The organism is Pseudorhizobium endolithicum, from assembly GCF_902153245.2.
In the GTDB taxonomy this organism is placed as follows: domain Bacteria; phylum Pseudomonadota; class Alphaproteobacteria; order Rhizobiales; family Rhizobiaceae; genus Neorhizobium; species Neorhizobium endolithicum.
Map to the genome: position 1 here is coordinate 2,420 of NZ_CABFWF030000002.1, position 54,819 is coordinate 57,238.

The 54,819-nt window shown below is 62.7% G+C and carries 61 protein-coding genes and 1 tRNA gene (1 of these 62 running past the window's edge); 29 read left to right on the forward strand and 33 right to left on the reverse strand.

Translation table 11 applies throughout. The annotated features are described in order from the left end of the window. Both RTCK_RS02890 and RTCK_RS02895 read right to left on the reverse strand, forming a co-directional pair. On the reverse strand, nt 1-784 hold a 784-nt coding region (locus RTCK_RS02890; RefSeq protein WP_142591568.1), incomplete at its 3' end, for a J domain-containing protein. Between the two features lie 181 nt (nt 785-965). Continuing rightward, nucleotides 966-1,418, reverse strand: coding sequence for an RT0821/Lpp0805 family surface protein (locus tag RTCK_RS02895; RefSeq protein WP_142591467.1), 453 nt, complete (start codon nt 1,416-1,418; stop codon nt 966-968). A gap of 62 nt (nt 1,419-1,480) precedes the next feature. Between RTCK_RS02895 and pdxH the strand changes: the two genes are divergently transcribed. Continuing rightward, nucleotides 1,481-2,101, forward strand: a complete 621-nt coding sequence (pdxH, locus tag RTCK_RS02900) for a pyridoxamine 5'-phosphate oxidase (protein ID WP_142521517.1) — start codon at nt 1,481-1,483, stop codon at nt 2,099-2,101. 9 nt (nt 2,102-2,110) lie between these two features. Here the strand turns inward: pdxH and RTCK_RS02905 are convergent, their stop codons facing one another. The 3 genes from RTCK_RS02905 to RTCK_RS02915 all read right to left on the reverse strand — a co-directional run bounded on the left by RTCK_RS02905 (nt 2,111) and on the right by RTCK_RS02915 (nt 5,451). Beyond that, nucleotides 2,111-3,163, reverse strand: coding sequence for a polysaccharide deacetylase family protein (locus tag RTCK_RS02905; RefSeq protein ID WP_142521516.1), 1,053 nt, complete (start codon nt 3,161-3,163; stop codon nt 2,111-2,113). Between the two features lie 208 nt (nt 3,164-3,371). Beyond that, a complete protein-coding gene (tldD, locus tag RTCK_RS02910) occupies nt 3,372-4,787 on the reverse strand; it encodes a metalloprotease TldD (protein ID WP_142591470.1) in 1,416 nt (471 codons plus the stop codon). A gap of 76 nt (nt 4,788-4,863) precedes the next feature. Further along, on the reverse strand, nt 4,864-5,451 hold the full coding sequence (locus RTCK_RS02915) for an invasion associated locus B family protein (RefSeq protein ID WP_142591472.1): 588 nt from the start codon (nt 5,449-5,451) through the stop codon (nt 4,864-4,866). Between the two features lie 304 nt (nt 5,452-5,755). Between RTCK_RS02915 and coxB the strand changes: the two genes are divergently transcribed. From coxB to RTCK_RS02970, 11 genes are all read left to right on the forward strand, one after another. Beyond that, the gene (coxB, locus tag RTCK_RS02920) at nt 5,756-6,643 is read left to right on the forward strand and encodes a cytochrome c oxidase subunit II (protein ID WP_185927887.1); all 888 of its coding nucleotides are present in this window, start codon (nt 5,756-5,758) and stop codon (nt 6,641-6,643) included. A 15-nt stretch (nt 6,644-6,658) separates the two neighbouring features. Beyond that, nucleotides 6,659-8,359 (forward strand): cytochrome c oxidase subunit I, encoded by a 1,701-nt coding sequence (gene ctaD, locus RTCK_RS02925; RefSeq protein ID WP_142521513.1) that lies wholly within the window; start codon nt 6,659-6,661, stop codon nt 8,357-8,359. 66 nt (nt 8,360-8,425) lie between these two features. After that, nucleotides 8,426-9,373, forward strand: coding sequence for a heme o synthase (locus RTCK_RS02930; protein ID WP_142591475.1), 948 nt, complete (start codon nt 8,426-8,428; stop codon nt 9,371-9,373). After that, nucleotides 9,370-9,510 (forward strand): hypothetical protein, encoded by a 141-nt coding sequence (locus RTCK_RS02935; RefSeq protein ID WP_185927890.1) that lies wholly within the window; start codon nt 9,370-9,372, stop codon nt 9,508-9,510. The genes RTCK_RS02930 and RTCK_RS02935 overlap by 4 nt, the downstream gene beginning before the upstream one ends. A gap of 10 nt (nt 9,511-9,520) precedes the next feature. After that, nucleotides 9,521-10,123: a cytochrome c oxidase assembly protein gene (locus RTCK_RS02940; RefSeq protein ID WP_142521511.1), complete on the forward strand. Its 603-nt coding sequence runs from the start codon at nt 9,521-9,523 to the stop codon at nt 10,121-10,123. A 50-nt stretch (nt 10,124-10,173) separates the two neighbouring features. Then, nucleotides 10,174-11,049, forward strand: a complete 876-nt coding sequence (locus RTCK_RS02945) for a cytochrome c oxidase subunit 3 (RefSeq protein WP_142521510.1) — start codon at nt 10,174-10,176, stop codon at nt 11,047-11,049. Between the two features lie 84 nt (nt 11,050-11,133). After that, nucleotides 11,134-11,895 (forward strand): SURF1 family protein, encoded by a 762-nt coding sequence (locus RTCK_RS02950; RefSeq protein WP_142591477.1) that lies wholly within the window; start codon nt 11,134-11,136, stop codon nt 11,893-11,895. 75 nt (nt 11,896-11,970) lie between these two features. Then, nucleotides 11,971-12,987: a 4-hydroxy-3-methylbut-2-enyl diphosphate reductase gene (gene ispH / locus RTCK_RS02955; protein WP_142522930.1), complete on the forward strand. Its 1,017-nt coding sequence runs from the start codon at nt 11,971-11,973 to the stop codon at nt 12,985-12,987. 83 nt (nt 12,988-13,070) lie between these two features. Then, on the forward strand, nt 13,071-14,048 hold the full coding sequence (locus RTCK_RS02960) for a homoserine kinase (protein ID WP_142591479.1): 978 nt from the start codon (nt 13,071-13,073) through the stop codon (nt 14,046-14,048). Beyond that, complete coding sequence (gene rnhA / locus RTCK_RS02965) at nt 14,045-14,485, forward strand: ribonuclease HI (RefSeq protein ID WP_142521507.1); 441 nt, start codon at nt 14,045-14,047, stop codon at nt 14,483-14,485. Before RTCK_RS02960 ends, rnhA begins: the two co-directional genes overlap by 4 nt. Before the next feature lie 84 nt (nt 14,486-14,569). After that, nucleotides 14,570-14,878 (forward strand): Dabb family protein, encoded by a 309-nt coding sequence (locus RTCK_RS02970; protein WP_142591481.1) that lies wholly within the window; start codon nt 14,570-14,572, stop codon nt 14,876-14,878. A 46-nt stretch (nt 14,879-14,924) separates the two neighbouring features. Here the strand turns inward: RTCK_RS02970 and RTCK_RS02975 are convergent, their stop codons facing one another. Next, a complete protein-coding gene (locus tag RTCK_RS02975; RefSeq protein ID WP_142591482.1) occupies nt 14,925-15,410 on the reverse strand; it encodes a peroxiredoxin in 486 nt (161 codons plus the stop codon). Nucleotides 15,411-15,465: 55 nt separating this feature from the next. Next, nucleotides 15,466-16,314, reverse strand: coding sequence for a protein-disulfide reductase DsbD domain-containing protein (locus RTCK_RS02980; RefSeq protein WP_142591484.1), 849 nt, complete (start codon nt 16,312-16,314; stop codon nt 15,466-15,468). A 157-nt stretch (nt 16,315-16,471) separates the two neighbouring features. On the opposite strand from RTCK_RS02980, the gene RTCK_RS02985 reads away from it, so the two are divergent. Together RTCK_RS02985 and RTCK_RS02990 are read left to right on the forward strand one after the other, a co-directional pair. Then, nucleotides 16,472-17,077, forward strand: coding sequence for a YqgE/AlgH family protein (locus RTCK_RS02985; RefSeq protein ID WP_142521503.1), 606 nt, complete (start codon nt 16,472-16,474; stop codon nt 17,075-17,077). Between the two features lie 85 nt (nt 17,078-17,162). Then, entirely contained in the window at nt 17,163-17,354 is a 192-nt protein-coding gene (locus RTCK_RS02990; RefSeq protein ID WP_142591486.1) for a CsbD family protein, read from the forward strand. 73 nt (nt 17,355-17,427) lie between these two features. Here the strand turns inward: RTCK_RS02990 and RTCK_RS02995 are convergent, their stop codons facing one another. The 4 genes from RTCK_RS02995 to thrC form a co-directional block, all read right to left on the reverse strand. Continuing rightward, nucleotides 17,428-20,295 carry an EAL domain-containing protein gene (locus RTCK_RS02995; protein WP_235988517.1) on the reverse strand — a complete coding sequence of 956 codons (2,868 nt, stop codon included), beginning with the start codon at nt 20,293-20,295 and terminating at the stop codon, nt 17,428-17,430. Nucleotides 20,296-20,330: 35 nt separating this feature from the next. Further along, nucleotides 20,331-20,942, reverse strand: a complete 612-nt coding sequence (locus tag RTCK_RS03000; protein WP_142591491.1) for a GNAT family N-acetyltransferase — start codon at nt 20,940-20,942, stop codon at nt 20,331-20,333. A 123-nt stretch (nt 20,943-21,065) separates the two neighbouring features. Next, the gene (locus tag RTCK_RS03005) at nt 21,066-22,364 is read right to left on the reverse strand and encodes a M16 family metallopeptidase (protein ID WP_142591493.1); all 1,299 of its coding nucleotides are present in this window, start codon (nt 22,362-22,364) and stop codon (nt 21,066-21,068) included. A 27-nt stretch (nt 22,365-22,391) separates the two neighbouring features. Continuing rightward, entirely contained in the window at nt 22,392-23,798 is a 1,407-nt protein-coding gene (thrC, locus tag RTCK_RS03010) for a threonine synthase (RefSeq protein WP_185927888.1), read from the reverse strand. Between the two features lie 125 nt (nt 23,799-23,923). Here thrC and RTCK_RS03015 point away from each other — a divergent pair, with 125 nt between their 5' ends. Continuing rightward, nucleotides 23,924-24,475 carry a PilZ domain-containing protein gene (locus RTCK_RS03015; protein WP_142591495.1) on the forward strand — a complete coding sequence of 184 codons (552 nt, stop codon included), beginning with the start codon at nt 23,924-23,926 and terminating at the stop codon, nt 24,473-24,475. 3 nt (nt 24,476-24,478) lie between these two features. Here RTCK_RS03015 and RTCK_RS03020 read toward each other — a convergent pair whose 3' ends face one another. After that, entirely contained in the window at nt 24,479-25,168 is a 690-nt protein-coding gene (locus tag RTCK_RS03020) for an HAD family hydrolase (RefSeq protein WP_142591497.1), read from the reverse strand. A 75-nt stretch (nt 25,169-25,243) separates the two neighbouring features. Then, nucleotides 25,244-25,927, reverse strand: a complete 684-nt coding sequence (locus RTCK_RS03025; RefSeq protein ID WP_142591499.1) for an ArsR/SmtB family transcription factor — start codon at nt 25,925-25,927, stop codon at nt 25,244-25,246. A 71-nt stretch (nt 25,928-25,998) separates the two neighbouring features. On the opposite strand from RTCK_RS03025, the gene RTCK_RS03030 reads away from it, so the two are divergent. Both RTCK_RS03030 and RTCK_RS03035 read left to right on the forward strand, forming a co-directional pair. Beyond that, nucleotides 25,999-26,328 (forward strand): NIPSNAP family protein, encoded by a 330-nt coding sequence (locus tag RTCK_RS03030; RefSeq protein ID WP_142591502.1) that lies wholly within the window; start codon nt 25,999-26,001, stop codon nt 26,326-26,328. Beyond that, a complete protein-coding gene (locus RTCK_RS03035) occupies nt 26,325-26,672 on the forward strand; it encodes an antibiotic biosynthesis monooxygenase family protein (RefSeq protein WP_142591503.1) in 348 nt (115 codons plus the stop codon). Before RTCK_RS03030 ends, RTCK_RS03035 begins: the two co-directional genes overlap by 4 nt. On the opposite strand, the gene RTCK_RS03040 is transcribed toward RTCK_RS03035, so the two are convergent. Further along, nucleotides 26,673-27,020, reverse strand: a complete 348-nt coding sequence (locus RTCK_RS03040; RefSeq protein WP_142591505.1) for a HepT-like ribonuclease domain-containing protein — start codon at nt 27,018-27,020, stop codon at nt 26,673-26,675. Then, the gene (locus tag RTCK_RS03045) at nt 27,020-27,316 is read right to left on the reverse strand and encodes a nucleotidyltransferase family protein (RefSeq protein ID WP_142591507.1); all 297 of its coding nucleotides are present in this window, start codon (nt 27,314-27,316) and stop codon (nt 27,020-27,022) included. Before RTCK_RS03045 ends, RTCK_RS03040 begins: the two co-directional genes overlap by 1 nt. A gap of 146 nt (nt 27,317-27,462) precedes the next feature. Here RTCK_RS03045 and RTCK_RS03050 point away from each other — a divergent pair, with 146 nt between their 5' ends. Continuing rightward, nucleotides 27,463-28,593 (forward strand): site-specific DNA-methyltransferase, encoded by a 1,131-nt coding sequence (locus tag RTCK_RS03050; protein ID WP_142591509.1) that lies wholly within the window; start codon nt 27,463-27,465, stop codon nt 28,591-28,593. 110 nt (nt 28,594-28,703) lie between these two features. Here the strand turns inward: RTCK_RS03050 and RTCK_RS03055 are convergent, their stop codons facing one another. After that, nucleotides 28,704-29,318: an HAD family hydrolase gene (locus tag RTCK_RS03055; protein WP_142591511.1), complete on the reverse strand. Its 615-nt coding sequence runs from the start codon at nt 29,316-29,318 to the stop codon at nt 28,704-28,706. 12 nt (nt 29,319-29,330) lie between these two features. Then, on the reverse strand, nt 29,331-30,410 hold the full coding sequence (gene mutY, locus RTCK_RS03060; RefSeq protein ID WP_142591513.1) for an A/G-specific adenine glycosylase: 1,080 nt from the start codon (nt 30,408-30,410) through the stop codon (nt 29,331-29,333). A gap of 145 nt (nt 30,411-30,555) precedes the next feature. Between mutY and RTCK_RS03065 the strand changes: the two genes are divergently transcribed. The 4 genes from RTCK_RS03065 (at nt 30,556) to ppdK (ending at nt 38,195) form a co-directional block, all read left to right on the forward strand. Next, a complete protein-coding gene (locus RTCK_RS03065; RefSeq protein ID WP_142591572.1) occupies nt 30,556-31,047 on the forward strand; it encodes a DUF721 domain-containing protein in 492 nt (163 codons plus the stop codon). 128 nt (nt 31,048-31,175) lie between these two features. Next, nucleotides 31,176-31,874, forward strand: a complete 699-nt coding sequence (locus tag RTCK_RS03070; RefSeq protein WP_142591515.1) for a DsbA family protein — start codon at nt 31,176-31,178, stop codon at nt 31,872-31,874. 63 nt (nt 31,875-31,937) lie between these two features. Further along, nucleotides 31,938-35,399: a chromosome segregation SMC family protein gene (locus RTCK_RS03075; RefSeq protein ID WP_142591517.1), complete on the forward strand. Its 3,462-nt coding sequence runs from the start codon at nt 31,938-31,940 to the stop codon at nt 35,397-35,399. A gap of 117 nt (nt 35,400-35,516) precedes the next feature. Further along, the gene (ppdK, locus tag RTCK_RS03080; protein ID WP_142521485.1) at nt 35,517-38,195 is read left to right on the forward strand and encodes a pyruvate, phosphate dikinase; all 2,679 of its coding nucleotides are present in this window, start codon (nt 35,517-35,519) and stop codon (nt 38,193-38,195) included. Nucleotides 38,196-38,211: 16 nt separating this feature from the next. Here the strand turns inward: ppdK and RTCK_RS03085 are convergent, their stop codons facing one another. Together RTCK_RS03085 and RTCK_RS03090 are read right to left on the reverse strand one after the other, a co-directional pair. Then, nucleotides 38,212-38,649 (reverse strand): DUF411 domain-containing protein, encoded by a 438-nt coding sequence (locus RTCK_RS03085; RefSeq protein WP_142521484.1) that lies wholly within the window; start codon nt 38,647-38,649, stop codon nt 38,212-38,214. An 82-nt stretch (nt 38,650-38,731) separates the two neighbouring features. Continuing rightward, nucleotides 38,732-39,022 carry a hypothetical protein gene (locus RTCK_RS03090; RefSeq protein WP_408004500.1) on the reverse strand — a complete coding sequence of 97 codons (291 nt, stop codon included), beginning with the start codon at nt 39,020-39,022 and terminating at the stop codon, nt 38,732-38,734. Nucleotides 39,023-39,104: 82 nt separating this feature from the next. Between RTCK_RS03090 and RTCK_RS03095 the strand changes: the two genes are divergently transcribed. Beyond that, on the forward strand, nt 39,105-40,007 hold the full coding sequence (locus RTCK_RS03095) for a DUF1499 domain-containing protein (RefSeq protein WP_142591519.1): 903 nt from the start codon (nt 39,105-39,107) through the stop codon (nt 40,005-40,007). Nucleotides 40,008-40,034: 27 nt separating this feature from the next. On the opposite strand, the gene RTCK_RS03100 is transcribed toward RTCK_RS03095, so the two are convergent. Then, on the reverse strand, nt 40,035-40,442 hold the full coding sequence (locus RTCK_RS03100; protein ID WP_185927889.1) for a PRC-barrel domain-containing protein: 408 nt from the start codon (nt 40,440-40,442) through the stop codon (nt 40,035-40,037). Nucleotides 40,443-40,536: 94 nt separating this feature from the next. Next, complete coding sequence (locus RTCK_RS03105; protein ID WP_142591523.1) at nt 40,537-41,463, reverse strand: MBL fold metallo-hydrolase; 927 nt, start codon at nt 41,461-41,463, stop codon at nt 40,537-40,539. Between the two features lie 169 nt (nt 41,464-41,632). Between RTCK_RS03105 and RTCK_RS03110 the strand changes: the two genes are divergently transcribed. Beyond that, nucleotides 41,633-41,707, forward strand: a tRNA-Gln gene (locus RTCK_RS03110). Nucleotides 41,708-41,818: 111 nt separating this feature from the next. Here the strand turns inward: RTCK_RS03110 and RTCK_RS03115 are convergent. Next, nucleotides 41,819-42,520, reverse strand: a complete 702-nt coding sequence (locus RTCK_RS03115) for a hypothetical protein (protein WP_142591525.1) — start codon at nt 42,518-42,520, stop codon at nt 41,819-41,821. A 99-nt stretch (nt 42,521-42,619) separates the two neighbouring features. On the opposite strand from RTCK_RS03115, the gene RTCK_RS03120 reads away from it, so the two are divergent. The 4 genes from RTCK_RS03120 (at nt 42,620) to RTCK_RS03135 (ending at nt 45,442) form a co-directional block, all read left to right on the forward strand. Then, nucleotides 42,620-44,056 (forward strand): hypothetical protein, encoded by a 1,437-nt coding sequence (locus tag RTCK_RS03120; protein WP_142591527.1) that lies wholly within the window; start codon nt 42,620-42,622, stop codon nt 44,054-44,056. Between the two features lie 25 nt (nt 44,057-44,081). After that, on the forward strand, nt 44,082-44,528 hold the full coding sequence (locus tag RTCK_RS03125; RefSeq protein WP_142591529.1) for a DpnI domain-containing protein: 447 nt from the start codon (nt 44,082-44,084) through the stop codon (nt 44,526-44,528). Nucleotides 44,529-44,747: 219 nt separating this feature from the next. Beyond that, on the forward strand, nt 44,748-45,146 hold the full coding sequence (locus RTCK_RS03130) for a hypothetical protein (RefSeq protein ID WP_142591531.1): 399 nt from the start codon (nt 44,748-44,750) through the stop codon (nt 45,144-45,146). A gap of 14 nt (nt 45,147-45,160) precedes the next feature. Continuing rightward, nucleotides 45,161-45,442 (forward strand): hypothetical protein, encoded by a 282-nt coding sequence (locus tag RTCK_RS03135; RefSeq protein WP_142591533.1) that lies wholly within the window; start codon nt 45,161-45,163, stop codon nt 45,440-45,442. Nucleotides 45,443-45,548: 106 nt separating this feature from the next. Here the strand turns inward: RTCK_RS03135 and RTCK_RS03140 are convergent, their stop codons facing one another. The 9 genes from RTCK_RS03140 to RTCK_RS03180 form a co-directional block, all read right to left on the reverse strand. Further along, nucleotides 45,549-45,731 (reverse strand): hypothetical protein, encoded by a 183-nt coding sequence (locus RTCK_RS03140; RefSeq protein ID WP_142591534.1) that lies wholly within the window; start codon nt 45,729-45,731, stop codon nt 45,549-45,551. 112 nt (nt 45,732-45,843) lie between these two features. Beyond that, complete coding sequence (locus RTCK_RS03145; RefSeq protein ID WP_142591536.1) at nt 45,844-46,884, reverse strand: hypothetical protein; 1,041 nt, start codon at nt 46,882-46,884, stop codon at nt 45,844-45,846. Nucleotides 46,885-47,147: 263 nt separating this feature from the next. Continuing rightward, nucleotides 47,148-49,847 carry a D-alanyl-D-alanine carboxypeptidase family protein gene (locus tag RTCK_RS03150; protein WP_142591538.1) on the reverse strand — a complete coding sequence of 900 codons (2,700 nt, stop codon included), beginning with the start codon at nt 49,845-49,847 and terminating at the stop codon, nt 47,148-47,150. A 10-nt stretch (nt 49,848-49,857) separates the two neighbouring features. After that, a complete protein-coding gene (locus RTCK_RS03155) occupies nt 49,858-51,492 on the reverse strand; it encodes a terminase large subunit (protein WP_142591540.1) in 1,635 nt (544 codons plus the stop codon). After that, nucleotides 51,489-51,806, reverse strand: a complete 318-nt coding sequence (locus tag RTCK_RS03160; protein WP_142591542.1) for a P27 family phage terminase small subunit — start codon at nt 51,804-51,806, stop codon at nt 51,489-51,491. The genes RTCK_RS03155 and RTCK_RS03160 overlap by 4 nt, the downstream gene beginning before the upstream one ends. A 77-nt stretch (nt 51,807-51,883) precedes the next feature. Then, complete coding sequence (locus RTCK_RS03165; RefSeq protein ID WP_142591574.1) at nt 51,884-52,201, reverse strand: phage head closure protein; 318 nt, start codon at nt 52,199-52,201, stop codon at nt 51,884-51,886. Continuing rightward, a complete protein-coding gene (locus tag RTCK_RS03170; RefSeq protein WP_235988506.1) occupies nt 52,201-52,611 on the reverse strand; it encodes a DUF3168 domain-containing protein in 411 nt (136 codons plus the stop codon). The genes RTCK_RS03165 and RTCK_RS03170 overlap by 1 nt, the downstream gene beginning before the upstream one ends. Next, nucleotides 52,611-53,039, reverse strand: a complete 429-nt coding sequence (locus RTCK_RS03175) for an HK97-gp10 family putative phage morphogenesis protein (RefSeq protein WP_142591546.1) — start codon at nt 53,037-53,039, stop codon at nt 52,611-52,613. Before RTCK_RS03175 ends, RTCK_RS03170 begins: the two co-directional genes overlap by 1 nt. Then, nucleotides 53,029-53,331, reverse strand: coding sequence for a head-tail connector protein (locus RTCK_RS03180; protein ID WP_142591549.1), 303 nt, complete (start codon nt 53,329-53,331; stop codon nt 53,029-53,031). The genes RTCK_RS03175 and RTCK_RS03180 overlap by 11 nt, the downstream gene beginning before the upstream one ends. Nucleotides 53,332-53,484: 153 nt before the next feature. Here RTCK_RS03180 and RTCK_RS03185 point away from each other — a divergent pair, with 153 nt between their 5' ends. Continuing rightward, nucleotides 53,485-53,976, forward strand: coding sequence for a hypothetical protein (locus tag RTCK_RS03185; RefSeq protein ID WP_142591551.1), 492 nt, complete (start codon nt 53,485-53,487; stop codon nt 53,974-53,976). Nucleotides 53,977-53,995: 19 nt separating this feature from the next. Here the strand turns inward: RTCK_RS03185 and RTCK_RS21090 are convergent, their stop codons facing one another. Then, nucleotides 53,996-54,172, reverse strand: a complete 177-nt coding sequence (locus RTCK_RS21090; protein WP_328803896.1) for an HNH endonuclease — start codon at nt 54,170-54,172, stop codon at nt 53,996-53,998. A gap of 169 nt (nt 54,173-54,341) precedes the next feature. Beyond that, on the reverse strand, nt 54,342-54,819 hold the 3' portion of the coding sequence (locus RTCK_RS03195) for a hypothetical protein (protein WP_142591555.1). The gene runs 119 nt beyond the window's last position; 478 of the gene's 597 nt are visible here — the last part of the coding sequence; its start codon lies off the right edge, out of view; its stop codon occupies nt 54,342-54,344.

Sequence of the window (54,819 nt, forward strand, 5' to 3'; positions counted from 1 at the left end):
TGACATGCCCGGCGGTCATGCCGGCCTCGAGCGGGAAGCGCACGTCCCGGTCTTCAGGAAGTCTCACCGTCAGCCAGCTCTGCTTCAACAGGTCCTCGAGCGTGACATACGCTTCGACGGCGTGATCCGGCGCCTTGTCCGGGGCAGGGCCGACGCCGCGGATGCGGCGGACGAGTGATGCGATCAGTTCCACAGCCTGCGCCGGCAGCGGCTTGGGGTCCTGGGGCGTGGCGGCGGTCGCCGAACCTTCCTGCACCTGCGCGTCTTGGAAAGCGCCAGGGTCGCCGGCTGCGGCAGCCGTGGAAGATGCCGCCTGTGCCTGCCCCCCCCCGGACGTCCCCGTCTGCTTCGCGCCCCTGTCGGATGGGGATCCGAAGATCCGCTCGACCATGTCTTCTGCCGGTTCGGGTGCTGCGCCGGCCTGTGAATTGGCCTGAGCCTGAGCCTGGGCCTGGGCGCGCTGGGCGTTTGCTCTCGCCAGTTCCTCCATCACCTTCTCGGCATTCGCCTTGGCCGCCTTGGCGCGTTCGGCGGCTTCGCGGGCAGCCTGCCGCTGCTGAAGAATGGTCTGATGGGCCTCTACCGCGCGGTCGTAACGTTTGCGGCGCTCCGGATCCTTGAGTACCTCATAGGCGCGGCCAACTTCGGCGAAGCGGTTCGACGCGGAAGGGTCGTCCTGGTTATGGTCGGGGTGAACGGATTTTGCTTTGGAACGCCAGGCAGCCTTGATCTCGTCGGCGCCGGCATTCCGCTGCACACCAAGAACAGAATAGGGATCGCGCATGAATGACCACCGGTTCCAGTAGGTGGCGGGACCGGTCTGAGCCAAGATCCGCCGATACCCGCAACAACGCCCGCGGACTCCGCCGGTTCCCTGGCCGCGATCCACGTTCGGAGAAAGGCTAGCAGGAGAATCCTGAATCAGTGGTTACGTGCGCTGCGGCCTGCCCGACACGGTTAAAATTCTACTGACGGTCGAAAGCCGTCAGCAACCAGTCGCCGCGGCCGGTGAGGCAGGCCTGGCCGGAGAACATCGCGATCCCCTCGTAGGAATGGCGGGTGGTAGTGAAGTCGCGGCAGACGCGTCCAGTGTCTCGGGCTTCCTTGATGGTCGAGACCACGCCGGCGCTGCCCGTCGCGGCGTTGGCCCAGGGCAGCGGCGCATCCCCCAGTAGCGAAAGGTCGACGGATGTCACCGCGTTGCGAACCGTCGTCTCGTCGGAGAGCGTGGTGTCGGAGCCCTTGCGCGCAACGGTGCCGGTCGAGATGGACCGGTCCACTTTGGAAGCGCTGCCGAGAAGGTCGAGGCTGCTGGTGCAGGAGGCTGTGCAGAGCCCGGCGATGAGGAGGGCGAGCGTTCGTGCGGTGCTTCCGGCGGGCCACTTTGAGCGAGTGAGCGACTTTGCTATCAGTACCACCTTGCGTCCTGTCCGGGCGTGAGTCACGGGCAAATTCACCAGTCGGGAGTATTTTAGTCAATATGTCCGAAAGCGAGTTAACAAGCGGTGACTTCACGGAAGAAAGCGAACCCTTCGCGCTTTTCGCGACGTGGCTGAAGGATGCGGAAGCCGCGGAGGTCAACGACCCGACCGCCGTCGCGCTGGCGACGGTGGACGAGCACGGCATGCCCAATGTCCGCATGGTCCTGCTCAAGGGCTTCGACCGGCAGGGCTTCGTCTTCTACACCAACTTCGAAAGCCAGAAGGGCAGGGAAATCCTCGGCCAGAAGAAGGCGGCGATGTGCTTCCACTGGAAGTCGCTGCGCCGCCAGGTCCGGCTGAGGGGCGAGGTCGAGGTGGTGACCGATGCCGAGGCAGACGCCTATTACGCGACCCGCCCGCGCGGCAGCCGCATCGGTGCCTGGGCCTCGAAGCAGTCGCGGCCGCTGGAGGGGCGTTTCGCGCTGGAAAAGGCCGTGGCCGAGTTTACGGCGCGCTACGCGATCGGCGAGATCCCGCGTCCCGGCCACTGGTCCGGCTTCCGCATAAAGCCGCTGTCGATCGAGTTCTGGCACGACCGGCCGTTCCGCCTGCATGACCGGATCGAGTTCCGGCGTTCGTCTCCCGAGGGCGCCTGGGAAAAGGTCAGGATGTATCCCTGACCGAGCCCTTTACCGGGAAAAGGCGAATGGAATTCCCGAGGCCAGCGCGGAAACGTAGCGGGCGTGCTGGAAATGGCCGTTGAGCGATATCCTGGGCAGCCCGGTCAGCTGGTCAGTCCAGGTTTCGTCGATCGTTCCCGGCTGGGTGGTGACCGCGACCGTGAAGCCGAGCTCCTGCGCGATCCTGGTGTCGCGTGGAGATACGGCAGCCGGAAAGCCGTAAGGATAGGCCAAGGCAGGAGGTCGGTTGCCCGTCAGGCTCTGCAGCCAGTCCGCGGATTGCTGCATCTCGCGCCCGGCCTCGTCCGCCGGGAGCCGGGCAGTGGCGCGATGGCTGAGCGTGTGGGCGCCCAGGGATGCAAGCGGATGCGACGCGATCCGGCGCAACTCGTCGGCATCCATGATGAGATCTGCCGTCAGCTTCAAGGGATCGAGCCCGTGCTCCCGCGAGAATGCGTCGATCCGGGCGACCGCCGCATCTTCGTCCTCCGTTGCGACGAAGCCGGCGAAGCGCTCGAAAGCCCGCAGCTTCAGCGCCTCCGAGGACAGATCGAGCTCTTCTTCGCCGCCGCCGAAGTCGAACCGCGCGGCGTTCAGCCGGCCGAGGAGGCTTCCCAGCGTCTCCCACCAGAGGGAGCGGGTGCGTTCGGCAAAGCCGCGCGTGGCGAAGATGGTGAAGGGAACCCCATGCCGCTCGAACACGGGCAGGGCATGCTCGGCATTGTTTCGGTAGCCGTCGTCCAGCGTGAAGACCGCGAACGGCCGAAGCTCGGGGGAAAGGAGGCGGGCCGGAACCTTTTCCAGCGGGATGAACTCATACCCCTCGGCCCGGAGGGTCCTGATCGACACATCAAGGAATTCGGGCGTAACTTCCAGATGCTTGTTGGCGGCGAAGGAGGGAGTATCCGCCGGCCTGACGTGGTGGAGAGTGAAGATCGCTCCCCTGCCTCTTGCTCCGCGCATCAGCCCTGTCCGCGACAGCAGGCCGGCCACCTCCAGTGCTCCGGCGATCGCCAGTCGTTTTCCTCTGCGCTTCAACAGCGCCTTCAGTCCGCCACCCATGGTTGAACCAGCCCCTTTACCGCCTGTGGGGAAAGTTAGGCAGGATTGTCTTAACCCTTGTTGAACTCACCAGCCAAAGGGCCAGATCGGCTTTGGCTAGGGGAGCGACCGCGAGCCTAGATCCTCGCAGAGGCGGGGGAGGTAGCTGGGTCGGAGGCGACGCCAATCCGAGACCGCGAATTCCGGAACAAGGGCTTTCGCCGCCTCGCTAGGCCTTCGTGCCGCCGACGGTCACCTGGTCCATTCTGAGATGCGGCTGGCCGACGCCGACCGGCACCCATTGGCCAGCCTTGCCGCAGTTGCCGATGCCGGTATCGAGTTTGGAATCGTTGCCGACCATGGAAACCCGCTTCATCGCATCGGGACCGTTGCCGATCAGCATGGCGCCCTTGATCGCCGGGCCGATCCGGCCGTCCTCGATCATGTAGGCTTCCGTGCATCCGAAGACGAACTTGCCGGAGGTGATGTCCACCTGCCCGCCGCCGAAGGAGACGGCGTAGATGCCCTTCTTGACGGAGGCGATGATCTCTTCCGGTGTTCTGTCGCCGCCGAGCATGTAGGTATTGGTCATGCGCGGCATCGGCACATGCGCATAGCCCTGGCGCCGCCCGTTGCCGGTCGGCTGCATGCCCATCAGCCGGGCGTTCTGCCGGTCCTGCATGTAGCCGACGAGCCTGCCGTTCTCGATCAGCACGTTGTAGCCGGAAGGCGTGCCTTCGTCGTCGATGGTGATGGAGCCGCGGCGGCTGTCGATCGTCCCGTCGTCGACGACGGTGACGCCGGGGGCGGCGACCATTTCTCCCAGCAGGCCGGCGAATGCGGACGTCTTCTTGCGGTTGAAGTCGCCTTCCAGCCCGTGGCCGACGGCTTCGTGCAGCATGACGCCGGGCCACCCGTTGCCGAGCACCACGTCCATGGTGCCGGCCGGCGCCTCAATTGCCTCCAGGTTCACCAGCGCCTGCCGGAGTGCCTCGTCGGCGCCGGTCTTCCAGTTGCCGCTGGCGACGAAATCGCCGAAGCCCATGCGGCCGCCGGTTCCGAAGGAGCCCGATTCCTGCCGGTCTCCGTCGCCGACAACGACGGAGATGTTCACGCGCGTCATCGGCCGGATGTCCTGTACGCGGTGTCCGTCGGCCCGCAGGATGTCCACGACCTGCCAACTGGCCGAGGCGGTGGCGGTGACCTGCCGGACCTTCGGATCCCTGCCGCGCAGATAGGCGTCGATCTCGGTCAGGAGCTTCACCTTCTCCTCGAAGCTTGGCTGCCCGATCGGGTTCTCGTCGCCGTAGTATTTCTTGTTGGTGCGCTGGGGCGCTGCGGCATAGGAGCCGGAGTAGCCGGCCGTTACCGCCCTGACCGCATCGGCGGCGCGCCCAAGCGCGGCGGCTGACAACTCGCCGGCATGGGCGTACCCGACCGCTTCGCCGGCGACGGCCCGGAGCCCGAAGCCCTGATCGGTGTTGAAGCTGCCGCCCTTCAGGCGTCCGTTGTCGAAGGTCAGCGATTCCGCCTGCGCGTGCTCCACGAAGAGTTCGCCGTCGTCGGAGCCGGAAAGGGCATTCGACAGGATGCGGCGCAGCTTGGCCTCGTCGCAGTCGAACAGGCTGAGAAGGTCGGTGTTCATGAAGTCACTCCATTGCCCCCTTCTGGAGCGGGAGCGTTTCGACCGATGTAGGTCCGGCGGCGAGCCGAAGCAAGGATCAGGGGAGGGCGTCGTAGCCGGCGGCAAAGCCGGTGAGCTCGATCGGGATGCCGACGCGATCCTGGTCAACGGATTCCCGCAGCGCGAAGACGGCGCTCTTGCCGGCGCGCAGGATGCGCATCAGTTCGTCGTCGATTTCCACTTCCACGTAGCAGCCTTCGGAGAAACAACGGGTGAAATAGGCCCGCCCGATATTATTGTTGTCGACATAGAGCTCCATCCCGTCCTTGAGCAGGACGCCCAATGGTGCGAGGATGCGCAGGATCTTCGCCTTCCGGTCGGCGGTCTTGAGCACGACGACGGAAAGCCCGACTTCCGGCCGGTCGTCGGCGATGACGTTCTGCATCAGGGCGCACTGTTCCGCCGAGGCGCCTGCGGGGCGATCGCAGATGATCGACCATGCGCCATGGTTGGAGCGCACGGTTCCCGGCTGTTGTTGGGGTGCTGCAGGGACTCGATCCTGTGCCGCCGGAGCCGGGGTCGAGGCGCCGGGTGCCGGCGCCGTGGATTGCTGGGCGAGCGCCGGAAGCGCCGGGCCGGCAATGGCGGCAACGAGACAGGCGACGATGATCGAGGAACGACCCATGGAAACCTCTGGATGGCGAATCGGTGCGGCTATTCTTGGCGTCAGGGGAGCCAAATGAAAAGCCCCGACCTCATCCCAACCGAGTGAGGCGAAAATGGGACCCGGCTCGCCACTGCAGGGTGTGACGAGCCTGTATTGGAGCGCAAAATCCGTTGGAGCGCAGGCATTTGACGAAGCGCAAAAATGCCGCACGGGGTTTTCCCGCCAGATATTGCGGCGGCCGTCAAACTGTGATTGAAGCACCACATAGCCTGGATTCTGCGTTTGAGTTTGATGCAGATCAAACGCCTGAGGAGAATTTGTGATGAACAGAGCTTTTGCGGTGATGACGGCGCTCATCTGTCTGCTCTTTGCTTCTGCCGGTTTCGCCGATCAGCCCACCCCCTGGCAGGTCGACCTGCAAGCCCCCGCCACCCCGATCATGCAGGAAATCAAGTGGTTCAATAACTACACCCTGTGGTTTATCGTCCCGATCACCTTCCTGGTTCTGATCCTGCTGGTGGTCGTCGTGATGAGGTTCCGCGCCAGCGTCAATCCGGTGCCGTCGCGTACGAGCCACAACACGATGATCGAGATCATCTGGACGATCGGCCCGGTACTCATTCTGTTCCTTATCGCAATCCCCTCCTTCAATCTCCTCAATGCGCAGTTGACGATCCCAACCAATCCGGACCTCACCGTCAAGGCAACCGGCACGCAGTGGCTGTGGAGCTATGAATACGAAGGAGGCGAAAACCCGCTCTCGTTCGACTCCTATATGTTGAGGGATGAGGACCGTGCGGCTGCCGGCAAGGAAGATGTCGCTGCCTATCCGCGTCTGCTGGCCGTCGACAACGAAATGGTCGTGCCGGTGAACAAGACCGTTCGACTGCTGGTGACCGCGGCGCCGACGGACGTCATTCATGCCTTCGCCATGCCGGCCTTCGGCCTCAAGATCGACGCCGTTCCCGGACGGCTGAACGAGACCTGGTTCAAGGCCGAGAAGGAAGGCATGTATTACGGCCAGTGCTCCGAGCTCTGCGGCAAGGACCACGCCTTCATGCCGATCGCGATCCGCGTCGTCTCCGAAGAGCAGTACGCCGCCTGGCTTGCTGCCGCTCAGGAGGATCTGGCGGGCGCCAACCGTGCTCTCATGGCCGCAGTCGACAAGCCGGCCGATGCCCTCCGCATTGCGGCAACCGAATCCAAGTAACGAGGAGTGAGGACAATGGCTGGACCAACCTCTCACGACGATCACGCTCACGCCCGCACTGCCTCGCACGACGACGCGCATGCGCATGGGCATCACGACCACAAGCCGGGCTTCTTCGCCCGCTGGTTCCTGTCGACCAACCACAAGGACATCGGCACGCTCTACCTGATCTTCGCGATCATGGCGGGCCTCGTCGGCGGCCTGCTGTCGGTCTTCATGCGCATGGAGCTGCAGGAGCCGGGCATCCAGATCTTCCACGGCCTGGCGTCGATGGTCTACGGTTTCGAAGGTGAAGCCGCCATCGATGGCGGCAAGCACATGTTCAACGTCTTCACGACGGCGCACGCCCTCGTCATGATCTTCTTCATGGTCATGCCGGCGCTGATCGGCGGTTTCGCCAACTGGATGATCCCGATCATGATCGGCGCGCCGGACATGGCCTTCCCGCGCCTCAACAACATCTCGTTCTGGCTGCTGCCGCCGGCCTTCCTGCTGCTGATGCTGTCGCTCTTCGTCGAAGGGCCGGCCGGAGCCTATGGACCGGGTGGTGGCTGGACGCTCTATCCGCCGCTGGCGACCGCGGGTCATCCCGGCCCGGCTGTCGACCTGGCGATCTTTGCGCTGCACGTTTCCGGTGCGTCCTCGATCCTGGGTGCGATCAACTTCATCACCACGATCCTGAACATGCGCGCTCCAGGCATGACGATCCACAAGATGCCGCTTTTCGCTTGGGCCGTCCTTGTGACCGCATTCCTGCTGCTGCTCTCCCTGCCGGTTCTGGCCGGTGGCATCACCATGCTGCTGACGGACCGCAACTTCGGGACGACCTTCTTCGCCCCGGAAGGCGGCGGTGATCCGATCCTCTACCAGCACCTGTTCTGGTTCTTCGGTCACCCGGAAGTCTACATCCTGATCCTGCCCGGCTTCGGCATCGTCAGCCACATCATCTCGACCTTCTCGCGCAAGCCGATCTTCGGCTACCTGGGCATGGCCTATGCGATGGTGGCAATCGGTGCCGTCGGCTTCATCGTCTGGGCCCACCACATGTACACGGTCGGCCTGTCGCTCGACGCGCAGCGCTATTTCGTGTTCGCCACGATGGTGATCGCCATCCCGACCGGCATCAAGATCTTCTCGTGGATCGCGACGATGTGGGGTGGCTCGCTCACCTTCCGCACGCCGATGATCTGGGCGATCGGGTTCATCTTCCTATTCACCGTCGGCGGCGTCACGGGCGTCCAGCTCGCCAATGCCGGCCTCGACCGCTCGCTGCACGACACCTACTACGTGGTGGCACACTTCCACTACGTCCTGTCGCTCGGCGCCGTCTTTGCGATCTTCGCGGCCTGGTACTACTGGTTCCCGAAGATGAGCGGCTACATGTATTCTGAAACGCTGGGTAACCTGCACTTCTGGGTCATGTTCATCGGCGTGAACCTCGTCTTCTTCCCGCAGCACTTCCTGGGTCTGGCCGGCATGCCGCGCCGCTACATCGACTATCCGGATGCCTATGCGGGCTGGAACTGGGTCTCCTCGATCGGCTCCTACATTTCCTTCTTCGGCGTCATCATCTTCCTCTTCATGGTCTGGGAAGCCTTCGCCAAGAAGCGCGTGGCAGGCAACAATCCATGGGGCGAGGGCGCGAGCACGCTCGAATGGCAGCTGTCTTCGCCGCCGCCGTTCCACCAGTGGGAACAACTGCCGAAGATCCGCTGATCCGCACAATAATATTCAGGGCATCGCGGCAAGCGATGCCCTGATGACAACCAACAGGACGAGAGAATGACGGTAATTGACAATCACGGTGCAGTCGGCGGCGAGGGCGGCATTCGCCTCTCCGAAGCCGATGCGCGAGATTTCTTCGAGCTTCTGAAGCCGCGGGTGATGTCGCTCGTCGTCTTCACGGCGCTCGTCGGTCTCGTGGTGGCGCCGGGAGACCTGCATCCCGTCCTTGCCGTCATTTCCGTACTCTGCATCGCGGTGGGCGCCGGTGCTTCCGGCGCGCTGAACATGTGGTACGACGCCGATATCGACGCCGTCATGTCGCGCACCGCAAAACGTCCCATTCCCTCGGGCCGGATCGAGCCGCGCGAGGCGCTGGCCTTCGGCCTCACCCTTTCCGTGTTTTCGGTAGTCATCCTCGGATTGGCCGTGAACTGGGCTGCGGCCTCGCTGCTGGCCTTCACCATCTTCTTCTACGCGGTGGTCTATACGATGTGGCTGAAGCGCTCGACGCCGCAGAACATCGTCATCGGGGGTGCATCGGGCGCGTTCCCGCCCATGATCGGCTGGGCCTGCGTCACCGGCAGCGTCTCGCTCGACAGCATCCTGCTCTTCCTCGTCATCTTCCTCTGGACGCCGGCGCATTTCTGGGCTCTCGCCCTCTTCAAGATGCGGGACTACGGCTCGGTTGGAATTCCGATGATGCCGAACGTCGCGGGCGAACGTTCGACGAAGAACCAGATCGTCGTCTACGCGGTGCTGACGGCGGCCGTTGCTGTCGCCCCCTCCTTTACCGGACTGGCGGGGCTCGGCTACGGCCTGTTCGCCGCCGCACTCGGCGCGATTTTCATCTACTGTTCCATCGCCGTCTGGCGCATGCCTGACGGCGACCAGAAGATGATCGCCGCCAAGAAGATGTTTGCCTATTCGGTCTTCTACCTGTTTGCGGTCTTCTCCGCCCTGCTGGCGGATCATTTCGCGGCGGGCCTCGCAGGAGCAATGCTGTGATCGAGACTGTGAAGGTTACCGAAAAGCAGAAGAAGTCGCGGCGCAACCGCAACGTCGCGCTCGGCCTGGTCCTCGCGGGCCTCGTCGGCCTCTTCTATGTCATCACCATCGTCAAGATCGGTGGCATCGGCGGTTAAGGAGGGCAGCATGACGCAGATAACGGCACAACAGGGCAGGCGCGTCGGCAACGGCACGATCATGGCGATGTGCTTCGTCTTCGTCGGTGCCATGGTCGGCATGGCCTATGCCGCGGTGCCTCTCTACCAGCTCTTCTGCCAGGTCACGGGCTATAACGGCACGACGCAGCGGACGGAGCAGTATTCCGACGTCATCCTCGACCGGGCGATGCCGGTGACCTTCGACGCCAACACCTCGAACGGCCTCAACTGGGACTTCAAGGCTGCCGGGCGTATCGAGCCGAAGATCGGCGAGACGGTTCAGGTGGCCTTCACCGCCACGAACCGCTCCTCCACGCCGACCACCGGCACCGCCGTCTTCAACGTGACGCCGATGGAGGCGGGCGCCTATTTCAACAAGGTCGAATGCTTCTGCTTCACCGAAACGACGCTTCAGCCGGGCGAGACCTTGGAAATGCCTGTCGTGTTCTTCGTCGATCCGGAGATCACCAAGGCTGAAGAAACCAAGAACATCAAGACGATCACGCTGTCTTACACCTTCTATCCGTCGCAGCCGTCCAAGCCTGTTGCGGCGGTTCAGGAAAAGGGTAAGCCGGCCAATGGGCAACTTTGAGAGGATTCGCCGGTTTTCCGGCGAGCATGCAATGATCCGGGGATTCTGACATGGCCGACGCGCATCAGAAAAATCACGACTACCACATTATCGATCCGAGCCCGTGGCCGCTTCTGGCGTCCATCGGTGCCTTCGTCATCACCTTCGGCGGCGTCGGCTACATGCGCTACCTGAAGGGCGGCGAATTCAACATGCTCGGCATCAACTGGGCGACGCCCTGGCTGTTCTTCATCGGCCTGGCGATCATCCTCTACACGATGGTCGGCTGGTGGAGCGACACTATCAAGGAAGGCCGTGAGGGCGCCCATACGCGCGTCGTGTCGCTGCACCTGCGCTATGGCATGATCATGTTCATCGCGTCGGAAGTGATGTTCTTCGCGGCCTGGTTCTGGGCCTTCTTCGACGCGAGCCTCTTCGCCAACGAAGCAATCCAGGCCTCCCGCGTCGAGTTCACGGGCGGCCAGTGGCCGCCGGCCGGCGTCGAGGTTCTCGATCCCTGGCACCTGCCGCTCTACAATACGGTGATCCTGCTGCTGTCCGGCACCTGCGTGACATGGGCTCACCATGCGCTGCTCCACAACGACCGCAAGGGTCTCGTCAGCGGCCTGGCGCTGACAGTGGCGCTCGGCATCCTGTTCTCCTTCGTGCAGGCCTATGAATATGCGACCGCTCCCTTCGAGTTCTCCAACTCGATCTACGGCGCGACCTTCTTCATGGCGACCGGCTTCCACGGCTTCCACGTATTGATCGGCACGATCTTCCTGATGGTCTGCCTGATCCGCGCCATGCGCGGTGGCTTTACGCCGCAGCGTCATTTCGGCTTCGAGGCGGCTGCCTGGTACTGGCACTTCGTCGACGTGGTCTGGCTCTTCCTGTTCTTCTCCATCTACATCTGGGGTGGCTGGGGCGCACCGCTCGCCCATTGATCCGGCGAGGAAACAGCACATCTGGGAGGGCGGCGAAAGCCGCCCTTCTGCTTTCGAGACCTGCATGGGACGGGCATTGAACCGATGAATGAGAATACGAAATTTCAGTCCACGAGCCGCATCAAGTCCGTGGTGACGGCTGCTCTCATTCTCCTCGTCCTTGCCATCCTTCTCTCCCTCGGCACATGGCAGGCCCAGCGGCTTGTCTGGAAAGAGCAGCTCCTGGCCGACATCGCAGAGCGGCGCCACGCGCCGCCCGCGACCACGGCGGAAATCGAAGCTCTGCTTGCCGGCGGGGAGGACATCGAATACCGGACCATGAAGGCGACCGGTACCTTCGACCATGCGCGTGAGCGGCACTTCTTCGCCACCCACGAGGGCCGGACGGGCTTCTACGTCTATACGCCGCTGACGCTCGACGACGGGAGCATGCTTTTCGTCAACCGCGGCTTCGTTCCCTACGAGATGAAGGACCCGTCATCGCGCCAGGCGGGGCAGGTGGGAGGCGAGGTCGCGCTCACGGGGTACGCCCGCGCGGAACTCTCGGAAAAGCCTTCGGCCATCGTCCCGGACAATGCCCTCGACAAGAACCTGTTCTACTGGAAGGACCTGTCCGCCATGGCGGCCTCGACCGGGCTTTCCCGCGAGGACGTCCTGCCTTTCTTCATGGATCTGGATGCCGCGCAGGCCAATCCCGGAGGCTGGCCGCAAGGGGGCGTCACGCAGTTCTCGCTGCCGAACAACCACCTGCAATATGCGGTCACCTGGTACGGGCTCGCGGCCGCGTTGCTTGCCGTGGTCGCAGGGGTCTGGTGGCGCCGCCGCAGGGGCTCCGACGGCACCTGACCAAGTTTTGCTTGGCGGCGGGCGGAGCGCTCGCCTATATGAACGACACCATCATCCAACAGCCCGCGGAACGGAATGAATATCCAGTTTGACCATCAAGGCGCAAAGCCACCGCTGACCATCCGCCTCTGCGGCCCACGCGGCTTTTGTGCCGGCGTCGACCGCGCGATCCAGATCGTCGTGCTGGCGTTGAAGGCCTATGGGGCTCCCGTCTACGTCCGGCATGAGATCGTCCACAACCGATACGTGGTCGAGGGGCTGGAGGCCAAGGGTGCCGTGTTCGTCGAGGAGCTGGACGAGATCCCGCCGGAGCACCGCAATCAGCCGGTGGTGTTTTCAGCGCATGGCGTGCCCAAGTCCGTGCCGGCGGATGCCCAGGCCCGCAACCTCTTCTATCTGGACGCGACCTGCCCGCTGGTGTCGAAGGTGCACAAGCAGGCGATGCGCCATCAGCGCCTCGGCCGCCACGTCATCCTGATCGGCCATGCCGGCCATCCTGAAGTGATCGGCACCATGGGGCAGTTGCCGGAGGGCACCGTTTCTCTGGTCGAGACGGTCGAGGATGCCGAGGTCTATGTGCCGGCCGATCCGGACAATCTCGGCTTCGTCACCCAGACGACGCTCTCCGTCGACGATACGGCAGGCGTGATCGCCAAGCTGCAGGAGCGCTTCCCCAACCTGCAGGCGCCGGCGGCGGATTCCATCTGCTATGCCACGACCAACCGCCAAGAAGCCGTGAAGGAGGCCGCGCCCGGGTGCGATCTCTTTATCGTCGTCGGAGCTCCGAACTCGTCCAATTCGAAGCGACTGGTGGAGGTGGCATTGCGAGCGGGCGCAAGGCGCTCGCTGTTGGTCCAGCGTGCCGCGGAACTGGATTGGGAGGAGATCGGTGAGGTTTCCACGCTGGGGATTTCCGCCGGCGCTTCCGCCCCCGAGGTCATCGTGGACGAGATCATTGAGGCTTTCCGTGGCCGCTACGATGCGACGGTGGAACTGGCGATCACCGCGGAAGAGACCGAAAACTTCCTCGTCAATCGTGAACTGCGCGGGGTGCCGCTCACGCGTGAAGACATGGCTTTCGTGAACGGATGACTTTTCTGCCGCCGGCAGGATAGTGTAGCGCCGATTCTGCCGGGCGCCTCAGCGCCCGCGACCGTTCATTGCGAGAGACAGCCTTGGCCGTTTATACCGACATCACCGAAGACGATCTCAAAGATTTCCTGACCCAGTACGACGTCGGTGAACTTACATCCTACAAGGGCATCGCCGAAGGCGTCGAGAATTCGAACTTCCTGCTGCATACCAGCCGTGAGCCCCTCATCCTCACCCTTTACGAGAAACGGGTGGAAAAGGCGGACCTGCCGTTCTTTCTCGGCCTGATGCAGCACCTTGCCGCCCGGGGCCTTTCCTGTCCGCTGCCGCTGCCGCGCAAGGACGGTGCGCTTCTGGGCGAACTCTCCGGCCGTCCGGCCGCCTTGATCTCCTTCCTCGAAGGAATGTGGCTCAGGAAGCCGGAAGCAAGGCACTGCCGTGAGGTCGGCCAGGCACTGGCAAGGATGCATCTTGCTGGGGAAGGCTTCGCGCTGAAGCGCCCTAACGCCCTTTCGCTGGAGGGGTGGAAGAGCCTCTGGCAGAAGTCCGCCGCCCGCGCCGACGAGGTGGAACCGGGGCTCCGGGAGGAGATCGGCGCGGAGCTCGCCTTCCTGGAAGGACAATGGCCGCAAGACCTGCCCGCCGGCGTCATCCATGCCGATCTCTTCCAGGACAACGTCTTCTTCCTCGGCGACGAGCTTTCCGGCCTGATCGACTTCTACTTCGCCTGCAACGATATGTTCGCCTACGACGTCTCCATCTGCCTCAATGCCTGGTGCTTCGAGAAGGACGGCGCCTACAACCTGACGAAAGGTATGGCGCTGCTGGAGGGATACGATGCTGTCCGCCCGCTTCTGCCGCAGGAGAGGCAGGCGCTGCCCGTCCTCTGCCGGGGATCGGCGGTCCGCTTCTTCCTGACGAGGCTCTACGACTGGCTGACGACCCCGGAAGGCGCTCTCGTGGTCAAGAAGGATCCGCTCGAATACCTGCGGAAGCTGCGTTTCCACCGATCCATCGCCTCCAGCGTGGAATATGGGCTGAAAGTGGAGACCGGCGCATGAAGCACGTGGACATCTTCACCGATGGTGCATGCTCCGGCAATCCGGGACCGGGCGGCTGGGGAGCGATCCTCCGTTACGGTGAGACCGAAAAGGAAATGTTCGGCGGCGAGGCGGCGACGACCAACAACCGCATGGAACTGATGGCTGCCATCCAGGCGCTGACCGCGTTGAAGACCCCGTGCGAAGTCGATCTCTATACCGACAGCGCCTACGTCAAGGACGGCATCTCCAAGTGGATCTTCGGCTGGAAGAGGAACGGCTGGAAGACGGCCGACAAGAAGCCGGTCAAGAATGCCGAACTGTGGCAGCAACTGGAAGAAGCGCGCAACAAGCACAAGGTGACGCTGCACTGGATCAAGGGCCATGCCGGCCATCCGGAGAACGAGCGGGCCGACGAACTCGCGCGCCTCGGCATGGCGCCGTTCAAGAAGCGGTAGGATACTGCGCGGAACGGGGCGTTTTCATGTTGCCGTGACCGCTTCCATACCTATCCTGCTCGCTCACGGATTCGGGAGGTAACGATGATCCTTCATTGCGTTTTCTTGCGGTTCAAGTCTGCGATGCAGGCATCGGAGAAGCAGGCGATCTACGATTCGATCGCCGCCTTGCGCAATGTCGTTCCGGGAATCCTCGAGGTGAAATCCGGCCCCAATGTTTCGCCGGAGGGACTGAACGGCGGCTTCAGGGACGGCTTTATCGTGTCATTCGAGAACGCCGAGGCGCGCGATGCCTATCTTGTGCATCCGGATCACGTGGCGGTCGGAGACCGGATCGTCGCCTCGACCGATGGCGGGCTTGCGGGTCTGATGGTCTTCGACATGGACATATGACAAGGCAGCCTTTCGGCCCCCTTCGATACACAGCCCCGCCTCGGCCTTACAACTGTTCGATCATCGCCGCAGCGCCCGAGACCGTCGCCTGGCCGGGGCTTTCCTCGATGTTGAGGGACTTCACCACGCCGTCTTCGACGAGCATCGAATACCGTTTGGAACGGATGCCGAGGCCGCCGGCCGAAAGGTCGACGTCGAGGCCGAGCGCCTTCGTGAACGACGCATTCCAGTCCGCCAGGAAGTGGATCTTGCCTGCGGCGCCGGACGATTGGGCCCAGGCGCCCATCACATGCCAGTCATTGACGGCGACGACTGCGATATCGTCCACGCCGCGGGCAAGAATGGTATCGCGGTTTTCAAGATAGCCGGGAAGGTGATTGAGCGAACAGGTGGGCGTGAAGGCGCCCGGCACGGCGAAAAGGACGACCCGTTTGCCCTTGAAGATATCGTCGGTCGTGACCTCGACGGGACCGTCGGCGGTCTTCTCCTTGAAGGTGGCGCTTGGCAGCCTGTCGCCGATCGCGATCGTCATGAACATCTCCTGATTACCCGGCGCTCCGGCGCCATGCGGGCACTATAGATGGCGATCACTCGAACGCAAGCGAGGTCTCCATGGCGCGATCCCCGGCGATCACGAGGACGCCCCAGGTCTTGCCGCTTACCTCGTAGTCCGGCGGCAGTTTCCCGATCGGGATCTCCATCGAGTAATGCCGGCCGTTCTTCTTCACGTCTTTGCTGTCGAGGAAGGCATGTCCCTCCGGACCCGTCACGATGACCTGCGGGGCCTCGGCGGTGTCCGCCGGCAGGCGGAGCTCGAGCTGAAGCATGTTGTCAGCCGTCAGCGTGTGGTCGGTTACCGCGAACTCGCTGGAGGGGGCCTCCGGCAGCTGCGTCCCCGCCGAGGCCAGAAGCATCGCCTCTTCCATTGAATGCTGCGCATCGCCGAGATCGAGGGCGAAGTTGGCCTGGAAGGGGATGCAGATGTTGCGGCAAAGGCCGACGAAGGCCGAGACGCCGACCTCGACCGACTTGCCGGCGTCCTCCACCTTCAGTTCGAAGGGAAGGGTGACGGGATGGTCGTAGCCGATATCCCGCAGCTCGCCGCTGGTGATCCGTTTCGGCACCGGATAGGCCAGCTTCTTGAGGCTTACCCCGGCTTCTTCCGGCAAGATCAGCTGCGGCGGAATGCCGGCATCCCCCGGTTCCCGCCAATAGGTGATCCAGCCCGGCTTCGGTTCGATCTGAAGGGCGCCACGCACCGTTCCATCGCTGGCCGGGGGCAGGGCGATCAGGCGCATCCGCCCGCCCTCGTTGGAAGCCCAGGGCGTCGTCTCTGCCCGGCCTGCCGTCGCTCCGGCGAAAGCAAGAACCAGAGCGAGCGGCAGCCACCTGAACGGAGCGCTCGCGAAACTGTGTCCGGCTGCAACTGTTTTCATGGGTGCAAAGCTCTACCTCAAGCGGATGGGGCAGGCCAGCGGCAAGATCCGGGCGGCGATCATTTTCGGTTGATTGCAGTGGAGCAGTGCCCCATCTTGGTACGAAGAGCAGTCCGTTGCCGCCTGACCGGCCAGCGGACGGGCGAAGGAGGTCTGAATGGTCGTGACTAGTCTCCGGGATACGGGCGAGAGGGGCTTCCTCGACGGCCAGTTCCTGATCGCCATGCCGGGGCTGCAGGACGGCAACTTCGTCCGGTCGGTTATCTACGTCTGCGCCCACTCACCGGCGGGTGCGATGGGCTTCATCATCAACAGGGCGCAGCCCATATCCTTCGTCGATCTCCTGCTGCATCTCGAACTGATGGAGAAGGACGAGATCGCCACCCTTCCCGAAACTGCCCGCCGCGTGCCGGTTCTCATGGGCGGGCCGGTGGAGACCGGGCGCGGCTTCGTCCTCCACACCGAGGATTATGTCAGCGACTCCAGCATTCCCATGAATGACGATATCTCGCTGACGGCTACCCTCGATATCGTGCGCGCCATCAGCGAGGGGCGGGGCCCGCAGCGGGCGACGATGTTGCTTGGCTATGCCGGCTGGGGGCCAGGGCAGCTGGAGCTCGAACTCGCCAACAACGGTTGGCTGAACTGTCCGGCCGTCGACGACCTGATCTTCGATACGGCGCTCGACAGCAAGTATGATCGCGCTCTCGCGTTGATGGGCATCACGCCCGAGGCGCTGTCGCCCGATGCAGGTCACGCCTGACGTTCCGCGACATTGAGGAACGAAGCGGCCTCTGCCGCGTTCTCTGGACAGATGGCAATCTTGCCATGGTGAAAGGAGTTCACAGATGGGTAGCACGAGCGACAAGATGGCGGGCAAGGCCAACGAGATGGCCGGCAAGGCCCAGCAGGCCGCCGGAGACGCCATGAACGACCGTGAGATGGAAGCGCGCGGCGCAGCGCGCGAGGCAAAGGGTCATGGCCAGCAGGCGAAGGGTGAATTCAAGGAAGGTGTGAAGAACATCGTCGATCGCGCCTGATCCTGTCCCGCATCCTATCGATCAACCCCGCCTCGGTTCCCCCGGGGCGGGTTTTTCGTATGCGGCGCGTGCCTCAGGCCCGCTTGGTCAACGGGAACCGTTCCTTGAGAAGGCGCAGGGTCGCCTCGCCGCTGGTCGGTGGCCCGAACAGGAAGCTCTGGCCGAAGTGGCAGCCCATCTTCGCCAGTTCGGCTGCATCTTCGTCCGTCTCGATCCCCTCGGCGACGACCGACATTTCCAGTGCCCGTGCCATGGCGATCACCGAGCGCAGAAGCACGGCCCGCCGCTCGCGCACGTCCCGCACCAGCGCCTTGTCCAGCTTGATCGTGTCGAAGGGGAACTGCGTCAGGTAGGCGAGCGAGGAATAGCCGGTGCCGAAGTCGTCCAGGGCAAGACCGACGCCGATCTCCTTGAGCTTGGTCAGCACCAGTCGCGCCTGCTCCGGGTTCTCCATCATCACGGACTCGGTCAGCTCCAGCTTGAGCTGCCGCGGGTCGCATTCGCTCTTGGCGAGCAGGGCCCGTACCTCGCTGTAGAGATTGTTGTTGAGGACCTGCGCGCTGGAGAGATTGACGGACACGAAGATCGGCAGCTCGCCGGTCTGGCGCTGCCAGTCGATGAGATCGGACGAAGCGCGCTCCATCGCGAACATCCCGAGCGGGCTGATGAGATCGGAGGCCTCGGCGATCGGGATGAAATCCGACGGGGGGATGCTTCCCTTGCGTGGATGATCCCATCGCATGAGCGCTTCGAAACCCGCGATCTCGCCATCGCTGAGGCGAATGATCGGCTGGTAGGCGAGCGACAGTTCCTTGCGCTCGATGGCGCGGCGCAGGTCCGTTTCGATCTGCAGACGGTCGGTGCCGGAAGAGCGGAAGATCGGCCGGAACGGCTCGACGCGGTTTCCGCCGCCCCGCTTGGCGCGGTACATCGCAAGCTCCGCATTGCTGAGGAGTTCGATGCCGCTTTCCTGCTGGTCCACCCAGGAGGCGAGGCCGATGGATGCCGTCAGGATGATCTCGCGGTTGGCGAAGTTGATGGGCACCATGATCGCCTTGGAGACGGCGTCGGCGAAATCGGCGATCTTCACCGGATCCTGTTCGGAAACCAGGATCAGCCCGAACTGATCGCCGGAGAGCCGTGCCAGCGTGTCCTGCGGGCGCAGCAGGCGTCGCAGCCGGCGCGTCAGCGCGATCAGGATATTGTCCCCCGCAGCGATGCCGAGCGCATCGTTGACCTGCTTGTAGCGGTCGATATCGATGGACATGACGGTCGGCCGGACGTGTTCGCTCGTCGTAGCGAGCGTCAGCACGGCCTGCAGGCGGTCGAGGAAGACCTGGCGGTTCGGCAGGCCGGTCAGGTTGTCGTGCATGGCATCCTGGAGGAGCCGCTCGACCGAATTCTTCTGCTCGGTCACGTCGATGATGGTCCCGACGCAGCGGATGATCTCGCCGTCGGAGCCGAGCACCGGCCGGGCCCGGATCTGCATCCAGTGGAAATGCCCGTCCTCCGCCCGCACGCGGAATTCATGGCTGAGGCGGCCCCGTCGATGCTCGAGCAGCACGTCGAGCGTGGCCTTGAAGCGGTCCCGGTCGTCCGGGTGAAGCCGTGGCAGCCAGCCGCGGATGGGGCCGTGCATGGCGCCGGCGGGAAGGCCGAACCGGAGCGAGATGTCCGGGATCGTCACCACCCGGTCCCGGGAGACGTCCCAGTCCCAGACGGTGTCGCCGGAGCCGGTGAGCGCCAGCGACTGCCGCTCCAGGTCAGAGAACAGTCCCTGCTGATAGGCGCCGCCCGCAAAGGCGTGCTGCATGACCGTGAAGCCGATCAGCAGGACGATCAGCACGAGCCCGCCCCCGAGTGCCGGCTGGATGATGTCGTTGTCCAGTTGCCCGGTGACCGTCAGCCAGCCGCCGAACAGCCAGACGAGGATCAGCGCCCAGGTCGGCACGAGCAGGATCGCCCGGTCGAAGCGGTTGAGGCCCAGATAGATGATCAGCAGGATGCCGGCCGTCGCCGTCAGCGCGAAGGAAAGGCGGGCAATTCCGGATGCGATCGAGGGATCGTAGATCGCCACGCCGAACAGGAGTACGAGGCAGAAAATCCACGCAAACGTGGCATAGCCGAGATGGACGTGCCAGCGATTGAGGTTGAGATAGGTGAAGAGGAAGATCACCAGGCTCGAGGCCAGCGCAACCTCCGCGCAGGCCCGCCATACCCTCTGGTCGCTGGCGGTGATGCTGATCAGCTTGTCGAGGAAACCGAAGTCGACGCAGATATATGCGAGCACCGCCCAGGCCAGTGCCGCGGCCGCCGGCAGCATCGACGTTCCCTTGACGACGAAGAGAATGGTGAGGAAGACCGCGAGCAGGCCGGCAATGCCGAGCACGATGCCGCGGTAGAGCGTGAAGGCGTTGACGGTATCCTTGTAGGCGGCCGGTTCCCAGAGATAGAGCTGCGGCAGGGTCGGCGTCGAAAGCTCCGCGACGAAGGTGATCACCGAGCCTGGATTGAGGGTGATGCGGAAGACGTCGGCATCCGGGCTCGGCTCCCGGTCGAGCGCGAAGCCCTCGCTCGGCGTGATGGCGATGATCCGCTGGGCGCCCAGGTCGGGCCAGATGAGCTTGGAGCCCACCATGCGGAAATGCGGAGCGACGATGACCCGCTCCAGTTGCTCTTCGGAAACGTTCGCGAGCGCGAAGACGGCCCAGTCTCCCTGGTGGGACGGGGAGCTCGATCGGACCTCGATCCGCCGGCGGATACCGTCGGCCCCGGCGGCAGTGGACACCTGGAAGGCCTCGCCCTGGTTGGTGTAGATGTCCGTCATCTCGGTGAGATCGAGCGCGGTATCGTCGCGAGAGATCTTCACCGGCTCGGCGGCGCGGGCATACGGAACCTGCAGCATCGATGCCGCGAGCAGGCCAAAGAGCAGCATCAGCATCGTCTGCAGGAACGTCATGACGGGGATGCGGACGTTCATGGCCGCGTCATCTTCCCGAATTCGCCATCGTCCGGAAGCCGGGAATACATGACGTGATCGCGCCATTCCCCGTTGATCTTGAGATACTTTCGCAACAGGCCTTCTCGCTCGAAGCCGGCCTTCTCCAGTAGCCGGACACTCTTCCAGTTTTCCGGAATACAGGCTGCTTCAATTCGGTGCAACTGAAGTTGGCCATAGATATAGGGGATGGCGATATTGAGGGCGGCCAGCATGTGCCCCTGGCCGGAATGCCGCTCGCCCATCCAGTAGCCGATCATGCAGCTCTGCGCCGCACCCTGCCGGATATAGCCGATCGTCAACCCTCCGAGCAGCGTCAGGTCGGGCCGGCTGAATAGCAGCAGAGGGACGGCATAGCCGGCACGGTATTCCTCGTTCCCGCGCTTGACCCGCGCCCTGAAGGAGGACTCCGACAGCTCCTCGTCGCGCCAGGTCGGCTCCCACGGCTGCAGGAAGGCGCGGCTTTCGGCGCGCAGCGCGCGCCATTGGTTGTAGTCGGAGCGCTGGGGGAGGCGGAGCAGATGCCGGTCGCTGTAGATGAGGGGGCCTTGCGGTTGCCGTGACAAAAACCGAAGGATCGATCCCGTCATGTCCCACTCCAGATGTCGTCGAGCGGCTGCTGCGCGCGGTCCGTGCTGAGACCGTCCATGAAGGAGGCGGTCGATATGATGGTGCCGGGCGATCGCGGCGAAGGCCGCGTGCACGGCCTTTCGTCAACCGGCGGCGCGCCTCGTTCCCTTCGATGCAGGCGCCAGGGAGCCGGCGATATCCTCCATCGAGGCCAGCTTCTCGATCGGGCCGACGGCAGAGAGCGTCGGTGTCGTATCGAAGAACAACCGCCCGGAGAGGTCGGTCAGGCGCTGCGTGGTGATGCCTTCGAGCCGCTCCATCATCTCGTGGTTCGGGATCGGGCGGCCATAGAGGATCATCTGCCGGGCGATCTGGCCCGCGCGGGCGGCGGGGCTCTCCTGGCCCATCAGCAGTTGCGCGCGGATCTGCGCCCGTGCCCGGTCGATTTCCTGGTCGTGAATGGTCTCCGACGCCTTCCGGAGCTCCTCGATGACGACGGGGAGCAGCTTCGGAATGTCGTCGCCGCCGGTGGCGGCATGGATGCCGAAGATGCCGGTGTCGGAGAAGCCCCAATGAAACGCATAGACGGAGTAACAGAGGCCGCGATGCTCGCGCACCTCCTGGAAGAGCCGCGACGACATGCCGCCGCCGAGGATGTTGGCCAGGATCTGCGAGCAGTAGAAGTCCCGCATGTGGTAGGCCTTGCCCTCGAAGCCGATGAGAAGCTGTGCGTCCATGAGGTCGCGCACTTCGCGCATTTCCCCGCCGATGTAGCGGGCAGCCTCCAGGACCGGCGGCGCGCTCGGCGTATGGGGAAGGCTTTCGAACCGTTGCTCGACCTGCTTGCAGAACTGGTCGTGATCGACCGCGCCTGCGGCAACCACATACATCCGGTCCGTCGTGTAGTTGCGCGACAGGTAATTGCGGATCTGGGAGGGGGTGAAGCCCGTCACCGTCTCCGGCGTGCCGAGGATGGGACGCCCGATGGTCTGGCCGAGATAGGCGATCTCGGAGAACTTGTCGAAGACGACGTCGTCCGGGGTATCGTTGGCGGCGCCGATCTCCTGCAGGATGACGTGCTTCTCCCGCCGCAGCTCATCCTCGTCGAACAGCGACTCCGTCAGGATGTCGGCCAGCAGGTCTACGGCCAGTGGCACATGGTCCTTGAGCACGCGTGCATAGTAGGAGGTCGTTTCGGTGGAGGTGGCAGCGTTCAGCTCGCCGCCGACATTCTCGATTTCCTCGGCGATGTCGCGGGCGCTTCGCCGGGACGTGCCCTTGAACGCCATGTGCTCGAGAAGATGGGCGATCCCGTGCTCGTCTTCCGTCTCGTTACGGGAACCGGACTTGATCCAGACGCCGAGGGCGACGCTCTCCAGATGGGGCATGGCCTCGGTTACCACCGTCAACCCGGATGCGAGCCGGGTCACCTGTACATTCATCGCTTGTCTTTCCGGCGCCGCCGCCATTCATTTGCCTGCTCGGGCCTGGTCGCCGATGAATTTTTCGACGGCCTTGATCTCCGCAGGCAGGATGTCGAAGCGCTCCTCCCTGTTCATGAGATCGGCGAGCCATGATGGAAGCGCCGGGTCAATTCCGCAAGCGGATTTTACCGAAGCCGGAAACTTGGCCGGGTGCGCCGTCGCCAGAGTCACCATCGGGCTCGTTGTCTTTGCATGCTTTTTAGCGACGAAAACGCCCGTTGCGGTATGGGGATCGAGCAGGTAGCCGGTCTCGGCCAAAGTCTCGCGAATGGTGGCTGCCACCTGTTTCTCCGTCGCGCGGGCGGCGCGGAACTCCCGGCGGATCGTCCTTAGCGCCTCCGGCCCTATCTCGAACGCGCCGGACTGCTTGAGGCCGGCCATCGCCGTGCGGACGCAGGAGGCCTCGCGCCCGTGCGCCTCGAAGAGCAGCCGTTCGAAGTTGGAGGAGATCTGGATGTCCATCGACGGCGAGGTGGTCGCCTTCACCTCGCGCGTCTCGTAGCGGCCGGTCTTCAGCGTGCGGGCCAGGATGTCGTTGTCGTTCGTGGCGATGACCAGCCGCTCGATGGGCAGGCCCATGCGCTTGGCGACGTAGCCCGCGAAGATGTCGCCGAAATTGCCCGTCGGCACGGTGAAGGAGATTTTCCGGTCGGGCCCGCCGAGCGAAAGCGCGGCGGTGAAATAATAGACCACTTGCGCCATGATGCGCGCCCAGTTGATGGAGTTGACGCCGGAGAGCCGCACGCGGTCGCGGAAGCCGGCGTCGTTGAACATTTCCTTCACGAGGTTCTGGCAGTCGTCGAAGTTTCCTTCGACGGCCACTGCATGCACGTTGGCGGCCGTTGAGGTGGTCATCTGGCGCTGCTGGACCGGCGACACCTTTCCCTTGGGGAAGAGGATGAAGATATCCGTGCGGTCGCGCCCGGCGAAGGCGTCGATCGCCGCGCCGCCCGTATCACCGGATGTCGCGCCGACGATCGTGGCGCGCTCGCCCCGCTCCGCCAGCACGTGGTCCATCAGGCGGGCGAGCAACTGCATCGCCACGTCCTTGAAGGCGAGGGTCGAGCCATGAAAGAGCTCGAGCACGAAATCGTTGGGACCCGTCTGCACGAGAGGTGCGACGGCCGGGTGCCGGAAGGTCGCGTAGGCATCCTCGATCATCGCGCGCAGATCGTTCTCCGCAATTTCGTCGCCCGTGAAGCGCCGCAGGATCTCGAAGGCCACGTCCTGATAGCGTTTGCCGCGCAGCGCGCGGATGTCCCGCTTCGTCAGCGCCGGCCATTCGCGCGGCACGTACAGGCCGCCGTCGCGCGCAAGACCTGCGAGAAGCGCATCGCGGAAGCCGAGAGCAGGTGCTTCCCCGCGGGTAGAAATGTATTCCACGACCTTCAATCCCCAATCGATTTTTGTTCGCGCCGCTGATATAGACCAGGAAAATGGGCTGCGAAAGGTCGCATGGGCGGTATCTTTCGGGGCTTCAGGAGCGGGGCGGAACGGTGTTGAGAGGATCGGGTACGGTGGTTGGTACAATAGCGCGCAGTCTTTTGTCGGTATCTCTTCTGGCCGTGCTTGCCGGCTGCAATTCGTCCTCTCCGACATCCGGCCTGGCCGGAACTGCCCCCGCCGCGACGGCACAGCCGGAAGTGACACCAGTCGTCCAGGCCTTCTGCCCGCCGGTGGTGATGCGCGAGGAGACGGCCATCCACCGGGCCTATGTACGGGGCGGCCAGGACAATCCGGAGAAGCTGATGTACCAGGCCTCGCTCGCCGACGCGACGCGTGCCTGCACCGCCAACGACACGACGATCACCATCAATGTCGTGGCTCAGGGACGCATCGTGGCCGGACCGGCCGTAACCGCAGGCCAGGTCAATCTCCCCGTCCTGGTGGAGGTGGTCGATGGCGAAAACGTCATCTATTCGCAGACCGTCAGTTTCCCGGTGGAGCTTCCGACGGCGGGGACGCAGTTCGTCTTCAACAAGGCGGATGTGCAGATCCCGAATGCGCCCGGCGGTGCGTCCCGCTTCACGCGCGTGCGCCTCGGCTTCGACGTCGGCTCCAAGCGATAGCCTTCAGACGGCGCCAGCCCATTCGCTGAGCGCCGCCGTCACCGCCGGCAGGTCCGTCATCCGCGAGATCACCGTTTCCGCGCCGGCGTCGGTCAGCCGGTCCGCGTGGCTCGGATAGGTATGCGACGCGCCGGTGAAGCCGACGACGCGCATGCCTGCAGCCCGGGCGCCATGGATGCCGTGGACGGAATCCTCGATCACCAGCACGTTTGAAGGCGATACGTCGAACTGCTTTGCGGCATGGAGGAAGATGTCGGGCTTCGGTTTCACCCGGTCGGCTCCGAGATCCTTCGCCGAGAAGATGTGCGGCGCGAAATAGGGCTTCAGTCCGACCTTCTCCAGCATCATGTCCAGCCGGTGTGTGCTGGAGTTCGAGCAGATGCAGCGCTGCGTCGTCAGCCGGGACAGCGCGAACTTGACGCCTTCGATGATCTTCAGGTCCCGCGCCAGCCGCGCATCCAGAAGCTTTTCCGATTTGTCGATCAGCGAGGCGGAGAGGGGGATATCGACCTCCTTCTCGACCTGCAGAAGAATGTTACGCCATGTCATGCCGGCGAAGCGCTCGCCCATCTCCTCGACGCTGATCGGATAACCGGCCTCGGTCAGGAGCCTGGACTCCACCTGTGCCGCGATGATTTCGGAATCGACGAGCACGCCGTCGCAATCGAAGATGATGAGGTCGAAGCCGCTCATGATGGAAAACTCTTTGGCTGGGGAGGACGAGGGCGCTCTACCGCACGGCGGCGCCTGCCACAATGTGGGGATTGTCTATTCCAACGGAAAGAGGGCGAGAAATTGGCTTTCGCCCCTGCTCGTGAAATGTATCGCCCGGCTGTCGACGCTGCGCTTCCCCCAGCCCTGGTCGAGGAAGCGCGAGAGAAGTGCCTTCCCCAGAGTGCCTGCCAGATGCGAGCGGCGTTCGCTCCAGTCGAGGCAGGACTTGCAGAGCGGCCGCCGCGACGAGGACAAGCGGTCAAGGTCGATGCCGATCGCGAGCAGGTTGGAGCGTCCCTCTTCGGTTACCCTCAGGTCGTCGCCCGTGCTGACGATGGTCCCGCGCCGCATCAGACTATCGAGCATGCGCACGCCGTAATCGCCGGCGAGATGATCGTAGCACACGCGTGCCTTCCGCAATGCCGGATCCTTGGGACCCGGCCGGTGGCGCAGATGGCCGCGGCTGGCGGCAAAGCCCATGATGGCTTCGAGCAGCGTTCCGGTCGCGGCATCAGTCAGCGCGAAATAGCGGTGCCGCCCCTGCTTGCGCTGGGATACTAGGCCGCCATCCTCAAGCTTGGACAGGTGCGAACTCGCCGTCTGCAGCGTCACGCCTGCGGCCTGCGCCAGTTCCGTCGCCGTCAGCGCCTGCCCGCCCATCAGCGCGGTCAGCATGTTGGCGCGGGCAGGATCGCCGATGAGCGTGCCGATGCGGGCAATGTCCGGGCCTTCTTTCATACTTCGACGCTAGCCGAAGCATCTGTGGAAGGCAAGGCGCTATCCTGCCTCGGTCAAATGAGGAGATATCCATGATCACCTGCTTTATCCGCTACAAGATCGACCCGTTCCGGAGAGACGCCTTTGCCGAATACGCCCGCAACTGGGGCGAGGCCATTCCCCGCTGCGGAGCCGACCTCATCGGCTATTTCGGTCCCCACGAGGGGTCCGCCACCACCGCCTACGGCGTCTACAACATAGAGAGCCTGGCCGCCTACGAAGGCTACCGCCAACGCCTGGCGCAGGATCCGCTGGGCCGGGAAAACTACGAGTTCGCGAGCCGCGAGCGCTTCATTCTCCGCGAGGACCGCATCTTCCTGAAGAACGTCTCCCTGCCGCACGCTCCGCTGGTGAAGCCATGATCGCCGTCATCTTCGAGGTCGTGCCCTACATGGGGGAGCGCCACAGATACCTGGACCTTGCGGGCGATCTGCGTTCGGAGCTGGAGAATATCGATGGCTTCATCTCCATCGAGCGGTTCGAGAGCCTGACCCTGCGCGGCAAGCTGCTTTCGCTGTCCTTCTGGCGCGACGAGGAGGCGGTCCGGCAATGGCGGAACCTGGAAGCGCATCGCGCCGCGCAGCGGGCGGGAAGGAACGGCATCTTCGCCGACTACCGCCTCAGGATCGGCCATGTGCTTCGCGACTACGGCATGTTCGAGCGCGCGGAGGCGCCGCAGGACAGCAGGCAGGTGCACGCGGAGTGATCAACGTTTCGCGAGCACCTCGCTGATGGCTCCCATGGCCATCCGTAGCTTTGGAAGCTCGTCGGTCACGACGCCCCAGATGATCTTGTCCGACAAGCCGTGATACTCATGTCTCAGAACATTCCCGATGCCGCGGACCTTCTTCCAATCGATTTCCGGGCGCACTGCCAGCAGATCATCCGGAACTCTGCGGCTTGCCTCGGAAACGATCTCGATGGCCCGCTCCACCGCGAACCGAAGGATACTGTCTTTCTGGTATTCCTCCAGTGACTTGCCTTCGACTGCCTCATCTACGATGGCGATGGCTTCCAGGATATCTGCGATGAAATGACGGACTTCCCTTGCCATTAAAACACCTGGAGGGCGCTGGTCTCGATCCTGTCTTTCAACATGGGATGGAGGCTGTCGCGCGTTGTGATGTCCACGGGGTGCTGGAGTTCGTCTTCGAGAAAAAGCTTGATGCCTACAAGATCGAAGGCGTTGAAGCGGCTTGCAGGATCATAATCGATGAACAAGTCGAGGTCGCTCGTTTCGCCCGCCTCGTCCCGTGCAACCGATCCGAACAGGTAAAGTGAGGTCGCGCCGCGCGCCCGTATGGCGTCGGCCTGTGCCCTCAGTTTCTCGATCGCCTCGCTTCTCTTCATGGAGTTGAAATTACCGCAGACGCCGTTGCGTTGCCAGAGCCCGAACTTTTTCCCGAAAATACTGTGGCCCTTCAGGCTTTGGTAACCAACATGGGTAACCATAACGGTGTGTAAAAGTACCGAGTAAGCGTAACAGCGAGTATCCCATGGCAGCAGTCCTTCCGCTTGCCGATCTGCGTCAGCAGGGTCGGCCGGGCACCTGGCTCAATACCATCATCAAGGGCGACTGCGTCGCCGCACTCGAGGCGCTGCCCGATCATTCGGTCGACGCGATCTTCGCCGATCCCCCCTACAACCTGCAACTCGGCGGCACGCTTCACCGTCCGGACCAGTCGCTGGTCGATGCTGTCGACGACGAATGGGACCAGTTTGCCTCCTTCCAGGCCTATGACGCCTTCACCCGTGCCTGGCTGCTCGCCTGCCGCCGCGTGCTGAAGCCGAACGGCACGATCTGGGTGATCGGCTCCTACCACAACATCTTCCGCGTCGGCGCCATGCTGCAGGACCTGAACTTCTGGCTCCTCAACGACATCGTCTGGCGCAAGACGAACCCGATGCCGAACTTCAAGGGGCGCCGCTTCCAGAACGCCCACGAGACGATGATCTGGGCGAGCCGTGATGCCAAGGCGAAGTCCTACACCTTCAACTACGATGCCCTGAAGGCTTCGAACGACGACGTTCAGATGCGCTCCGACTGGCTCTTCCCGATCTGCTCCGGCGGCGAGCGCCTGAAGGGCGAAGACGGCAAGAAGGTCCACCCGACCCAGAAGCCGGAAGCGCTGCTTGCCCGCGTCATCATGGCCTCTACCAGACCGGGCGACGTGATCCTCGACCCGTTCTTCGGCACCGGCACCACGGGCGCCGTCGCCAAGCGCCTCGGCCGCAATTTCGTCGGCATCGAACGGGAGCAGGACTATATCGAAGCGGCCTCTGCCCGCATCGCCGCTGTCGAGCCGCTCGGCAAGGCTGAACTGACGGTGATGACCGGAAAGAAGGCGGAGCCCCGCGTGGCCTTCAACACACTGGTCGAAAGCGGTCTCGTTAAGCCGGGCCAGGTCCTGACGGACGCCAAGCGCCGCTGGAGCGCCATCATCCGCGCCGACGGAACGCTTGCCGCCGGTGGCGAGGCAGGCTCCATCCACCGGCTGGGGGCGAAGGTCCAGGGTCTCGACGCCTGCAACGGCTGGACCTTCTGGCACTATGAGGATGGGAAGGCTCTGAAGCCCATCGACGAACTGCGGGCAGTGGTCCGTAACGGTCTGGCGAGCATCGACTGACGATCCACCGTCGCGCCAGGCCCAGGCTTCCCCTGCCGGTTTTGTACCTCTAGTCCCGGCCGGGGATAAACGACGCCCGGAGGAGGCTGACCTCCGGGCGTCGTTTGCGTTCAGGTTGCAATGCCGAGCGCGGCGAGATCGCTTTTCAGCTTGTCGGCCCCGGTAAAGTGCACGGCCCGCCAACCGGCGGCGCGTGCGCCTTCCACATTGGCCGGTGAATCGTCTATGAAGAGGGTGGCCTCCGGCTTCAGCCCGAAGTCCCGCGCGTGTTTCTCGTAGATGGCGAGGTCCGGCTTGATGAGCTTGATCTCGCCCGAAACGGTCACGCCACGCGGCTTGTTGAGAAACGGGTAGAGTTCCCGTGCATGCCGGAAGGTATCGGCCGCGAAGTTCGTCAGCATGGTGACGTCCCGCCCGGCTTCGATCAGCCCTTCCATGATCGCCACACTGTCCTCGTAGGCGTAGGGAACCATTTCGTGCCAGTATCGGCGGAAATGCCGGATCTGTTCCTCCTTCTCCGGAAACTGCTCGATCAGCAGCGCTTCGGCATCCTCCCACGGACGCCCCCGGTCCTGCTCGAGGTTCCAGTCGTGGGTGCAGACATTCTCGAAGAACCACGCCCGCTCCGCATCGTCGGGAATGAGCCGGTGATAGGGAAGGTTCGGGTCGTAGTGGATCAGCACCTTGCCGATGTCGAAGACGATATGGTCGATCGGGCCTGCCATGGTATTTCCTTGCTAGGTCGGGTGTTTCTCGAAGGCCAGGGGAATAGCCTGGCTGATTACCTTTTTCATGACGGTCGGCAGCGCCTGCGCGCCGAGATTGGCGACAGGCTCCCACCATTCATCCAGCCCCCCGCGTCGGTCGGCCTTCGTGCGGAAAACCGAAAGCCGAAGCTCGAAGTGCGTGAAGACGTGGGTGACCGTCCCGCACGGCTCCCATAACGCCGGGAAGGGCGCATGATCGGCCGTCTCGCCGCCATTCTCTCGGGCGGTCCAGCCGGTCGTCGGAACTTCTGTCATTCCGCCGAGCAGCCCGCTTTCCGCGCGCCGCCGCAAAAGGATCTCTCCTTCCGGATTGACCGCGACGAAGGCGGCGCCGGCGCGGATCGGCTTGTCCTTCTTCGCCGCCTTCACTGGAAATCGCTCCGGATCGTGCTCGGCAAAGGCCAGGCAGTGCTCACGGATGGGACAGATGGCGCAAGCGGGTCTCCTCGGGGTGCAGATCGTTGCTCCGAGGTCCATCATCGCCTGGGCGAAGTCGCCCGGACGCTTCTCCGGCGTCAGCTCCCGTACCCGAACCTTCATCGCGGGCTTCGATGCGGGCAGGGGAGCATCGATGGCGTAGAGGCGGGAGACAACGCGCTCCACATTGCCGTCCATGACCGGCGCCTGACGGTCGAAGGCGATCGCCGCAACGGCTGCTGCCGTGTAGTCGCCGATGCCGGGCAGCTTGCGCAGCCCGTCTTCGGTGTCGGGGAAGACGCCGTCGTGCTCCTCCGCCACCGCTTCCGCGGATTTCTTCAGGTTGCGGGCTCGGGCATAGTAGCCGAGCCCCGCCCATGCCGCCATGACGTCTTCCGTCGGTGCGGCGGCAAGATCCTTCACCGTCGGCCACAGTGCCAGAAACTTGGCGAAATAGGGCTTCACCGCCTGCACGGTCGTCTGTTGCAGCATCACCTCCGACAGCCAGACATGGTAGGGGTCCGGTCGCCTGCTCCGTGCCGCAGCGGCAGGCGAAGTCCGCCATGGCAGGTCGCGATGGTGCTTGTCATACCATGCGAGCAACTGCCGGATGATGGCCTGGGGATCGTTCACGCGCTGGAAATGCCTGTGGTTCTGGTCTAAGGCTCTCCTATCGTCTCGACGATTGCCCCGTCAACGAGAGACGGCGGTATCGTCATGGGGACCTCCGCCGTTCGCCGGCTTGCCGAAGGATTGTTGATTGGCCTCCGAAGGAAAGATGTCCGGCCGCAGGCGGGAGATGCAGATCGCGGAAGTCGCGAATGGCATCATCGATCCCGTGCTGGCGCGCCGGGCCGGCATCTCCACCGCCCTGCTGGGCTCGTGGGATGAGATCGCCGGTGAGCAATTTGCCGACTGCAGCAGGCCGGAAAAGATCGCATGGCCGCGCCGGGATGCCTCCGACGAGGCGGGCGGCTACCAGGCGGGCGTGCTGACCATTGCCTGCGAAGGCGCACGAGCCCTCTTCCTCACCCATGCGCAGGGGGAACTGATTGCCCGCATCAATGCCTTCTTCGGGTTTCCGGCCGTGCGCCAGATCCGCATCGTCCAGAAGCCGGTCTCCCAGGCCGTCAGGCACAGGTGTCCGCCGCAGCCGCTGAAGGGGGAGGCGGCGAGACGGCTGGAAGACATGATGGAGGGGATCGAAGACGAGGCGCTGAAGAAGGCGGTCACCCGTCTCGGGACCGCCGTCCTTCAGAAGAAGCGATAGCCATACAGCCTCCGTTCAGCTTTCCGCTGTCACAAAGCTTTGAAGAATTTCACGCTGGCGTCCCTTGTTACGTCCCGGGCGGCAAGATACGGAATGGCCACCGATTTTGAACCTAAGGCAGGTGTTCGATGAAGACGATGGAAATCACCCTTACCAGACGCGCACTCCTCGGAGGCGTCGCTGCCACGGCTCTGGTCCTGGCGCTGCCGCTTTCCGCAACCGATGCCTTCGCCCAGGAATTGCCGGAAGCCCAGGGTGACGTCGACATGGCAGAAGTGCTGAAGCCCGGCCCGCTGCCGGAAATGGCGATCGGCGAGGAAAATGCGCCGGTGACGATCGTCGAATACATGTCGATGACCTGCCCCCACTGCGCGACCTTCCACAACAATACCTTCGACGCGATCAAGACCAAGTATGTCGATAGCGGCAAGGTGCGCTTCATCATTCGCGAATTCCCGTTCGATCCGCGCGCGGCTGCCGCCTTCATGCTGGCGCGCTGCAACCCCGCCAAGCCTGAAGAGGCAAGCACGCCTGCACAGTATTTCCCGATGGTATCCATGCTGATGAAGCAACAGGAAACCTGGGCTGCAGCAGAAGACGGCCGCGCCGCGCTGCTGCAGATGTCGAAACTTGCCGGTTTCTCACAGGAGACTTTCCAGGCCTGCTTGACGAACCAGAAACTTCTCGATGATGTGAACGCCACGATGAAGCGCGGTGCCGACGAATTCGGCGTCTCCTCGACGCCCACATTCCTCATCAACGGCAAGCGTTATGCGGGGGCCATGTCTGTTGAAAGCATGTCGGCTCTTATCGACAGCCTTCTCTGAGCCCGTTCATGACCTGAGCGGCGGCCGCACCCGTGCGACCGCCGCCTTTTTCCGGTGCGCGGCATGAAGTTCAACAAGCTGCGCCTCGTCGGCTTCAAGTCCTTCGTCGAGCCGACGGAATTCATCATCGAGCGCGGACTGACGGGTGTCGTCGGTCCCAATGGCTGCGGCAAGTCGAACCTTGTCGAGGCGCTCCGCTGGGTGATGGGCGAGAATTCCTACAAGAACATGCGCGCGTCCGGCATGGACGACGTCATCTTCTCCGGCTCCGGAAACCGGCCGGCCCGCAATACCGCGGAGGTGATGCTTTTCCTGGACAATTCGGATCGCACGGCGCCGGCTGCCTTCAACGATTCCGACGAGATCCAGGTGTCGCGCCGCATCGAGCGGGAGAACGGCTCCGTTTACCGGATCAACGGCAAGGAAGCCCGCGCCAAGGACGTCCAGCTCCTGTTTGCGGATGCCTCCACGGGCGCGCGCTCGCCCTCCATGGTCGGGCAGGGCCGGGTCGGCGAACTCATCAACGCCAAGCCCCAGGCGCGCCGCCAGCTTCTGGAAGAGGCGGCCGGCATATCCGGTCTGCACTCCCGGCGTCATGAGGCGGAACTGCGTTTGCGTGCCGCCGAAGGCAATCTGGAACGACTGGAGGACGTGACGGCGCAGCTGGAAAGCCAGATCGAGAGCCTGAAGCGCCAGGCGCGCCAGGCGAACCGCTTCAAGATGCTGTCGGCGGACATCCGCGCCCGCGAGGCCATGCTGCTGCATATCCGCTGGGCGCAGGCGAAGGAGGCCGAGACGGAGGCCACCACTGCGCTCAACCAGGCGACGATGGTGGTTGCCGAGAAGGCACAAGGCCAGATGGAGGCTGCGAAGGTCCAGGCGGTCGCGGGCCTGAAGCTGCCGGAACTGCGGGAGGAGGAGGCCAAGGCCGGCGCCGCCCTCCAGCGCATCCAGATTGCACGCACTCAACTGGACGACGAAGCGGGCCGGCTGATGAAGCGCCGCGACGAACTCACCCGCCGGCTCGTACAGCTTGCCGAAGACATCCGGCGGGAAGAGCGGCTGGTCCTGGACAATGCCTCGTTTCTCGCCAAGCTCGACGAGGAGGAGCGGGAGATCAACGATCTGCTGGCCGATTCCGGCGCGGAGGCGGATGAACTGAAGGAGGCCTTCGAGGCGGCCGCGGCCGCGCTGGCAGAGAGCGAGAAGCTGTTCGCCGCCGTCACCGCTGAAAGGGCGGAGGCGGCAGCGTCCCGCGGCCAGTTGGAACGTCTCATCCGGGAGATCGGCGAGCGCCGCCAGCGGCTTGACCGCCAGTCGAACGATGCCGAGGCGGAACTGCAGGCGATCGCAGACAAGCTGTCGGGGTTGGACGATCCGGCTGAGCGGCGCGAAGCGGTCGAGGCCGCCGAGTTCGCCCTGGAGGAGGCCGGCGCGGCGGCGGAGGAGGCGGAGGTTGCCCTCGGCGCCGCCCGCGCGGCCGAGGGCCTGGCCCGAAAACCCGTGGAGGCGGCCCGTTCGCGGCTGAATGCGCTGGAGACCGAGGCGCGCACCATTTCGAGAATGCTGGCGGCCTCCGAAGCCTCCGGTGATTTTTCCCCCGTGGCCGAGGCCATCCGGGTCGATCGCGGCTATGAGGCGGCCCTTGGTGCAGCCCTGGGCGACGATCTGGAAAGTTCTACCGACCCCGGCGCACCCGCATACTGGACAGTGAACGGCGACGCTGCGGGCGATCCTGCCTTGCCGGCGGGATGCGAGCCGCTGCTTTCGCGCGCCGCTGCGCCGCCGGAGCTGACGCGGCGCCTCGCCCAGATCGGTATCGTCGCGCAGGAGGACGCTCCCCGGCTGATGCCGCAGCTCAAACCTGGCCAGCGGCTCGTGACGCGGGAAGGGGCGGTCTACCGCTGGGATGGTCATGTAACCGGATCGGAGGCGCCCGGCGCGGCGGCTCTCCGGCTTTCTCAGAAGAACCGTCTTGCCGAACTGGAGGGCGAACTGGAGGAGGCGGGGACCGTCCTGGCCGATGCGGAAGAAGCCCTTGCGGATGCTGCCGCCGGCATAGCCGAAAGCGAGGCGCGGCTGGCGGATCTGCGCGAGCGCAACCGTATGGCCGCGCGGCGGCTCACGGAGGCGCGCGATGCGCTGGCCGTGGCCGAGCGGGCCTCCGGCGATCTGCTGCGTCGCCGGGACGTCGTCATGGAAGCCTTGAACCAGGTCAGGACCCAGATCGACGAAGCGCTGCTTCAGGAAGAGAATGCACGGGTCGAACTGGAGGATGCGCCCGATCTTTCATCGCTGGATGAGCGACTGCGCGACCAGCAGGCGGCGGTGGCGACGGATCGCGGCCTCCTTGCCGAGGCTCGCGCCCGCTACGAGGGATTGAGCCGCGAGGCGGAGGCGCGTCGCCGCAGGCTTTCGGCCATCGCGCAGGAGCGTTCCGCCTGGCAGGCCCGGGCGGCAAGTGCCGAGGATCATGTGGCGACGTTGCGGGAACGTGAGGAGGAGGCCCGCGAAGAACTTGCGGATCTGGAGGCGGCGCCGGAAGAGTTCGAGGACCGGCGCCGAGCGCTTCTTTCCGAACTGCAGAAGGCCGAGGAGGCGCGCCGCGTCGCCGCCGATCGTCTCGTGGAGGCCGAGGGCCGGCAGCGGGACGCCGATCGCCTGGCCGCCACCGCATTGTCCGAGCTTGCAGAGGCCCGCGAAAAGCGGGGCCGTGCCGAGGAACGGCTCGTCTCCGCCGCCGAGCGCCGCCATGACAGCGAGGTTGCGATCCAGCAGGCGCTCGGAGTGGCGCCGCATGAAGTGCTGCGGCTGGCCGGTATTGCTCCCGGTGCCGGTCTTCCGGACATGCGCGACATCGAGCGGGAGGTCGACCGGCTGAAGATGGAGCGCGAGCGTCTCGGCGCCGTGAACCTGCGGGCGGACGAGGAACAGAAGGAGCTTTCCGAAAAGCTCGACGCACTGATCCGCGAACGGGACGACATCATCGACGCCATCCGCAAGCTGCGCGGCGCGATACAGAGCCTCAACCGGGAGGGGCGTGAGCGGCTGATCGCGGCCTTCGACGTGGTCAACGCCGAATTCCAGCGGTTGTTCACCCACCTTTTCGGGGGCGGAACGGCGGAACTGCAGCTGGTGGAATCGGACGATCCCCTCGAGGCGGGGCTGGAAATCCTTGCGCGCCCTCCCGGCAAGAAGCCGCAGACCATGACGCTCCTGTCGGGCGGCGAGCAGGCGCTGACGGCCATGGCGCTGATCTTCGCCGTCTTCCTGACCAATCCGGCGCCCATCTGTGTGCTGGACGAGGTCGACGCGCCGCTCGACGACCACAATGTCGAACGCTACTGCAACCTGATGGACGAGATGGCGGCATCCACCGAGACGCGCTTCGTCATCATTACCCACAATCCGATCACCATGGCGCGCATGAACAGGCTGTTCGGCGTCACCATGGCGGAGCAGGGCGTGTCCCAGCTGGTTTCGGTCGATCTCCAGACAGCGGAGCTGCTGCGGGAAGCGGTCTGATTACCCCGCCTGCGCCTTTTGTTGCATTGCAACATAATCCTGCCCCCATACGTTTCCAAACTACGGCAAAAGCTGTAAGCCTCCTTGAAAACAGGCTGCGTGGGTGGAGAGCAGGCAATGGAGAAGTGGGTCTACCGCTTCGGTGGTGGAAAGGCGGAAGGCGGCGCTGCCGATGTCGACCGGCTCGGCGGCAAGGGCGCGAACCTTGCGGAGATGGCAAGCCTCGGGCTGCCGGTCCCCCCCGGCCTGACGATCGTGACCGACGCCTGTGCCTGGTATTTCAAGAACGGCCGCACACTGCCCGACGCCCTGAAGGCCCAGGTTCTGGAAGGCATCGTCGCCATGGAGGCCGAAACGGGCCGGACCTTCGGCGGCTCCGCAAAGCCGCTGCTTCTCTCGATCCGCTCCGGTGCGCGGGCCTCCATGCCCGGCATGATGGATACCGTCCTCAATCTCGGCCTGAACGACGAGACCGTCCAGGCGCTCGGCCACGATGCCGGCGACGCGCGCTTCGCCTGGGACAGCTACCGGCGCTTCATCCAGATGTATGCCGACGTCGTCATGGGGCTGGATCACGAGGTGTTCGAGGAGATCCTCGAGGACGAGAAGGGGCGGCTCGGCCACGACTACGACACGGACCTATCGGCGGTCGAGTGGCAGCATGTCGTGGGGCTCTACAAGCAGGTGGTCGAGGAAGAGCTGGGGGAAACGTTTCCGCAGGACCCCCACCTGCAGCTCTGGAAGGCGATCGCCGCCGTCTTTTCCAGCTGGACGAACCCGCGCGCCGCCACCTATCGCGCCCTGCACCGCATTCCCGAGCACTGGGGAACCGCGGTCAACGTCCAGGCCATGGTTTTCGGCAATCTCGGCTCGTCCTCTGCGACAGGCGTCGCCTTCACGCGCAATCCTTCGACCGGCGAACGGTCGCTCTACGGGGAATTCCTGGTCAATGCCCAGGGCGAGGACGTCGTGGCCGGCATCCGCACGCCGCAGGCGCTGACGGAGGAGGGGAGGCTGGCCTCCGGTTCCGACAGGCCCTCCATGGAAAAGCTGATGCCGGAGACCTTCCGTGAGTTCCGGGCGATCTGCGATCGGCTCGAGGCCCATTACCGCGACATGCAGGACGTCGAGTTCACGGTCGAGCGGGGCAAGTTGTGGATGCTCCAGACGCGGGCCGGCAAGCGGACCACGCGTGCCGCCCTGAAGATCGCCGTCGACATGGTGGACGAGGGCCTGCTCGGCGAGGAGGAGGCGGTGACGCGCATCGAGCCGCCCTCGCTCGACCAGTTGCTTCATCCGACCATCGATCCCCGCGTCGAGCGTGTCGTGCTCGGCTCCGGCTTGCCGGCCTCGCCTGGTGCTGCCGCCGGAGAGATCGTCTTCACCGCCGAGGATGCGGTCGAGGCGGAAGCGGAAGGGCGCAAGGTCATCCTGGTCCGGATCGAGACGAGCCCGGAGGACATCCATGGCATGCATGCCGCCGAAGCGATCCTGACGACGCGCGGCGGCATGACCAGCCATGCGGCGGTCGTGGCACGGGGGATGGGCATTCCCTGCATCGTCGGCGCGGGCACCATGCGCGTCGATCTCCGCAATGAGCAGCTTCTGTGTCCCGGCGGCATCGTGCTGAAGCGGGGCGACACGGTCACGCTGGATGGGTCGTCGGGCCAGGTCCTGAGGGGCAACGTGCCGATGATCCAGCCGGAGCTCTCCGGCGATTTCGGCCGGCTGATGGTATGGGCGGACAAGGCGCGGCGGATGACGGTCCGCACCAATGCCGATACCCCGCAGGACGCGCGCTCCGCCCGCTCCTTCGGCGCCGAAGGGATCGGCCTCTGCCGCACCGAGCATATGTTCTTCGAGGGTGACCGCATCCAGGTGATGCGCGAGATGATCCTGGCGGAGGACGAGGCGGGCCGGCGGCAGGCGCTTGCCAGGCTCCTGCCGATGCAGCGCTCCGACTTCACGGAGCTCTTCACCATCATGCACGGCCTGCCTGTGACGATCCGCCTGCTCGACCCGCCGCTGCACGAGTTCCTGCCGAAGTCGGACGAGGAGATTGCCGAGGTGGCGAAGGCGATGGACATGGAGCCGGGCTTCCTGCGCCGCCGCGTGGACGCGCTGCACGAGTTCAATCCGATGCTCGGCCATCGCGGCTGCCGGCTGGCGATCTCCTACCCGGAAATTGCCGAGATGCAGGCGCGCGCCATCTTCGAAGCGGCCGTCCAGGCGGCACGTGTGACGGGCGAGGCGGTCGAACTGGAGATCATGGTGCCGCTGGTCGGCCTTCGGTCGGAACTCGACTACGTCAAGGGCTGCATCGATCGGGTCGCCGAAGACGTGGCCCGCGAGTCGGGCGTGGAGATCGGCTACCTTGCCGGCACGATGATCGAACTGCCGCGCGCCGCCCTGCGTGCCCACGTCATCGCCGAGACCGCGGAGTTCTTCTCCTTCGGCACCAACGACCTGACGCAGACGACCTTCGGCATGTCGCGCGACGATGCCGCTGCCTTCATCCCCACCTACCAGCGCAAGGGCATCATCGAGCAGGATCCGTTCATCTCGCTGGATTTCGACGGCGTGGGAGAACTGATCCAGCTTGCCGCCGAGCGTGGCCGCCAGACCCGCGCGAACCTCAAGCTCGGTATCTGCGGCGAACATGGCGGGGACCCGGCCTCGATCACCTTCTGCGAGAATGCCGGGCTGGACTACGTGTCCTGTTCGCCTTTCCGCGTACCGATTGCGCGGCTTGCCGCCGCTCAGGCGGCAATCTTACGCCGTCGTGCAGATGCCTGAGGCGAAGCCTTCCGGATCAGTGGCTGGCAAAGATTTCCGTGCTCCCGTCCTTGTGGATGAGCAGCACGTCGTAGGGCTCTGCCCCAGCACCTTCCATTCCGGGTGAGCCGGCCGGCATCCCCGGCGCCGCTAGGCCGACGGCGTCCGGACGCTCGGCCAACAGGCGCTGCACGTCGGATGCCGGCACGTGTCCTTCGACGACATATCCATCGACCAGCGCCGTATGGCAGGAGGCGGTGTCCCCCGTGATGCCGGCCTTCGCCTTCACGACATCCATCTCTTCGGGAGAAATATCAGCCGAGGCGACGGTGAAGCCGTTTGCAGTCATGTGCGCGATCCAGCCGCCGCAACAGCCGCAGCCTGCATCCTTGAAGACGCTGACGGTGGCCGAAAGCGCGACGGAAGCGGAAAGGAAGCTGATTGCCGCAGAAAGGAGGAGAGTTCTGAGTTTCATCGAAGGGCTCCGGGGCTGTTGCCCGTCACTTGTGAATTCAACGAAGCACGTCGTCTTTGCGCTGCCTCAAGCGGTTACCTGCTCAATCGTCGTCCCTGATGATGATGCGGCGCTCGACATACATCGGGCCCCACATCGTGCTGGCCTGCCGGTCGCGCCAGCTGCGCATGTCCGCGCGGCGGTCGAGCTCCAGATCGAGCAGGCATTTCGCCATCGCGTCGGTGCCCGGCCTGAAGCCGTAGCCGGCACAGGCGCGCTCGTCGGCGGCGCGCCGCTCCTCGGGGCTCATGGTCTGGCACGCCGCGAGCGGAATCAGGAGGGCGATCGCGAACAGGTTGGAGAGGCGGCGCATGGCGGATTCCCTTTCCGGCATCGACAAGATGCCGATTCCTTTATCTGTCCTCCTGTTCTAAACAGGCAAGTGTGCCGCCGCAAACTCGGGTACCGCTGATTCCATGACCGTCCGCTATGTCCGGCCCGTTTCCCATTCCGCCTATGCTGCCCGCCGGATCGGCTTCGCGGCCCTTCTCCTGTTCGTCCTCGCGGTTCTCGCGCACAGGTTCGGTCCCGTGCGCACGCCGGATTTTCTGGCGCTCGTCCTGCTCTCGGCCGCGATCGCAGCCGCTGCGGTCCCGCTGGCGCTGATCGGGCTCGGACGCCTGTGGCAGAAGGGAGCGGAGGGCGGCATTGCCGCGGCGAAGGCACTTTTCTACTCAGCCGTGCCGCTTGCCGTCGTCGGTGCTGCCGCACTCCTCTACGTGACGAAGCCCCCGCTCTACGAGGTCAGCACGGATCTCGAGGATGTGCCGCCGTTCCTGGTGAAGCCGCAATACGATCAGCAGTGGCTGCAGCGTCCCGAATCCCTCGCGCCGGCCGGCCGACGGGAGCAGTTTGCCGCCTATCCGGGACTGACCGGCCGCCGGTATGAGGGAGCGCTCGACCGCGTCTACGAAGGCGTCCAGGCTGCCGCGCTCTCCGCACGGATCGCGATCCTCCATCGCGAAGGTACGGAACTGATGGAGCCGCAGCCGGTGGCGCCGGCGCCCGAGCAGCCGGTTGACGATGCGTCTCCGCCCCCCGACAACGTGCCGGTGCCGATGCCCCGTCCGGAGCCCTTGCTCCCGGCCGCTGTGCCCGCCGGAGATCGTGATGTCGTCCTGCAGGGCGAGACGGAAAGCCTCGTCCTCGGCTTGCCCTTCGATGTCCTCATCCGCCTGCGGGAAGATGCCGAGACCACTTCCGTGGACGTCCGCGTCGCTTCCCGCTTCGGCCACCACGACCTCGGCCTGAGTGCGGCGGTGGCGGAGGATTTCCTCGAACGGCTGGACGCCGAGCTGCTCGGGATCGCGGGCGGCTGACGCCGCCGCCCGCGTGTTCCTGCCGGTTCAGTCGTCGCCGAGGCCGAGCTTGGCGAGGTGGACGGCTTCCGCCTGCTCCAGCACCTCGCGGGTCAGGGTCGGCGCGGCGATGCGGATGCCGTCGTTCTCCGCCGTGATTTCCAGCGCGCTCCAGGCGACCAGCACGTCCTGCTCGCCGATGCCGAGGAAGCCGCCCACCTCCAGTGCGACGGCCGCTACGGTGCCGTCGAGATTGAGGACGATGTCTTCGATCTCGCCGATCTCCTTGCCGTCGGCGCCATAGACGTCATGATCGTCGAACTCGCCCGTCAGAAGATGCGTCGGGGCAGCACCCTGGGCCTGCGGCAGGACCACGATCGGGGCGGTGAGCGGAGCCTGCGCGAAGGCTGCTCCGGCGATGAGGGTGGCGGCGGCTGCAAGTGTGAACGTCTTCATCATCTTCCTCGTCTTCTTCGTGATGCGGCCGTCTGACCGCCCCCGACAACGGAAAGGCGACGATGATGTTCCGCCAGGCGTGCGGAGCCGAGGTTCAGGCGGGAAAATAGGTGCTCTTGAGCGATGGCGGCCCCTCGGTCGAAACCCGCCCCTTCTCGACGAGGTCCTCCAGATGCGCGAGCACCGAGAGTGCGGCGGCGCCGTGCAGCCGCGGATCGGTGCGCGTATAGATCGCCTTGACCATGTCGGCGATCAGCCGGTCGCCCGCCCTGATCCGCTCGAGCACGGCCCGTTCGCGCATCCGCCTGTGGGTCCTCAGGCCTCTCAGAAAGGATGCCGGCTCCCGCACCGGACCGCCATGGCCGGGCAGGAACAGGCGATCCTCGCGGATCAGAAGCTTCTCGATCGACTCCATGAAGTCGGCCATCGAGCCGTCGGGCGGTGCAACGATCGTCGTGGCCCAGGCCATGACATGGTCGGCGGAGAAGAGGATGCCGCTGTCTTCCAGTGCAAAGGCCGAGTGGTTGGCGGTATGGCCGGGCGTATGCACGGCCGTCATCCGCCAGCCGTCCCCCTCGACGGTCTGGCCGTCCGCGACGGCGATATCCGGTGCGAAGGCGCTGTCGGCGCTCTCGGCGAAGGGGTTGGCCTCTCCGGCAAACAGCGGCCGTGCCGCGCGATGGATGCCTTCCGCCACCGTGACGGCTCCGGTCGCCTCCTTCAGGCGGCGGGCCAGCGGAGAATGGTCGCGATGCGTATGGCTGACGAAGATGTGCGTGACCTCGCGCCCTTTCAGCGATGCCATCAGGGCCTGGAAATGCGCTTCGTCCTCGGGGCCGGGATCGACCACCGCGACCGAGGAGCGGCCGACGATATAGGTATTGGTTCCGTGAAAGGTGAAGGGCGAGGGATTGTTGACCGTCAGCCGCTGCACGTTCTCGGCCACAGGCACGGGCTCGCCATAGGCCGGCTGGAACGCGAGGTCGAAGCTCGGCTCCTCGGTCTCGTCTCTCTCGGCCATGTCTTCTCCGCCGGATAGTCGTTCGGTTCGCGCCCGCTCTACCACGAGCCTGTCCTGGAAATCTGCAAAAAACCTCTTCGGGAACGATTGCCGCCGGCAGGAAGCTTTGCTAGAGCAGGCCGCACTTGGCCCGGCAGTGAATTCGAAACTGCTCCATGGCCTGTCACGGTGGGGCGTAGCCAAGCGGTAAGGCAGCGGTTTTTGGTACCGCCATCCCCTGGTTCGAATCCAGGCGCCCCAGCCACACTCATTAACTGCATGTTTTTGAATTTATTTTAGGGAAGCAAAATGAACGTAACCGGAACAGTTTTCCGGGGCACTAATCCGGATCATGCTGCCGACCGGATGACGCGGTTCAGTTGAAAAGGCCCATTACCAAGTCAATGATTCTTCGGATGCCAGTTTTTGTGACCTCGTCTGTTGCTTTCTCAAGAAGATAACGAAGGGCAGGGATGACAACTCGCTTAACTAGGTTTCCATCAGCCTGATCTGCCTTGATTAGAATCCGGCCCGCTTCTAGCTCCGCTAGGCGCTGACCCGCTTCGGCACCTTCCGCCAGCAACGAGTTGTCACCCCGCAATATCTCGATCTGGTCGCGAAGGGCGCGATCAAGCGATTTGAAGTCCGGAGATAGATGATCGATCTGAATGACCTGAGGCGGTTCGGCTTCCCACGGATCGATCTGCACCAGCAGACTGTTGTCATTTTCGTTGGTTAGTATGTTCCCATGCTCGTCAGCTAGGGGAGTGGCATTGGCTTCATCGATCAATTCGTAAAGGTCAGTTGCCTTTTCCCCCGCAACTTCCTCCGCCCTCTCAAGACCTGCCCCTAACAGAGCATAAGAACCACCACCGCTCAGAAAAGTTGTGCCAGTAAGATAGCCCATTTCCGTCAGGTCAGCCGCAGCGCTCATAACCCATGTTGAGCTATATCTATCCTGTATCCGAAGGGCCACTTCTTCGGGATTGATGAACTTATTCGTCTCGCCGTTTGCCGATATGGCAATGGATAGAAGAAGCTCATCTTTGAATTCGCGGTATGAAAGTCGTTGCGTCACATAATCCCCAAATCGTGAACGTAGGTGTGAATCGATACTGTCCGGCCTTGCAACCTAAGGGCTAACTGCTCAATAGTTCAAGTGGGCCGGGAGATTCGCATGACACGCTTTAGTGTAGTTTTTGGATTGAGTAATACGCAGGCCACCCTGGACTTCGTTGACATCGATCTAGCAACAGACACGCCGCTATACATCGACCCATACGCTATTCAGATTCGCGATGATGAATGGTCTGCCAAGTGTGGAGACGCGATCAGATCCTTCTTTACGGAAGTTTTGAACCAGCTACGGCTAGGCAATGAGGGAAGGGTAGCTCATCTAATGAGCCGCCTTGGGGAACCCAACGAGACATACCTCGGCCAGTCTGTTGGGCGTCCCAGCGGACGAGGTGTGGGGTCAGATAAGGCGGCTAGGTTTGCGGACGCCCTCAGGAGAAGCCGAGCGTTCCAGACAGGGGTAATCGGGGACATTTCCGAAGCTGAGTTGTTTATTCATGGGGTCGGCCCGGACATGATTTCGGACCTGACAACTAACGTTCTGCGGGGGCATCTTGCGCAATACACGAAGGAACAGTGCGACCTTCTTGGCATTCCCACGAGAGTGGTTAGAAGCCTAGGTCCGACTTGGTCGGCAGAGCGTGCGGATTGGTTGGCGTCGGAACTAGAGCTTCCGGTTCATGGGGGGAAACCAATTCTCCTGGTCCCAAAGTTCAGCGTGCGGTTCAAGTTGTCGCTCGATAGCCAGGAGTTCTACAACCACTACATGGTCGAGTTCCTAAAACAGGAGTACCTGAACTCGAATTCGGCACTGGTTCAAGTTTTCAAGGGGACGGGTGAGAGGTACGTAACCAAAAAGGCCGTGAAAGAGAGACACCCATTCGTGAAGGATGATCTAGCTCGGTTCGTTCTAGATCACCCTGATGTTCTTGAGACCTACAAAAGGATCAAGGGCGCATCCGGACCAATTCCGCCAGATATGCTAGAAATGTTCTTCGACGAAGGTGCGTTCGCGGAGGCGTTAATCGATCGTTTGCGAGCAATTCCTGCTGGGAGTGCTGACGCTTCGACTTATCACCATCATGCGATGGCAATCTGTACGTTTCTTTTTCATCCCCAATTGATCACACCAGTAAAGGAGGCCGAACTGCATGAGGGGAGGAAGCGTCTCGATATTCGCTTCACCAACGCGGCAGAGCGGGGTTTCTTTCACGCAATGATGGTATCACCGCAAGGCCGGGCGTTAAGCATCCCCGTGGAGTGCAAAAACTACGTCAAGGAGATGCGGAACCCCGAACTTGACCAACTCGCCGGTCGCTTCAGCCACCACAGAGGGTTTGTTGGATTTCTATTGTGCCGCTCCATGGATAATCGGGAACGGATCGTGGCGGGCTGCAGGGACACCGCGAGCGATGGCAGGGGCTTTATGATAGTCCTAGAGGATTCTGATCTGATACAAATGCTCAACTTTGTGCGCAACAACGCGCGCTGGAGCATTGACGAACTTCTGCACGCTCGCTTCGCCGAGATTACCCACTAGTGATCATAGCTTCGGAAGCAGTGCAATGGTTACAGTCAGGCAGGCTCTAGGGACGTTCGGGGAGCAACGTATCGTTCAAGAGTGCATATGTCCTAAATGCAAAAGAGCGAAGAGCTTGGTTCGGTTGCCGCCGAACTTCAAATGCGCAGACGTCATCTGTGACTTTTGCGGCTACCTTGCTCAGGTTAAGACTTCAAGCACGAAGAATATTGACAGGATACCCAAAGCTATCCTAGGAGCCGCATGGGGCCCGCAGATTGCTAGGATGGAAGCAGCAATCTACTTTCCACTTTATCTTGTATTAGTTGATCCACTTCAGCAGTATTCGATTTTCTATCTGTCCGCCGACCTTCAAACAGTGGAAATGTTCAAGCCGCGAAAGCCACTATCTGAAAAGGCAAGACGTGCCGGCTGGCAAGGATTTGTTTATGACATGCAAGCTGTTGAGGAACGACTTGTCCGCCTCAGGTGAGTGGGGCTAAAAGAACAGCAGCGCGACAGCCCCGCAGAATAGCCCAATCACGAGGCCGATAATAACCCACTGCGCAGCGGGGCCAAACTCCGGTTCATACCGAGGTTCGGGCGGCGTCTTATCGTAGCCTGAAACCATTGGTGTGGAATCCCCTCCTGCAACCTTGTGGTTGCGGGAACCATCGCATATCACTGCATGGCAATCTAGGGTGAGGGGTAAATGAAGAAGATCATGTTCGTCGCCGCTGCCGGCGCTGCTTTGTCGGGCTGCGTGACACAAGGTGAAGTCGATAGGGTGATGGCCTCGCAGCGCCAGCCGACGCCTGCAATTAGAGCGGCCATCGTTCGGGATGCTCGCGACTATTTGATTGATCCATACTCAGTGCGAGACGCCGAGATATCGAGCGTGATGGACGCCACGCCAGACGGCAAGCTCCAGTTCGTATGTGTGAAGGCAAATGCGAAGAACCGCATGGGTGGCTATACAGGCAGGACGACTATTTCTGTCCGGCTGGTAGGGTCTAACCCAGTCAGCACTAATCCGAACGCTACAGCTTGCGCGATGCCGCTCTTGCGTTGGTATCCGTTCAATGAACTTGAGAACTTGAGAGACATCTAAGGGATTGCCCGGCGATGAAGATCGCCGGGCAAATCTCACAGGGCAAGTTAGGTAATTTTTCCGTACCTGTTTGGATCAGCCACGAACTGCTGCCACTCCTTTTCGATATCGGCCTTTGTCAGTTCACCGCTTGCATCCATTTCAGCAAGCTCGACCTCCGTCGCCATGAGGGCTTGTATAGCTTCCCGCGTCATGCGGTTTCCGGACAGTTCGTCTATGAGGCTTTCAGCGACCGATGCGAACCGGTCTGCCTTGGCCTCGTGATGCTTCCGCTGGGAGTTAACAAGCTGCTGTAGTCGAGGGCTAAGGGCCATTCTGGCGTCTCCTTTCTTAATACACCCCTCTGAATAGTCGCGAGATCGACGGACTGCACAAAAAAATTCCGCTGGTTTCAACTTTGCCTCATTCGACCTCAGCATCCGGCGTCCAGTAGTCCATGACCTGCTGCGGGTAAATATTGGCGATCTGCGCCAGGGCGATGACGAACGGTGCCGGATCATTGACGGCAAGCGCATCGGCGGCAGCAGCCATAAGGCCGTCCAGGAGGCGTGTATGGGTCGTGGAGTCGAGAATGATAGAAGTCATTGCGGGTATGTCCTTTCCGGTTAGTCCCTACAGCTTCTTCATCTGTGATCCGGCGAAATGAGTCCATTATAAGAAATGATTACAATAACTTAGCGAAGTCAGTATTGACTGATTACGGCGGGCCGGTCGCTGATCTGCGATGGAACTGAAGCGACCGGCAGACGCGCCGGGATGGCTGACGCCATGTTTGAGTCGGTGAGCGCCGCACAGAGCGATGGCGCGCCGGAGAGTGCCTGACATTAGCCGAGAGCTTCCGTCGCCGCTGTGGAGTCGCTGTGGCCGTTTTGACCGTCGGGTTGTCCTTCTTCCGGCGCCGGCTTTCCTTCTGCCGGTTGAGTTCGGCATCATGGTCGCTGAAGGCAAGGCGCTTCAGCTCGCGTGAGGCGTAGTCGATCTTCTCAGTGCCGAGCAGGGCAATGACACGATCCGCGTTCTTGTGCTGGTAGCCGGTCCAGCCCTTCCAGTCTTTTAGTCGGTCAACATCAACCTGCCGACCGCTGCCGCGACCATGCATAACCCCTCCCGCGCGCTTTAGGACGTGCCGGAACTTGGCAATCGTCTCCTTCTCCCAATCGGGAAGAACAGCGATGCCGTGGCAGTGCAGGCGGTCGTTATCATCAAGATCGAACTCAAAGCTAATGGGAAGTGCATAGCCGAGGATCGTCTTCGCGGAACGATTGATCTCGTTGTAGATGATGCGCACCGGATCGCTCGACGCCTTCAGTTGGGCGATCTTCCTCGGACTGAAGTTAAGGCTGAAGGCAATGGCCTCACGCTGGAAAGCACGTGCTGCGATGATGGTCTTCTTCTCATCCTTCGAATGCCGGGCCGCTGCTTTCGTGATCTTCTTCGGCTTACGTGCATGACGGCCACGAGGCTTCGGACGCTTAGACAGCCACTCTTTGCCCAGGCAAATGTAAGCAGGAGGATTGGAGGAAGGCCGGCTGGGGGATTGGTATGTAACTACACCAGGAGGCGATGAAACATGCCGAACGCCCTGCGGCGCAAGGGCTTCAGTCTGGTTTTCCGGCGACGGAAATGTTGCAAAACACTCGTTTTTGCGCGCCGTAAATCCGGCACCTTCACGAGCGGAAGAGTCACCTCCAACGACAATAGAATCTTGACCGGGAGCGCCGGATTCAGTATAGTTCATCGCATAGCACTTGTTTAAGGGTCGGTCTCCGTCGAAAGTTGACCGGCCCTTTCTGTTGTTGGCATCTATGATAGCAACGACAACGATGACCGGCAACAGATTTGCGCTGTCAAAACATCATCTAGACTATGGTGATTTGACAGCGAGAGCAGACATACTTGCTTGAAAAGGGTCTTAAACTGATGGATAATATTGCCTAGCAGTCTAGAAGGGGCTGCTGCTCCTGCATGAGCGCCCGGCCTGACTAGCCGGGCGTTTTGCTTTCAGCGGCTACGCCCGTTATTCAGCATGTTACCGGGGCGCATCTGCCGCCGAAGCTCATCAGCGACAACGCCACGCATCGTGGCTTCCATCTGCCGCGATACCTGCTTTGCCAGATCGGCGTTCTGCTCCGGAGTGCCACCGTTGGCATTCACAGTGACCGGAGCACTGATTGCGATCTGCGGTGCGTTCTGGTTAGCGGGTGCGACATTCGCCGCGGGAAGCCGAGGTTGCCCCACGTAACCGCCGTCGGCATAGCCGGCCTTCAGCGCGCCCCGGTGCATGGCTTCAAGGTTGGCAACACCAATGCGCTCAACCGCGCGCTTGCTCATCACGTATTCGCCGCGATGCACCACGCCTGCCGGTTCATGCTTTCCACCGTGACCGGTATAGCCGCCGTCCGCGAAGCCGAAGATTGCGCCAAGGATAGAGCCGAGGCCCTTCTTGCTGCTGCCGTTGCCGGTCGGTGCCTTCGGCTTTCCGCCAAGCAATCCGGCAAGCGGCCCTTCACCCAAGAGCGCGGCCTGAAGCGCTGCCTTCACGAGTGTTTGCAGCAACTGCTGCAACGCGTGCTCTGCGGTCATGGTGCCAGTGAGGAGGCCGGAAAGAGCATCGACGGCCTGTTGACCGAAGAACTGCGCAGCCGCTGAAGCCTGCTCCTGAGTTTGAACATAGGACTGAACCGCCCCTTCAGCGCCTGCCATGCCAGCGGCGAGATTGGCGATCTCCTGCCGCTGCTGGTCGGTTAAGGTGATGCCCGCGCGCTGCGCTTCAGCAAGCATCTGTTGCTCATACCGTAGAGCGGCAGCGGCATCGGTCGTCATATCGAGCGCCTGCCGTTCCGTCTGCTGGCCTAGAATGAAGTTGCGGGCCTCCGTCGTGATCTGCCGGTAAGCGTCCGCCTGTTCGGTCGCGACGGCAATCTTCCGCTCCATTTCCTGACTGTTGAGCTGCTGCCGGGCCTCAGCGTCTTCAATGTGCCAGTTCTCGTTAGAGAGCGGGAATGTCAGACCAAAGCGGGAAGCGTTGCCATGCACCCACTGCCGGGCGGCATCCGAGCTATAGCCCAGGTCGGCAGCGTTACCCTTGTTGTGCTGGCTATTGCCGGGCGGCGCTACCCATTTGCGCGCGGCGTCAGGTGAACCGTACTTCTTCAGTGCCTGAAGCCAAAGCTGCTGCTGTCGCTCAACCGAGCGATAGCCGGAATTGATGGTGACGCTGCCTTTCAAGTCATCTGGCATGGAAGCCAGCATCTTCGCCAGCTTTTCCGCGAAGGTGCTGGCAAGGCCGTTGATATGCGCCTGAGACTTGCCGGACGCCAGGACGTTGGTCAGGTAGCGGGTCGGGTCGTCGGTAGCCGAGCGAACGGCAACTGCGGAAAGAGCATTCCCGCGAAGCTCGTTGGCAAGATAGACCTCTCCCATGGTGCGGGCTTGGCCTAATGCGGCCCGATAAGCTTGATCGATGCGAGTTTGCGCGTCGAGTTGCGCCAGGCCGTTGGCGAGGTCAGGAACCTCATCCTTCAGCGCCCGCACGGCACTCGCAAAGCTATCCAAGCCCTTCGCGCCCGCCCCTGCCGCGCTGCCGGTCCCGGTTAGCGCGTTGTTCAGGCTATCGAGAGGTGGCTTTGCATATTTTGCGTCTTCACCGGTCTTATAGATGAAGTCTTCCCGGTAGCCGTTGCGCCTGTCCAGAATGTCGCGAAGGCGCATGGCTTCAGCCGTGAGGCGTTCGATCTCCTTCTGTGAGGCCGTGATGTTCATCAGGTCGGCAGGAGTGCCGAGGCTGATCTGCTGAAGGTCCGCAAGCTTCTGCTTCTCAGCGGCAATGTCGTTGTAGGTGTCCAGCAGTCGGTTCTGCACGTTCCGATCTGACTGCTCTTCGACCTTGTTGAACCGGTCTAGAAAGTCATCCATGGCACCGACTAAGCCAACCACGGCCTGCTTTGTGTAGGTGCTGATCGTGTTGCCGATAGCCTGAAACTTCCGGTCCAGTTCATCGGCGCGCCGGATAAGCTCATCATCCATGACGATGCCGAGATCATTGGCTTCCTTGATCGCGCGCCGGATGCCTTCAGCGCCTTGATCGATCAACTCGACGAAGCGCTCACCGCCTGTTCCACCGAAGATCTCATCTGCGATGCGGATCTGTGCCGCCCGATCCAACTGCTGAAGCCTGCCGATGATCTCCACCAACAGAGTCGAAGGGTCTTCAAGCTTACGCTTCAGGTCTTGCGCTGAATAACCGAGCCGTTGGAAAGCTTCAGCAGCGCTGCCCTTCCCGGTGACGACGAATTCATCAGCGCGAAGATTTAGCTCCTTCATGCCGTCGACAAGGGCGTCAACGGGAATGCGGTTCTGCTGCGCTACATAACCAAGCTCTTGAAAGGCCTTTGTGCTAAGGCCGGCGCGCTTCGCCTCATTGCCGATGCTGGCGATGTTCTTAGCGATATCGCCAACTCGCGACACGATCTGATCGAGGCCACCGATGGCGAGGCCACCGATCACGCCGCCCGCCAAGCCCTTGCCGAAGCTCTTGAGCGCGCCGGCCATGACGTTGTCCATCTTCTTCGCGCTATCCGCTGCCTGCTTCTCCATTGCCCGGAAGTTGGTGCGGGTGCGGTTTTTCGTCCTGTCGAGGTCGCGTTCGTACTTATTGAAGCGGCCTTCAAGCGAGATCAGTAGGCGTTGAACATCGTCCATTAGTTATTCCTCATGCTGCTTCAGCGCGAAGCTGGTCAAAATCGTCGGGATCGAGATCGAAGATCGAGCGCCTGTTGTCGTTGGCAACGGCACGCGAAACAGCCAGGGCGGACGCAATAGCGCCGTCGATATGATTACTGTGCCGGGTGCCCTTGTGCATCGTGGTCAACTCGCTTGCACTCGTTGCCCGTTTCACAACGACACTCTCAAAGTGATTGCGAAGAATCGGGTGCGCGCCGTGTCGGATGCGGCGGCCATTCACGACGCGCTCAAGATCACAGATCGGGCCGTGCATATGCTTTGCGGTCTGGGGAAGCTGAAGCACGTTGATGCCGTGATCCATGAGCTTCGCCATGATCGGCCCGGCAAGCGAAGGATCGAAGATGACTTCCTGCACGCTGTAGGTGCCGCAGAGGTCAATGATGCGGTCGGCTATCACGTTGGGTTCGATTACCGCGCCGTCGATAACATCAAGAAAGCCGTCATCGCGCCAGCGAAGATAGGGCACCTGTTCGAGCCTAGCCTTGTCTTCCAAGCCATCCGAAGGGAGGAAGAACCAGGGTTGAACTGAGATGCGTCCATCGTCGTGCCGGAAAGCTGCGACGATGGCCGTCAAGTCACCGGAGCGGGAGAGGTCCACGCCGAGGTAACAGGGCAGTTCCTCAAGCTCAGAGGGATCGAAGTGCGGATCACGCCCCTCATCATACACAGCCATATCGAAGAGCGGATCGCGGGAAGCCGCCTGCCACATATTCAGGTGGAACTGCTGGAACGCGAACCGTTCGGCGGGCCGATGTTCGGCTTCACGCGCCATCGTGCGAAGGCCACCGAGATCAGGGAAGCCGTGAGTGAGGCCTGGATTGACCTTGTGCCAAACGGTTTCGTCCTTCCAATCGTCGCCCGGCTCGGCTTCGAAGATGATGGGCAGGAAGGACGGATCATGGATCTCGCCAGTCGCGACCTTGCGAGCGTAATCATAGAGTTCGAAGCCGATATTCTCCTGTCCACGGCCTGCGGTCGTGGCGATGATCATGAGCGTGTCCGGCACCTTCGCCATGCCGGACTTGAGGGCTTCCCAAAGATCACGGCCCTTCCAAGCGTGGATTTCGTCAACAAGGACGAAGGAAGGCGTCTTGCCGTGCTGTGCTGCGCCGTCGCTGGAGATTGCCAAGAGTTCGGCGGCATTCGACCGGCAGGTGATCTTCTTTGCCGAGTTGTGCGCGTCATAGATGCGCGTCGCACCGACAAGCCGCTTGTCTTCCCGCACGATGTTCGCGGCTTCTTTGAAACCGATGCCGGCCTGTTCGCGGTTGGACGCGGCGAAGATCGCCTGTCCTGCCGGGCGGGCCTCAGGCCCGATGGTATGGAGAAGCGCCCATGCCGCCGCAATGCTGGTCTTCCGGTTCCCACGCGGCAGCATCAGGAAGACGGCGCGGACAATCCGCGAACCATCGGGGTTGCGCGGACCATAGATGCGGCGCGTCATGCGCTCCTGAAAATCGAAGAGTTGAAATCGGCCTTTCGGTGCGGTGCTTGCCGGATGCTTCAGCGCCCGAATGAAATCGACGGCTTCCTGCCCATAGCCGAACGGGTCAGCGATGGCGGTGCCGTCATAGATCCAATGGGGAAACGCGCTTTTGCTCACTGCCGGTTCCTGCCAATGGTGAGCGGGTTGTCGTCTTCATCATCGTCATTCGCGGCGCTGCCGACACGAGCGCGGGAAACCGGCGACAAGCCATATTCAGCGGCAAGCTGCCGGGCCGTCTGCATCGCCCGGTTCTGCATTCCGAAGAGAACCTTGTCTAAGCCAGCAGTGCGAAACAGAGCTTCGATCTCGCGCACGCGACCAACGGCAACGCAGTAGTTTTCGATGCCGGTCAGATCAGCCTTCGTGATGATCCGGTCTTCGATCAGGCGCGGCATGATGCGCTTCCACTCAGCGCGCGCTTCATCCGTCATCCACTTCGGCGCGGGCGGTGCCTTCGTGAGTGGAGCGCGGTCAGGTGCAAGAGAAGGCTTCACGCCGCGAAGGTGTGTCACCGCAGAGCCTCCCCACGAAGCTCAAGGGCATCCCGCCTGCCGAGCGTCTTGATCTCTTTCAAGCCGTAGTGTTGGCCGTCATAGGCCACGCGGTCGGCAGTTTTGATGCCAGGGAGATATCGGACGCGGAAGATCATGGTGCCAGTTTCGGCTTCACCGAAGCCGGTGAAGAACTCGCTTGCTGACTGCTGAAGAACCTCCGACCATACCGTTGCAACCGGCGTCCACACTTTCACGACGCTGCCGGAGGGTTTCACCGTCTCGGTTTCCCGCTCAATGGTAATGCGGCGATCAAGCTTCCCGATATTCAGCATCAGATGATCCACCTGATAAGAGCTTCGACCGACAGGATGCCGTGGCCGTAGGCGGGATCTGGATCACGCGGAAACCGAGAGCCGGTGACGCGGAAATGGTCGCACTCGCACCCCTCAAAAAGCAGGGGCTTGTCGAGTGCAGCCGTAACCGCTCCCGCGATCTCCTTCGCCGCATCCTCGCCAGCGTCCAGCGTCCAAACGTGAAGGTCCAGATAAACCCATGCCGTCCGTTGAGCGGTGTAGTCGTGGCCGCGCAAGGCGGTGTTGCCGTCGCTCATGATGATTGCCGGCGTCTTGTCAGGCCGGGTGCTGCCGGAACGGATATGATCAGCCGGGACGATGCCGGTCACGGCAGGCGAGTTGATCAGCGCCGTCCGGATTGCCGTCTGAAGTGCCAGTGTCGGTTCCATCACTGTTGCCCCTTCCAAGCCTTCTTGATCCGGCGCTTGAACAGGTTTGCTGCGTTCCGCTTCACCTTCTGAGCGTTGAGGCGGTAGGCAGGCCAGAAGAACGGCTGTGCTTCGGTGTTGGACGTGCCGTATTCCTGAAGGTGCGCATATCTGACATCTTCATTCCCGGCAGTTATGATCACTTCGGTTTCACCGGCCACGCGTGAGCCGCCCGGCTGGCTAAAGGGCGGGGTATGGGTGCCAGGAGGTGTAACTTCAATGCTATCGCGAAGATCGCCGCTATCGACCGGCGCGAAGGTGCGGGCCGTGACAGCTATATGGGTTGCCCCCTTCAGCAGCGACTCCATCACTGCCGCACGAGCTTCGGCTTTGACACGATCCATTGAGGCAAGGACGTTGCCGAGGCTACCGTCATTCTTACGCGGCATCGGTGAACCACCTTTCGCGGTAGCTATCGAGGATCGATGTCACGCCATGCGGAGCAAGTTGCATCGACAGGCCAAAGCTGGCGATGTTCCGGCACTCGAAATAGAAGGCGACAAGGCGCAAGATCGCGAGCTTGATATCAGCCGGGACAGGTTCAAGATCGGCAATCGCTTTTCCGATGTAGTTCCCACACCATGCTTCAGCGGCTTCGATGTAGAGCGAAATCAACGCATCTTCTGCGGTGTCATCGACCTTCATATGAGCCTTCGCCAATTCAAGACTTACTGCTGACATTCTCGCTTCCTGAAAAAGTTATTTTCGGTGTCTCTTGCGCGGTGCTCCCGGCGCCGGTCCCCGTTGAATGCACAAAATTGGAGACACCCCGGCACTTGCTTGAATCGCCTCGCGTCCTGGCCTAGCGTGCAACTCCGACTGGGAGGAAACCTGTTGCACCTTGACCTAAAAAAGCTTCTCGTTGGAACGCTGCTCTTCATCCTGCCGCTACAAGCGACAGCAGCAGATCTGTGGACTACGCGAACGAATGAGGTTAGCGGCCTCTTTGGCCAGCTTCCGATCTTCACTCCGTTCGCAGGGATCGAATGCGGCGAGCTGAGCAATGTAGCAGGCACCGAACCCACGGAAGGCTGTTCATTTTTTCTTCCGGGTGACCGTGATGTTCTTCTTTTCGCACTCGACTTCAATTCGGACGGTATCACCGATGCGGTAGACCTCTTTTGTATGACCGGATGCGACCTGCCAGAATTTTGGGATTTATGTGACAGGGTCGTCGCGTTCGCGACTGATACCAAGGACGATACAGTTTTGAGACTGGTTCGTGAGAAGGGGTATCTAAGCCTTCCAGGGATCGTGTTGATGACCGGCGAAGGCACAGATCGGATTGCAGCAAGCCTGAAGCTTTGGAAGCCTCGCTCCGAGTGAGGTTGGACTGCAACGGTCGTCAAAGGCGACGCTCCTGCCGTTGCTTGACCGAGTTGTGGCAAGGAGTGCAGAGAGGCTGCCAGTTAGCGCGGTGCCAGAACAGGCGCGTGTCGCCTTTATGCGGAATGATGTGGTCAACAACCGTGGCAACTCGCGTGATGCCGTTCTTGCTGCACTCGCGGCAGTGCGGGTGCATCGCGAGGTATTCGAGGCGGGCCTTGCGCCACTCGTGGTTATAGCCGCGTTCGCGGGCTGAAGGACGGCGGGCATCGTGACGCGCCTTACGCTGGCGTGATGCGAGGATCTGGCAAGCGCAGCGTTTGCCGTTGGGGACAATGCGACCGCAAGTGCAAAGATGGGGAGGCCTAGGCACGGCGTTGCCCCCTTGCGATGCTCTTTAGCTTGTTGATGCCTTCCCGAACCTCTTCCGGTGCGATTTCTTCGCGAGGATCGTAGGCAGGCTGATCATCTTCCGCGCCGCCATGGATGGCGCGGAGCATGGCGTATTTGCCAGCGGCTGCTTCTGTGATCTCAGTAGGTGTTGCGTTCCAAGCTGCTTCAGGCGTCCAACCAAGCCAGCCGGTCGCGATGCGGTAAAGCTCGCGATAGTAAGTGGGCCATGCGACGGGCTTGCCGGCTGCTCGCTTCGTCTTCGGATCGGGTGCCGGAATGAACATCGACACGAGTTCGACAAGCGGTTGGCGAACTGCGAGCATGAAGGGGAGAAGCGGCCTTGCCCAATGCCCTGAAAGGAAGGCCGCTGCATCCTGCCGACTGGTGGCTGTCGCCAGGATGATCTCGGAAACAATCGTAACGTTGAAGTCATCGACGGCGCGGAACAGC

Coding starts and splice junctions, on each gene's coding strand:
- RTCK_RS03100 (WP_185927889.1), bottom strand. CDS start 40,442: ATGAAGACGTTCACACTTGCAGCCGCCGCCACCCTCATCGCCGGAGCA.
- RTCK_RS03165 (WP_142591574.1), bottom strand. CDS start 52,201: ATGCTGAATATCGGGAAGCTTGATCGCCGCATTACCATTGAGCGGGAA.
- RTCK_RS03130 (WP_142591531.1), top strand. CDS start 44,748: ATGAAGAAGATCATGTTCGTCGCCGCTGCCGGCGCTGCTTTGTCGGGC.
- RTCK_RS02950 (WP_142591477.1), top strand. CDS start 11,134: ATGAATGAGAATACGAAATTTCAGTCCACGAGCCGCATCAAGTCCGTG.
- RTCK_RS03090 (WP_408004500.1), bottom strand. CDS start 39,022: ATGCCGGAAAGGGAATCCGCCATGCGCCGCCTCTCCAACCTGTTCGCG.
- RTCK_RS03120 (WP_142591527.1), top strand. CDS start 42,620: ATGACACGCTTTAGTGTAGTTTTTGGATTGAGTAATACGCAGGCCACC.
- rnhA (WP_142521507.1), top strand. CDS start 14,045: ATGAAGCACGTGGACATCTTCACCGATGGTGCATGCTCCGGCAATCCG.
- RTCK_RS02915 (WP_142591472.1), bottom strand. CDS start 5,451: ATGGGTCGTTCCTCGATCATCGTCGCCTGTCTCGTTGCCGCCATTGCC.
- RTCK_RS02995 (WP_235988517.1), bottom strand. CDS start 20,295: ATGCTGATGCTGCTCTTTGGCCTGCTCGCGGCATCGATGCTGCAGGTT.
- RTCK_RS03065 (WP_142591572.1), top strand. CDS start 30,556: ATGTCCGGCCGCAGGCGGGAGATGCAGATCGCGGAAGTCGCGAATGGC.
- RTCK_RS03055 (WP_142591511.1), bottom strand. CDS start 29,318: ATGGCAGGCCCGATCGACCATATCGTCTTCGACATCGGCAAGGTGCTG.
- RTCK_RS02930 (WP_142591475.1), top strand. CDS start 8,426: ATGACGGTAATTGACAATCACGGTGCAGTCGGCGGCGAGGGCGGCATT.
- RTCK_RS03085 (WP_142521484.1), bottom strand. CDS start 38,649: ATGAAACTCAGAACTCTCCTCCTTTCTGCGGCAATCAGCTTCCTTTCC.
- RTCK_RS03070 (WP_142591515.1), top strand. CDS start 31,176: ATGAAGACGATGGAAATCACCCTTACCAGACGCGCACTCCTCGGAGGC.
- tldD (WP_142591470.1), bottom strand. CDS start 4,787: ATGAACACCGACCTTCTCAGCCTGTTCGACTGCGACGAGGCCAAGCTG.
- RTCK_RS03175 (WP_142591546.1), bottom strand. CDS start 53,039: ATGCCGCGTAAGAATGACGGTAGCCTCGGCAACGTCCTTGCCTCAATG.
- RTCK_RS03135 (WP_142591533.1), top strand. CDS start 45,161: ATGAAGATCGCCGGGCAAATCTCACAGGGCAAGTTAGGTAATTTTTCC.
- RTCK_RS03145 (WP_142591536.1), bottom strand. CDS start 46,884: ATGAACTATACTGAATCCGGCGCTCCCGGTCAAGATTCTATTGTCGTT.
- ppdK (WP_142521485.1), top strand. CDS start 35,517: ATGGAGAAGTGGGTCTACCGCTTCGGTGGTGGAAAGGCGGAAGGCGGC.
- RTCK_RS02905 (WP_142521516.1), bottom strand. CDS start 3,163: ATGGGTGGCGGACTGAAGGCGCTGTTGAAGCGCAGAGGAAAACGACTG.
- RTCK_RS02940 (WP_142521511.1), top strand. CDS start 9,521: ATGACGCAGATAACGGCACAACAGGGCAGGCGCGTCGGCAACGGCACG.
- RTCK_RS03125 (WP_142591529.1), top strand. CDS start 44,082: ATGGTTACAGTCAGGCAGGCTCTAGGGACGTTCGGGGAGCAACGTATC.
- RTCK_RS03035 (WP_142591503.1), top strand. CDS start 26,325: ATGATCGCCGTCATCTTCGAGGTCGTGCCCTACATGGGGGAGCGCCAC.
- RTCK_RS03000 (WP_142591491.1), bottom strand. CDS start 20,942: ATGACGGGATCGATCCTTCGGTTTTTGTCACGGCAACCGCAAGGCCCC.
- RTCK_RS21090 (WP_328803896.1), bottom strand. CDS start 54,172: ATGCACCCGCACTGCCGCGAGTGCAGCAAGAACGGCATCACGCGAGTT.
- RTCK_RS03105 (WP_142591523.1), bottom strand. CDS start 41,463: ATGGCCGAGAGAGACGAGACCGAGGAGCCGAGCTTCGACCTCGCGTTC.
- RTCK_RS03020 (WP_142591497.1), bottom strand. CDS start 25,168: ATGAGCGGCTTCGACCTCATCATCTTCGATTGCGACGGCGTGCTCGTC.
- RTCK_RS02990 (WP_142591486.1), top strand. CDS start 17,163: ATGGGTAGCACGAGCGACAAGATGGCGGGCAAGGCCAACGAGATGGCC.
- coxB (WP_185927887.1), top strand. CDS start 5,756: ATGAACAGAGCTTTTGCGGTGATGACGGCGCTCATCTGTCTGCTCTTT.
- RTCK_RS03045 (WP_142591507.1), bottom strand. CDS start 27,316: ATGAAGAGAAGCGAGGCGATCGAGAAACTGAGGGCACAGGCCGACGCC.
- RTCK_RS03005 (WP_142591493.1), bottom strand. CDS start 22,364: ATGAATGTACAGGTGACCCGGCTCGCATCCGGGTTGACGGTGGTAACC.
- RTCK_RS03025 (WP_142591499.1), bottom strand. CDS start 25,927: ATGAAAGAAGGCCCGGACATTGCCCGCATCGGCACGCTCATCGGCGAT.
- RTCK_RS03160 (WP_142591542.1), bottom strand. CDS start 51,806: ATGACGGATGAAGCGCGCGCTGAGTGGAAGCGCATCATGCCGCGCCTG.
- RTCK_RS03030 (WP_142591502.1), top strand. CDS start 25,999: ATGATCACCTGCTTTATCCGCTACAAGATCGACCCGTTCCGGAGAGAC.
- RTCK_RS03095 (WP_142591519.1), top strand. CDS start 39,105: ATGACCGTCCGCTATGTCCGGCCCGTTTCCCATTCCGCCTATGCTGCC.
- RTCK_RS03150 (WP_142591538.1), bottom strand. CDS start 49,847: ATGGACGATGTTCAACGCCTACTGATCTCGCTTGAAGGCCGCTTCAAT.
- ispH (WP_142522930.1), top strand. CDS start 11,971: ATGAATATCCAGTTTGACCATCAAGGCGCAAAGCCACCGCTGACCATC.
- RTCK_RS02970 (WP_142591481.1), top strand. CDS start 14,570: ATGATCCTTCATTGCGTTTTCTTGCGGTTCAAGTCTGCGATGCAGGCA.
- RTCK_RS03075 (WP_142591517.1), top strand. CDS start 31,938: ATGAAGTTCAACAAGCTGCGCCTCGTCGGCTTCAAGTCCTTCGTCGAG.
- RTCK_RS02980 (WP_142591484.1), bottom strand. CDS start 16,314: ATGAAAACAGTTGCAGCCGGACACAGTTTCGCGAGCGCTCCGTTCAGG.
- RTCK_RS03140 (WP_142591534.1), bottom strand. CDS start 45,731: ATGACTTCTATCATTCTCGACTCCACGACCCATACACGCCTCCTGGAC.
- RTCK_RS03040 (WP_142591505.1), bottom strand. CDS start 27,020: ATGGCAAGGGAAGTCCGTCATTTCATCGCAGATATCCTGGAAGCCATC.
- RTCK_RS03180 (WP_142591549.1), bottom strand. CDS start 53,331: ATGTCAGCAGTAAGTCTTGAATTGGCGAAGGCTCATATGAAGGTCGAT.
- pdxH (WP_142521517.1), top strand. CDS start 1,481: ATGTCCGAAAGCGAGTTAACAAGCGGTGACTTCACGGAAGAAAGCGAA.
- RTCK_RS02975 (WP_142591482.1), bottom strand. CDS start 15,410: ATGACGATCGCGATCGGCGACAGGCTGCCAAGCGCCACCTTCAAGGAG.
- RTCK_RS03050 (WP_142591509.1), top strand. CDS start 27,463: ATGGCAGCAGTCCTTCCGCTTGCCGATCTGCGTCAGCAGGGTCGGCCG.
- RTCK_RS03170 (WP_235988506.1), bottom strand. CDS start 52,611: ATGGAACCGACACTGGCACTTCAGACGGCAATCCGGACGGCGCTGATC.
- RTCK_RS02985 (WP_142521503.1), top strand. CDS start 16,472: ATGGTCGTGACTAGTCTCCGGGATACGGGCGAGAGGGGCTTCCTCGAC.
- RTCK_RS02945 (WP_142521510.1), top strand. CDS start 10,174: ATGGCCGACGCGCATCAGAAAAATCACGACTACCACATTATCGATCCG.
- ctaD (WP_142521513.1), top strand. CDS start 6,659: ATGGCTGGACCAACCTCTCACGACGATCACGCTCACGCCCGCACTGCC.